At 65.7% G+C, this 57,477-nt stretch carries 51 protein-coding genes and 1 pseudogene (1 of these 52 only partly in view); 34 read left to right on the forward strand and 18 right to left on the reverse strand.

Features of this window, described 5'->3' with window-relative positions; genetic code table 11:
* Nucleotides 1-203 (forward strand): annotated as a pseudogene (locus IEY70_RS21000) (hypothetical protein); the annotation flags it as partial.
* A 214-nt stretch (nt 204-417) separates the two neighbouring features.
* On the opposite strand, the gene IEY70_RS09950 reads toward IEY70_RS21000, so the two are convergent.
* Nucleotides 418-1,239, reverse strand: coding sequence for an alpha/beta fold hydrolase (locus IEY70_RS09950; protein WP_189064864.1), 822 nt, complete (start codon nt 1,237-1,239; stop codon nt 418-420).
* 218 nt (nt 1,240-1,457) lie between these two features.
* Between IEY70_RS09950 and IEY70_RS09955 the strand changes: the two genes are divergently transcribed.
* Nucleotides 1,458-4,253, forward strand: coding sequence for an ATP-binding protein (locus IEY70_RS09955; RefSeq protein ID WP_189064865.1), 2,796 nt, complete (start codon nt 1,458-1,460; stop codon nt 4,251-4,253).
* A gap of 10 nt (nt 4,254-4,263) precedes the next feature.
* Here IEY70_RS09955 and IEY70_RS09960 read toward each other — a convergent pair whose 3' ends face one another.
* A complete protein-coding gene (locus IEY70_RS09960; protein WP_189064866.1) occupies nt 4,264-5,880 on the reverse strand; it encodes a polysaccharide biosynthesis tyrosine autokinase in 1,617 nt (538 codons plus the stop codon).
* 275 nt (nt 5,881-6,155) lie between these two features.
* On the reverse strand, nt 6,156-7,100 hold the full coding sequence (locus tag IEY70_RS09965; RefSeq protein WP_189064867.1) for an NAD-dependent epimerase/dehydratase family protein: 945 nt from the start codon (nt 7,098-7,100) through the stop codon (nt 6,156-6,158).
* Between the two features lie 605 nt (nt 7,101-7,705).
* Between IEY70_RS09965 and IEY70_RS09970 the strand changes: the two genes are divergently transcribed.
* The 6 genes from IEY70_RS09970 (at nt 7,706) to IEY70_RS09995 (ending at nt 15,103) form a co-directional block, all read left to right on the forward strand.
* Complete coding sequence (locus IEY70_RS09970; protein WP_189064868.1) at nt 7,706-8,965, forward strand: sugar transferase; 1,260 nt, start codon at nt 7,706-7,708, stop codon at nt 8,963-8,965.
* Between the two features lie 382 nt (nt 8,966-9,347).
* Nucleotides 9,348-10,616, forward strand: a complete 1,269-nt coding sequence (locus IEY70_RS09975) for a lipopolysaccharide biosynthesis protein (protein ID WP_189064869.1) — start codon at nt 9,348-9,350, stop codon at nt 10,614-10,616.
* Nucleotides 10,617-11,099: 483 nt separating this feature from the next.
* On the forward strand, nt 11,100-12,155 hold the full coding sequence (locus IEY70_RS09980; protein ID WP_189064870.1) for a hypothetical protein: 1,056 nt from the start codon (nt 11,100-11,102) through the stop codon (nt 12,153-12,155).
* Complete coding sequence (locus IEY70_RS09985; protein WP_189064871.1) at nt 12,152-13,237, forward strand: glycosyltransferase family 4 protein; 1,086 nt, start codon at nt 12,152-12,154, stop codon at nt 13,235-13,237. Before IEY70_RS09980 ends, IEY70_RS09985 begins: the two co-directional genes overlap by 4 nt.
* 23 nt (nt 13,238-13,260) lie before the next feature.
* Nucleotides 13,261-14,340: a glycosyltransferase gene (locus tag IEY70_RS09990; RefSeq protein ID WP_189064872.1), complete on the forward strand. Its 1,080-nt coding sequence runs from the start codon at nt 13,261-13,263 to the stop codon at nt 14,338-14,340.
* On the forward strand, nt 14,312-15,103 hold the full coding sequence (locus IEY70_RS09995) for a glycosyltransferase (protein WP_189064873.1): 792 nt from the start codon (nt 14,312-14,314) through the stop codon (nt 15,101-15,103). Before IEY70_RS09990 ends, IEY70_RS09995 begins: the two co-directional genes overlap by 29 nt.
* A 54-nt stretch (nt 15,104-15,157) precedes the next feature.
* Here IEY70_RS09995 and IEY70_RS21415 read toward each other — a convergent pair whose 3' ends face one another.
* The 4 genes from IEY70_RS21415 to IEY70_RS10015 form a co-directional block, all read right to left on the reverse strand.
* Nucleotides 15,158-15,379, reverse strand: coding sequence for an IS66 family transposase (locus IEY70_RS21415; RefSeq protein ID WP_373290776.1), 222 nt, complete (start codon nt 15,377-15,379; stop codon nt 15,158-15,160).
* A 279-nt stretch (nt 15,380-15,658) separates the two neighbouring features.
* Nucleotides 15,659-16,963: an O-antigen ligase family protein gene (locus IEY70_RS10005; RefSeq protein WP_189064874.1), complete on the reverse strand. Its 1,305-nt coding sequence runs from the start codon at nt 16,961-16,963 to the stop codon at nt 15,659-15,661.
* On the reverse strand, nt 16,960-17,418 hold the full coding sequence (locus IEY70_RS10010; protein WP_229777814.1) for a BTAD domain-containing putative transcriptional regulator: 459 nt from the start codon (nt 17,416-17,418) through the stop codon (nt 16,960-16,962). Before IEY70_RS10010 ends, IEY70_RS10005 begins: the two co-directional genes overlap by 4 nt.
* A gap of 213 nt (nt 17,419-17,631) precedes the next feature.
* The gene (locus IEY70_RS10015; protein ID WP_189064875.1) at nt 17,632-18,099 is read right to left on the reverse strand and encodes a hypothetical protein; all 468 of its coding nucleotides are present in this window, start codon (nt 18,097-18,099) and stop codon (nt 17,632-17,634) included.
* Nucleotides 18,100-18,707: 608 nt separating this feature from the next.
* Between IEY70_RS10015 and IEY70_RS10020 the strand changes: the two genes are divergently transcribed.
* Nucleotides 18,708-19,760, forward strand: a complete 1,053-nt coding sequence (locus IEY70_RS10020) for a GGDEF domain-containing protein (protein WP_189064876.1) — start codon at nt 18,708-18,710, stop codon at nt 19,758-19,760.
* Between the two features lie 136 nt (nt 19,761-19,896).
* Complete coding sequence (locus tag IEY70_RS10025) at nt 19,897-20,202, forward strand: hypothetical protein (protein WP_189064877.1); 306 nt, start codon at nt 19,897-19,899, stop codon at nt 20,200-20,202.
* Between the two features lie 7 nt (nt 20,203-20,209).
* Here the strand turns inward: IEY70_RS10025 and IEY70_RS10030 are convergent, their stop codons facing one another.
* The 4 genes from IEY70_RS10030 to IEY70_RS10045 all read right to left on the reverse strand — a co-directional run bounded on the left by IEY70_RS10030 (nt 20,210) and on the right by IEY70_RS10045 (nt 23,856).
* On the reverse strand, nt 20,210-21,397 hold the full coding sequence (locus tag IEY70_RS10030) for an FAD-dependent monooxygenase (protein WP_189064878.1): 1,188 nt from the start codon (nt 21,395-21,397) through the stop codon (nt 20,210-20,212).
* Nucleotides 21,390-22,124 (reverse strand): class I SAM-dependent methyltransferase, encoded by a 735-nt coding sequence (locus IEY70_RS10035; RefSeq protein WP_189064879.1) that lies wholly within the window; start codon nt 22,122-22,124, stop codon nt 21,390-21,392. The genes IEY70_RS10030 and IEY70_RS10035 overlap by 8 nt, the downstream gene beginning before the upstream one ends.
* On the reverse strand, nt 22,124-23,248 hold the full coding sequence (locus tag IEY70_RS10040) for a type III polyketide synthase (protein ID WP_189064880.1): 1,125 nt from the start codon (nt 23,246-23,248) through the stop codon (nt 22,124-22,126). The genes IEY70_RS10035 and IEY70_RS10040 overlap by 1 nt, the downstream gene beginning before the upstream one ends.
* 149 nt (nt 23,249-23,397) lie before the next feature.
* Nucleotides 23,398-23,856 (reverse strand): MgtC/SapB family protein, encoded by a 459-nt coding sequence (locus IEY70_RS10045; protein ID WP_189064881.1) that lies wholly within the window; start codon nt 23,854-23,856, stop codon nt 23,398-23,400.
* A 450-nt stretch (nt 23,857-24,306) separates the two neighbouring features.
* On the opposite strand from IEY70_RS10045, the gene IEY70_RS10050 reads away from it, so the two are divergent.
* The 3 genes from IEY70_RS10050 to IEY70_RS10060 all read left to right on the forward strand — a co-directional run bounded on the left by IEY70_RS10050 (nt 24,307) and on the right by IEY70_RS10060 (nt 28,859).
* On the forward strand, nt 24,307-27,015 hold the full coding sequence (locus IEY70_RS10050; RefSeq protein ID WP_189064882.1) for a DUF11 domain-containing protein: 2,709 nt from the start codon (nt 24,307-24,309) through the stop codon (nt 27,013-27,015).
* 96 nt (nt 27,016-27,111) lie between these two features.
* On the forward strand, nt 27,112-27,807 hold the full coding sequence (locus tag IEY70_RS10055) for a response regulator transcription factor (protein ID WP_189064883.1): 696 nt from the start codon (nt 27,112-27,114) through the stop codon (nt 27,805-27,807).
* Between the two features lie 80 nt (nt 27,808-27,887).
* Nucleotides 27,888-28,859: an ABC transporter substrate-binding protein gene (locus IEY70_RS10060; RefSeq protein WP_229777815.1), complete on the forward strand. Its 972-nt coding sequence runs from the start codon at nt 27,888-27,890 to the stop codon at nt 28,857-28,859.
* 20 nt (nt 28,860-28,879) lie between these two features.
* Here the strand turns inward: IEY70_RS10060 and IEY70_RS10065 are convergent, their stop codons facing one another.
* The gene (locus tag IEY70_RS10065) at nt 28,880-29,527 is read right to left on the reverse strand and encodes a response regulator (RefSeq protein WP_189064884.1); all 648 of its coding nucleotides are present in this window, start codon (nt 29,525-29,527) and stop codon (nt 28,880-28,882) included.
* The gene (locus tag IEY70_RS10070) at nt 29,520-31,067 is read right to left on the reverse strand and encodes a sensor histidine kinase (RefSeq protein WP_189064885.1); all 1,548 of its coding nucleotides are present in this window, start codon (nt 31,065-31,067) and stop codon (nt 29,520-29,522) included. The genes IEY70_RS10065 and IEY70_RS10070 overlap by 8 nt, the downstream gene beginning before the upstream one ends.
* Before the next feature lie 223 nt (nt 31,068-31,290).
* On the opposite strand from IEY70_RS10070, the gene kdpF reads away from it, so the two are divergent.
* The 12 genes from kdpF (at nt 31,291) to IEY70_RS10130 (ending at nt 42,416) form a co-directional block, all read left to right on the forward strand.
* Complete coding sequence (gene kdpF, locus IEY70_RS10075) at nt 31,291-31,410, forward strand: K(+)-transporting ATPase subunit F (RefSeq protein ID WP_229777816.1); 120 nt, start codon at nt 31,291-31,293, stop codon at nt 31,408-31,410.
* 96 nt (nt 31,411-31,506) lie between these two features.
* On the forward strand, nt 31,507-33,282 hold the full coding sequence (gene kdpA / locus IEY70_RS10080) for a potassium-transporting ATPase subunit KdpA (RefSeq protein ID WP_189064886.1): 1,776 nt from the start codon (nt 31,507-31,509) through the stop codon (nt 33,280-33,282).
* Entirely contained in the window at nt 33,279-35,399 is a 2,121-nt protein-coding gene (gene kdpB, locus IEY70_RS10085) for a potassium-transporting ATPase subunit KdpB (protein ID WP_189064887.1), read from the forward strand. The genes kdpA and kdpB overlap by 4 nt, the downstream gene beginning before the upstream one ends.
* A gap of 70 nt (nt 35,400-35,469) precedes the next feature.
* Nucleotides 35,470-36,114, forward strand: a complete 645-nt coding sequence (gene kdpC / locus IEY70_RS10090) for a potassium-transporting ATPase subunit KdpC (protein ID WP_189064888.1) — start codon at nt 35,470-35,472, stop codon at nt 36,112-36,114.
* A gap of 2 nt (nt 36,115-36,116) precedes the next feature.
* Complete coding sequence (locus IEY70_RS10095; protein ID WP_308425519.1) at nt 36,117-37,253, forward strand: universal stress protein; 1,137 nt, start codon at nt 36,117-36,119, stop codon at nt 37,251-37,253.
* Nucleotides 37,254-37,721: 468 nt separating this feature from the next.
* A complete protein-coding gene (locus tag IEY70_RS10100; protein WP_189064889.1) occupies nt 37,722-38,093 on the forward strand; it encodes a rhodanese-like domain-containing protein in 372 nt (123 codons plus the stop codon).
* A 102-nt stretch (nt 38,094-38,195) separates the two neighbouring features.
* Entirely contained in the window at nt 38,196-38,687 is a 492-nt protein-coding gene (locus IEY70_RS10105) for a hypothetical protein (protein ID WP_189064890.1), read from the forward strand.
* A 403-nt stretch (nt 38,688-39,090) separates the two neighbouring features.
* Nucleotides 39,091-39,855 (forward strand): MbnP family protein, encoded by a 765-nt coding sequence (locus IEY70_RS10110; protein ID WP_189064891.1) that lies wholly within the window; start codon nt 39,091-39,093, stop codon nt 39,853-39,855.
* Between the two features lie 222 nt (nt 39,856-40,077).
* Nucleotides 40,078-40,533, forward strand: a complete 456-nt coding sequence (locus IEY70_RS10115; protein WP_189064892.1) for a DUF1775 domain-containing protein — start codon at nt 40,078-40,080, stop codon at nt 40,531-40,533.
* Between the two features lie 47 nt (nt 40,534-40,580).
* Complete coding sequence (locus IEY70_RS10120) at nt 40,581-40,979, forward strand: copper resistance CopC family protein (protein WP_189064893.1); 399 nt, start codon at nt 40,581-40,583, stop codon at nt 40,977-40,979.
* Between the two features lie 64 nt (nt 40,980-41,043).
* The gene (locus IEY70_RS10125) at nt 41,044-42,015 is read left to right on the forward strand and encodes a cytochrome-c peroxidase (RefSeq protein WP_189064894.1); all 972 of its coding nucleotides are present in this window, start codon (nt 41,044-41,046) and stop codon (nt 42,013-42,015) included.
* Entirely contained in the window at nt 42,012-42,416 is a 405-nt protein-coding gene (locus IEY70_RS10130; RefSeq protein ID WP_189064895.1) for a hypothetical protein, read from the forward strand. Before IEY70_RS10125 ends, IEY70_RS10130 begins: the two co-directional genes overlap by 4 nt.
* Before the next feature lie 241 nt (nt 42,417-42,657).
* Here the strand turns inward: IEY70_RS10130 and IEY70_RS10135 are convergent, their stop codons facing one another.
* From IEY70_RS10135 to IEY70_RS10145, 3 genes are all read right to left on the reverse strand, one after another.
* On the reverse strand, nt 42,658-44,031 hold the full coding sequence (locus IEY70_RS10135) for a 3-oxoacid CoA-transferase (RefSeq protein WP_373290777.1): 1,374 nt from the start codon (nt 44,029-44,031) through the stop codon (nt 42,658-42,660).
* Nucleotides 44,028-45,314 carry a thiolase family protein gene (locus IEY70_RS10140; RefSeq protein ID WP_308425520.1) on the reverse strand — a complete coding sequence of 429 codons (1,287 nt, stop codon included), beginning with the start codon at nt 45,312-45,314 and terminating at the stop codon, nt 44,028-44,030. The genes IEY70_RS10135 and IEY70_RS10140 overlap by 4 nt, the downstream gene beginning before the upstream one ends.
* Nucleotides 45,315-45,582: 268 nt before the next feature.
* Nucleotides 45,583-46,551 carry a vWA domain-containing protein gene (locus tag IEY70_RS10145; RefSeq protein ID WP_189064896.1) on the reverse strand — a complete coding sequence of 323 codons (969 nt, stop codon included), beginning with the start codon at nt 46,549-46,551 and terminating at the stop codon, nt 45,583-45,585.
* Between the two features lie 560 nt (nt 46,552-47,111).
* On the opposite strand from IEY70_RS10145, the gene IEY70_RS10150 reads away from it, so the two are divergent.
* From IEY70_RS10150 to IEY70_RS10165, 4 genes are all read left to right on the forward strand, one after another.
* Nucleotides 47,112-48,512: an MBOAT family O-acyltransferase gene (locus tag IEY70_RS10150; RefSeq protein WP_189064897.1), complete on the forward strand. Its 1,401-nt coding sequence runs from the start codon at nt 47,112-47,114 to the stop codon at nt 48,510-48,512.
* 17 nt (nt 48,513-48,529) lie between these two features.
* Nucleotides 48,530-49,708: an alginate O-acetyltransferase AlgX-related protein gene (locus tag IEY70_RS10155; protein WP_189064898.1), complete on the forward strand. Its 1,179-nt coding sequence runs from the start codon at nt 48,530-48,532 to the stop codon at nt 49,706-49,708.
* Nucleotides 49,709-49,786: 78 nt separating this feature from the next.
* Nucleotides 49,787-50,398, forward strand: coding sequence for an alginate O-acetyltransferase AlgF (locus IEY70_RS10160; RefSeq protein ID WP_189064899.1), 612 nt, complete (start codon nt 49,787-49,789; stop codon nt 50,396-50,398).
* Nucleotides 50,399-50,508: 110 nt separating this feature from the next.
* The gene (locus IEY70_RS10165; protein ID WP_189064900.1) at nt 50,509-52,179 is read left to right on the forward strand and encodes an alginate O-acetyltransferase AlgX-related protein; all 1,671 of its coding nucleotides are present in this window, start codon (nt 50,509-50,511) and stop codon (nt 52,177-52,179) included.
* On the opposite strand, the gene IEY70_RS10170 is transcribed toward IEY70_RS10165, so the two are convergent.
* Nucleotides 52,162-52,602 (reverse strand): response regulator, encoded by a 441-nt coding sequence (locus IEY70_RS10170; protein ID WP_189064901.1) that lies wholly within the window; start codon nt 52,600-52,602, stop codon nt 52,162-52,164. The two genes, IEY70_RS10165 and IEY70_RS10170, sit on opposite strands and share 18 nt — an antisense overlap.
* 143 nt (nt 52,603-52,745) lie before the next feature.
* Here IEY70_RS10170 and IEY70_RS10175 point away from each other — a divergent pair, with 143 nt between their 5' ends.
* Nucleotides 52,746-53,450, forward strand: a complete 705-nt coding sequence (locus tag IEY70_RS10175; protein ID WP_189064902.1) for a substrate-binding domain-containing protein — start codon at nt 52,746-52,748, stop codon at nt 53,448-53,450.
* Between the two features lie 150 nt (nt 53,451-53,600).
* Here the strand turns inward: IEY70_RS10175 and IEY70_RS10180 are convergent, their stop codons facing one another.
* Nucleotides 53,601-53,924, reverse strand: a complete 324-nt coding sequence (locus tag IEY70_RS10180) for a hypothetical protein (RefSeq protein ID WP_189064903.1) — start codon at nt 53,922-53,924, stop codon at nt 53,601-53,603.
* Between the two features lie 403 nt (nt 53,925-54,327).
* On the opposite strand from IEY70_RS10180, the gene IEY70_RS10185 reads away from it, so the two are divergent.
* The 4 genes in view from IEY70_RS10185 to IEY70_RS10200 are tightly spaced (each overlapping or abutting the next) and all read left to right on the forward strand, a layout consistent with a single transcriptional unit that may run on beyond the window.
* Nucleotides 54,328-55,347, forward strand: a complete 1,020-nt coding sequence (locus tag IEY70_RS10185) for a LacI family DNA-binding transcriptional regulator (RefSeq protein WP_189064904.1) — start codon at nt 54,328-54,330, stop codon at nt 55,345-55,347.
* Nucleotides 55,344-56,261: a ribokinase gene (locus tag IEY70_RS10190; RefSeq protein ID WP_189064905.1), complete on the forward strand. Its 918-nt coding sequence runs from the start codon at nt 55,344-55,346 to the stop codon at nt 56,259-56,261. Before IEY70_RS10185 ends, IEY70_RS10190 begins: the two co-directional genes overlap by 4 nt.
* The gene (gene rbsD, locus IEY70_RS10195) at nt 56,258-56,665 is read left to right on the forward strand and encodes a D-ribose pyranase (protein WP_189064906.1); all 408 of its coding nucleotides are present in this window, start codon (nt 56,258-56,260) and stop codon (nt 56,663-56,665) included. Before IEY70_RS10190 ends, rbsD begins: the two co-directional genes overlap by 4 nt.
* Nucleotides 56,665-57,477 carry the 5' portion of a sugar ABC transporter ATP-binding protein gene (locus IEY70_RS10200; RefSeq protein WP_189064907.1) on the forward strand. 651 nt of this gene lie beyond the right edge of the window, so only the first 813 of its 1,464 coding nucleotides appear in the window; it begins with the start codon at nt 56,665-56,667; the stop codon falls past the right edge of the window. The genes rbsD and IEY70_RS10200 overlap by 1 nt, the downstream gene beginning before the upstream one ends.

Genomic DNA, 57,477 nt, shown 5'->3' on the forward strand with positions numbered 1-57,477 from the left:
ACTCACAGGAACCTGCACCGGGGATCAGGTCACGGCCTATCTGGACACGCTGGCCGCCGAATGCTCCTTTTCTGAACCTGATTGAGGAGGTGTGGCGCAGATTGAAGGGCATCCTGATGCCCCGCCGCTGCTACAACTCGGTCGCTGAACTTCGGGATGCTCTGCTGACGGGTCTCAAGATTCTCGGAACTCGATTTATCTGAATCTTAAATGCGCTGTACTTAGTGTGGCTTCGATGACCGGCCTTCCTCCTGTGACGGTCACTCCCAGCCTGGGCGCTCCCGTTGCCCGCGCGGCGGCCTCCGGTTTCGGTATCGGGGGTGCGCCCAGGCGCCGCCCACACACGGGGCGGCGCCTGCGGGCAACGCGCGCCGCACTTCACTTCGGCGCGTGTTGCCGGACCTGCCGGGGTGCGCTTCAGCCGCGGATGAAGCTGAGCAGGTCGGCGTTCAGCTGGTCCTTGTGGGTGGTGGCGAGGCCGTGCGGGGCGCCCTCGTAGGTTTTGAGAACCGAGCCGCGCACGAGTTCGGCGGCGCGCATGGCGGTCGCCTGGATGGGCACGATCTGGTCGTCGTCTCCGTGGATGATCAGGGTGGGGACGTCGAAGGCGTGCAGGTCGGCTGTCTGATCGGTTTCGGAGAAGGCGGTGACGCAGTCGTACAGGGACGCGAGGCTGGCCTGCATGCCGCCCAGCCAGAAGGTGTCCTGCTGGCCCTGGCTGACGGCCGAGCCGGGACGGTTCGCGCCGTAGAAGGCTGGGGCGAAGTCCTTGAAGTACTGCGAGCGGTCGCGCTGCACGCCCTGGCGGATGCCGTCGATCACGTCGCGGGGCACGCCGTGGGGGTTGTGTTCCGTCTGGATCAGCAGGGGCACGACCGCTCCGACGAGGACGACTTTCTTCACGCGGGCCGTGCCGTGCCGCGCGACGTAGCGGGCGACCTCTCCCCCGCCGGTGCTGTGCCCGACGAGCGTCACGTCCCGCAGGTCGAGGTGCTCGATGACGGCGGCGAGGTCGTCGGCGAAGGTGTCCATGGTCTGCCCGCCCCAGGGCTGGCTGCTGCGGCCGTGCCCGCGGCGGTCGTGGGCGACCACGCGGTAACCGTGCCCGGCGAGGAACATCATCTGGTCCTCCCAGGCGTCGGCGTTCAGGGGCCAGCCGTGGCTGAACACGACGGGCGGACCCTGTCCCCAGTCTTTGAAGTACAGGTCGGTGCCGTCGGGGGTGGTGACGTATGCCATGTGTGTCTCCTGCGTGCCGGGTGGGCAGCGTGAACGTGACGCGCGGCGCTGCGTCCGGGCCGTCCGGGGGGCGCGCGTCTGAAGGCATGGTGCGCGGGGGGGCGTGACCGTCGCGTCACCGCCGCGTGACCATGACCGGCGCCTGCTGCCTTGCGTGGTCTTGCCTGCGGCGCCTCATTCGCGCAGGACGGGGCGGGCAGGGCGTTCTAGAGTGGGGCATGCTCAGAACCCTGGGTCGGCTGTCCCTGCCGGGCACGGCGCTCACGCGTCCCAAACCGCTGCTGCTGCTGGCGTACCTGGCGCTGGAGGGTCCGGCGACGCGGGAGGATCTGGTCGAGGTGTTCTTCGGCGGTGAGCGGGGCGGGCCAGCCAGTCTGCGCAGCACGCTGGGCCGGGTGCGGCGGGCGCTGCCGGGCGCGCTGGTCACGGAGGCGGGGCGGGTGGAAACGGGCGTTCCGTGTGACGCGGCGCTGTTCCTGGGCAGCCTGGACGGGGGGGACGTGGCGGGCGGCGCGGCGGCGTACGCGGGGGCGTTCGTGCAGGGCGCGCAGGTCAGGGGCTGGACGCCGGAACTGGAGGGCTGGGTGTACGGGGTGCGGGAGCGGCTGGGGGAGCGGCAGCGACGGGCGCTGCTGAGCCTAGCGCTGGACGCGGCCCGCCGCGCGGAGTTCGGGATGGCGGCCGGGCTCGCGGTGCGCGCGGCGGCCCTGCGGGAAGCGCCGGACCTGACGCCCGGTCAGGCGCGTTTGCTGCGGCGCTTGCTGAGTGCCGGGGACGCTGCGCTGCCGGTGGAGTTGCGCGGGCTGGACGGTCCGGACCCGGCGGGCGCGCGGCGTGAGCTGCTGGAACTGGCGTGGCAACCGGACGGCGAACACCACGGGTCGGGGGGCAGCGGGCCTGGAACGCTCAGGGGCGCGGTCCTACCCGGCCCCGGACTGCCCGCCGTTGCACCGCCCGTCCCTGCACTGCCCGCCTCTGCATTGCCCGCCTCTGCGCCGGGGGGCGTGGGGTTCGTGGGTCGCGTGGCAGAACTCGGTGTGCTGCTGCGCACGCTGGACATGCCGGACGCGCAACTCGTCGTGATCGTCGGGCCCGGCGGGATCGGCAAGACCCGCCTGGCGCGGGAGGTCACCCGGACCTTCACGCGGCCCGGCGGCGCGGCGTTCCTGACGGTCGAGCCGGACTGGACGCCGGCACAACTGCCTGGCGTGCTGGCCCGCGCGCTGGGGCGGCCCGAACCGCAGGAGCCGGACCCGGTGCAGGCGCTCGCGGGGCTGCTGGGGGGCCGGGAGGCGCTGCTGGTGCTCGACAGTGCCGAACTGCTCACGGGCGGCCTGGCGTGGCTGGGGACGCTGCTGCGCCGGTGCCCGGACGTGAAGGTGCTCGTCACGTCCCGCGAGCGGGTGCCGCTGGATGAGGCATGGACGCTGCACCTGCGCGGCCTGACCCTCCCGCCCGACCGGGCGGGCCGTGAGCAGGTGCGGGCGTCCGAGGCGGCGCAGTTGTTCGTGGCGCGCGCCACCCGGCAGCGGCTGGACCTGCCCGTGGAGGGGGAGTGGCGGGTGATCGCGCGGATCTGCGCGCTGGTGGGCGGGTCGCCGCTGGGGCTGGAACTCGCGGCGGCCTGGGCGCGGCTGTGGCCGCTGGAGCGGATCGAGCAGACGCTCACGGAGTCGCTGGACGCCCTGACGGACGCGCCGGACGGGAGCGGCGCGGGCCGGCCGGCGCGGCATCACAGTGTCCGGGCGGTGTTCGAGCAGAGCTGGTCGCGGCTGGGCGCGGCCGACCGGGCGTCCCTGGCGCGGCTGTCCGTGTTCAGCGGGAGCGGCAGTCCGGACGCCGCGCAGGTCGTCACGGGGCAGGACTGGGCGGGCCTGGCGCGGCTGGTGGACGCCTCGCTGCTGGAACTCACGCCCGGCGGCCGGTACCGGCTGCACCCGCTGATTCAGCAGTTCGCGGCCGAGCAGTTGAGCCGTGACCCGCAGGCCAGCGCGGACGCGGCCGCGCGCCGGCGGGCCCTGACCCTGGCGTTCACGGAGCGGGCGGGTGAGGCGCTGCGCGGCCTGGAAGACGAGGCCGGGTGGGTGGAACGGACCTTTCAGGAGTTCGGGAACCTGCGGCAGTCCGTGACCGAGTGGCTGGCGCTGGGGGAGCCGGAACCGGCCGCGCGGAGCCTGAATGCCCTGCGGCCCTTCTGGAGTCGGGGGCCGGCGCTGCGGGAACTGCTCGGCTGGTACCGGCAGGTGCTGCGCGTGCCGGACGCGCTGCCCGTGCCCGTGCGGGGCCTGACGTTCCTGTGCGCCGGGCAGATCGCCATGAACCTCGCGCTGCACGGCGAGGCGCACGGGTTCCTGCAGGCGGCGCTGGAAACCGACGCGCAGCGCCGGCCGCCCTCCCCGCTGATTCACCTGATGCTGGGCACGAACCTGACCCGGCAGGGGCAACTGGACGCCGCGCGCCCGCATTACCTCGCGGCGCATGACGCGTTCCGCGCGGCCGGCACCTGGAACGGCGTGGCCAGCAGCCTGAACAGCCTCGCGTACGTGCAGCGCCGTCAGGGTGACCTGGGTGGGGCCGCCATGACGCTCGCGGACGCGCTGGACGCCAAGCGCCGCGCCGGGGGGGATGAGGAGAGCGTGCTGCTGAACCTCGCGGCGGTGCATCATGACCTGCGGGAGTTCGCGCGGGCGCGCGCGCTGTACGTGCAGGCGCTTCAGGGCACCGTCCGGCGGCAGTTCCTGAATCAGATCGCGCCTGCGCTGGCCGGGCTGGGCCGCCTGGCGCTGGATGAGGGGCGGCCCGTCCTGGCCGCGCAGTTGCTGGCGGCCGCCGACGCGCAGGATGACCGCACGGACAGCGTCCGCAGTGACGAGGACCGCCGTGAGCGTGACGGCCTGATCCGCCGGGCCCGCGCGGCGCTGGGCGGGCCGGAGGACGCGGCGTTCACGGCCGCGTGGGCGCAGGGGCAGGCGTGGACGCCGGAGGACGCGTTGCGGGCCGTCACGGGGGCGTGACCGGCCCGGGTCAGGGTTTGAGGACGGTGTTGTAGTTGTAGTAGTACCCGGCGCTGGTTCTGGGGACCTTGTTGATGACGACGCCCGCGAGGTTCGCGCCGGTGCTGCCGATGGTGGTCAGGACGCGCTGCAGTTCGGGGACGCTGGTCTCGCCGCTCTCGACGACGAGGATCATGCCGTCCATCTTCTGCCCGATCACGTATGCGTCCGCGAGTGCCAGGACGGGGGGCGTGTCGAGCAGGACCAGGTCGTAGTTCGCGGCCCAGATGCGCAGCTGGTCGGGCAGGCCGGGGCGGCTCAGGAGTGCGGCGGCGCGGCGGCCCGTCTCTCCGGCGGGAAGGTAGTGGATGTCCCCGCCGACGTCCAGGGCGCTGGCCTGCGTGGGGTGCTCGATGGCCTGCGTGACGTCGCAGCGCAGGGGGACGGTGTTGCCGGGCAGCGCGACCCAGGGGCGGCCGGAGACACTCCAGTACTCCTGCTGGGAGGGGCGGTGGAGGTCCATGTCGATCACGAGGACTTTCTTCCCGGCGGCGCTGTAGGACGTGGCGAGCGTGGCGACCAGGGTGCTCTTGCCCTCGGCGGGGCGGGGGCTGGTGACGGCGATCACGGCGCCCTTCTGCGGGACGGCGGAGGCGAGGTTCACGCGGATGAAGCCGCTGGGTTCGTAGAACTCGCCGGTGCGGGCGAGTCCGACGACCTGTCCGCGTTTGATGCGGGCCACGCGCGGCAGTTCCCCGAGGGTGCTGACGCCGAGTTGCAGGACGTCCCCGGCATTGCGGACGCGGCGGCGCAGGGCGTCGGTCAGCAGCGCGGCGCCCGCCCCGGCGAACAGGGTGAGCAGGAACACCAGCGCGGCGTTGCGTCTGGGTTTCGGGGAGACGGGGTTGCGGGGCGCGTTCGCCTGGGCGAGCAGCGTGAGGTTCCCGCTGGCGCCTTCCTCGAAGACGGTGGCCTGGGAGAGGTTCAGCAGGAGTTGCCCGCGCGCCGCGACGAGACTCTGCGCTTCGAGGCTCCCTTCGGGCAGCGCGGCGAGGCGGCTGTTGAGGTTGTCGAGTTGCGCCTGCAGGTTCTGCCGGGCGCGGGTGACGCCGGCGCGGGCGCGTTCGGTGTCCCACTGCAGCAGGGCGCTGGCGGCGGCGTCCGCGAGGAGCTTGGCGGCCATGGGCGTCTCGGCGCTGGCCTTGACGTCGTACACGCCGCGCTGCTGCTGGTCGAGGCGGGCCTTGACGGTCAGGCGGGCGTAGGCGTCCGTGGCGAGTTCGTCGTTCAGGTCGTCGCTGATGGCGGACTTCACGTCGCTGCTCAGGTCCGTCGCGGCGATGGTGCTGATGATCCGGTCGACGCTGGCGCGGGAGTGCACGACCTCGTCCACCGCGCCCTGCGGGAGCTGGCTGGCCGTGACGCTGGAGCCGCGCAGGACGTCGTTGGCGTTGTCGGGCATGGCGGACATCAGGCTGGTCGTCGCCTCGAACACGGGCGCCTGGCGGCTGCTCAGGACGTACGTCGCCCCGCCGAGCAGGACGGGCGCCGCGATCAGGGGCAGCCAGGCGCGCCGCAGGACGGCCAGTACCTGGAGGAGATCGATATTATCGGAACTATAGCTGGTAGTTTCAGGTTTCAGTGTCATGTTGAATCAAGCCTCAGAGGTGGAACGAAGATACAGCCAGTCGGACGTCGTGGACGGGATTGACCGCGGGGAACGTACCGGCATGCGGGAACGTCACGGGCAGGACCTGACGGCTCCCTGCGACCAGAGACGTCGCAGGTAACGCCAGGAAGCGCGGGACGTGGCAGGTCAGAGTTCAGCTCATCACTCCAGGGTGGACGCCACGTTCGCCGTGAACTGCTCGGATGCGCCGGGTGCCAGATGCCTCATCAGTGTACGACCCGGCGCTCTCAAGCTCAGCTGCCCGCAGTGGTCGCCCATTCCGCCGTCTGCGCGAGGCCACTCTCCAGTGTTGTGAGGCGTCCGATCGCCGCTTCGTATGAGGTTGGGTCGATCACGGACCGCTCAAGGTCCCCTGCGCGGGGAGGGGCAAATCGCAGCTGGGGCGTGACGCGCAGCGCCTCAGCCAGCTGCTCGGCCAGCACCCGCGTCGTGACTGGTACGCCCGTACCGATGTTCAGCACGGCCGGCGTCTTCCCCTGCGCGGCCATCAGATTCGCCCGGGCGACATCCGTCACGAACACATAATCCCTGATGCACCCGTCATCCCCGGTCTCCTGACGTGCATTGATCGTAATTTCCTGACCCTGAACGAGGCGGGTAGCGAAAATAGCCACGACGCCCGCCTCACCATGTGGATTCTGTCTGGGTCCGTACACGTTGGCGTACCGCAGGATCGAGTAGGCCAGTCCGTACTGCTGCTGGTACGTCTGCAGGTACGTCTCGAACGCCAGTTTACTGGTCGCATACGGACTGTACGGTCGGGGAACCGAGGTTTCCGTGGCCTGCTCACCGTCAGGTACTTCGCCATAGATCGCACCGCCTGTCGAAGCGAACACGACCCGTTCCACACCACAGTCACGCGCGGCATTCAGAACGTTCAGGCCGCCAATGATGTTGACACTGGCGTCCAGCATGGGATCACGAACGCTGACACTGACACTGGCCTGCGCCGCCTGGTGACTGATGACCGTCGGTCTGAACTCAGTCATGGCCTTCAGCACACCGGCCGCGTCGCGCACGTCCACCTTGTACAGGCGGGCTGCTGGTGGGACGTTACTTTCAGAGCCGGATGACAGGTCGTCCAGCACGGCTACGTCCCACCCTGCCTGCAAAGCAGTCTCGACCACGTGACTCCCGATGAATCCCGCGCCTCCCGTAACCATTAATCGTCCGCTCATTCACTGCAGCCTATCCCAAGGAACCTACCCCCGGATCACCATGTTGGTGTCGCAGGCATCACCCGGCGGCCAGCCATTCCGTCGTGTATGGAGACGCAGGGTGCGACAGGATGTACAGGGACGTGCTGTACGCATTCACTTCAATAGGTGAACCGCGTCCGAATTGCCCGGTACCCCCGGCAGGGGCGGGATCCCCTGTCATCGCCCCTGTCTGCCGTCATACCAGGGAACCAGGTCGAACGGCGCTACGCACCACACTTCAGAGTGCCCATCCTTCTCCCTGGCAGTTCTTAACGGTGCCGTAACGCCTGTTCATGCACTGTACGGCACATGCACGTACCTGCCCCGCCGCCACCCAGTGTGCTCCGACCACAACTGCGGCCGTTATACGGTGTCCCCCTTCCCCTTGGCGACGAGCGGCTTCATGAATGCGCACATTGGGGATCGACCTCAGGGCATGAGTGGTATCTTCATAGATATTTTGCCGCGCCTCATCCAAGCGCCACATAAAGCACTTCCGCAGTACCTGCCAGACGATCAGGTCAATGGAGCCCCCCGACACGCCCCCCTCCACTCTCCTTCCCTTCAAGGCACCCGGAGTGACCATGATGCTCAGCAAATTTCACCACAACGATCGCGTCCACCACGTCCGGTCACTCCAGACCATGCTTGTCGGCATCGACGCCACCCTGCTGGTCGGCCTCGTCACCATCATCGGCATGACGTTTCATTCCGAGCACCTGCGGCAATTCATAGCACTCTGGCTACTGAGCGGCGCCGCCGGCTGGTTGATCAGCCGGGAACGCCGACACGCCCTCGTACTCGACTCCTACATGCGCGCCATCATCGCGCCCGTCACTGCCACCCTCATCGCCGCACTACTGCAACTGATCTTCTTCAACCAACTCAACATCCTCAGCAACTTCCTGATCCTCGCCACCTGGTCAATCACCATGATCATCAACCGCCTGACAATGCGCCGACGCATCCCCGTCATACAGGTCGGAACGATGGGCGCAATCCGAGCCACCTACCCCCACGACCAACGCATCGAATACGTACCCCTCACCCGCCCGGAAGACATCACCCTCAGAGAAGTGGACGCCCTGCTGATCGACCCCGCACACCTTCCCAGCGAACGCTGGCTGGACGTCGTCTCGCACGCCCACACCGCAGGCATGCCCGTCTGGACCCCCACCACACTGAACGAAGAAATCCGCGGGCGGGTCTCCCTCGAATACCTGCAGACCGCCCACATGAACCGCTCCTACTTCAAAGACAGCTACGCCCCACTGAAACGCGTGCTGGACCTCACCGCCATCCTCCTGTTCGCTCCCTTCCTGCTCACCACCCTCGGCATCGTCGCCCTGATCGTCCTGCTCGACGCAGGACGGCCCGTCCTGTTCTGGCAGACCCGCATCGGCCAGAACGGCCGTCCATTCCGAATCGCCAAGTTCCGCACCATGAAAACAGACAGCGAAGCACACGGCGCCGCGTTCGCCCGCACCGGAGACACACGCATCACACGAATCGGAAAAGTACTCCGCAAATTCCGCCTCGATGAACTCCCGCAGTTCTACAACGTCCTGCGAGGAGACATGTCCATCATCGGCCCCCGCCCCGAACAGGAAGCGTTCGTTCAGGAATTCCAGCACTCCATCCACCTGTACCCCGTACGTCACTGGGTCAAACCTGGCATCACCGGCTGGGCACAGGTACGCCACGGCTACGCAGCCGGCGAAGACGAAACCATTGAGAAACTGAGATTCGACATGTACTACGTCAAGAATTTCAGCTTTGCACTCGACGCCCGCGTCGTTGCACACACCCTATGGACTATAATGACGGGCTTTGGCGCTCGCTGAATTGAATGTTAAAGATTTTATGATTTTTCAAAATTTATTGCCTATCATGTTCGAAAATCGCAATAGCGAACTATTTTCGCGTGACTATAATTATCATGTCAACCTAGTTTTAAAAACCTGCAAAATGCTTAATTTGGCTCGAAAGAGCAATATAGAAACGGATATGAATATGAATTTAGCAGACTTAAGCATAGCTAGATTACTAAAGAAGTACATAAAACGCACATCACGCGTGATTATTCAGCACACTTAGTCATTCGGACAAGAGACGGTCACTAATTTATAAGACCGCCCCAAAACCTTAAGAGGAGTAGTTTAATGATATTCAGATGCATGAAACATGATAGCAATATTTATGCCATCCTGCTTAAAATTAATTATTATGAAAATTAAACCTCTGAGCCAGAATTTATCTAAAAGACTGAACAGTAGTAGGATTTTGAGTTTTGCTAGCCACGTACTAACCGGTTCTGCTGCGGGACAATTGATTTTACTTCTTTCTATGCCCCTCTTGTCCAGGATATATAGCCCTGATGATTATGGGATATTTGCCACCTACTCTTCAGCGCTTACCGTTCTGATTGCCGTGACCGTTCTAAGATTAGATTCATTGATACCAACTATAAGAAGTGATAATGAAAGTATAAATGTTACAAGATTGGGCTTATTTCTTTGCCTATCTGCCTTTATTTTACTATCAGTAATAGTAAATAGACTAGATACGGGCTATGCGCTCATAGATAAGGTAATTAATTCGCCAATTTCATTCCTATTACCGATCGCGGTTCTCCTGTCAGGAATATATCAGATACTTTCTGGATGGGCCGTCAGAAAAGAGGCTTCACTATTAATAGGTAGGACAAAATTAAGCCAGAGCATTGGTTCGGTAGTTGCACAAACATCTTTCGGTTTTTTCGGAAATGGCCCAATAGGATTAGGTTTAGGTCAAATCCTGTATCAGTCAATCGGTATCAAATCTCTTTTTATGCTTTTCTCAAAAGAATCTAAAGACAAAATCAAGCTCTCAGATATGATTGCCACCTTAAAACAGCACAAGGATTTTATTATTTTAGGATTTCTGTCCAGTGTAGCTAATATATTAGTTATTCATTTGCTAATTTTTTTCCTATCGAATTCCTATGGCGCTAAAGTAGTGGGATGGACTTTGCTAGCACAAAGGATATTAGGGATTCCGGTAGACTTAATATGCACAGCAATGGGTCAAGCATTATTATCAAGAAGTAGTTCTAGATCCAGTGATGAGTTAAAGGATACTTTTTTGGAACTTATGAAATACCTGATCCCTATGTCAGTAGCTATTTCCATATTTTCTCTTATTCTACCGCTTTTTATACCTGCGATTTTTGGAAATCAATGGGAGGAAGTTGGAGATATATTAAAATATCTAGGAATAATGTATTCAGCTAAGATAATCTCGTCTCCAATTTCGGTAGTTTTAATAGTTTTAGGGAGATATAGACAGATATTATACATAGATATACTTAGACTATTTTTAGTTTACGTCACAATGGTAAACTTTAATACTAGCTATAAGTCGGCTATACTTTCTTATAGCGCCGCCATGACTTTTTTTTACATCGTATACATTTTTTATACATATTACTTTGTTGCCGTCTCTCGAAAGCGTTAACATTGCTATTAGTAAAGATATCAATCTGAGTCGTGGGATTGAATCAGATCCGTGCTAGGCATATTTCAGCGCATCGTCCTAAATTCAAAGCAACTCCAATTTCTAATGATATCAATAAGACTAATAAAGAAAACGCCGTAGTATTCAGTTAAAAGGAGCTAAAAATGTATATAAGTGATACGACTATTTTTGAGCAAAATTATGATTGAATTCTTTATCGCTCTATATTTTATCTATTTTTTCTTTATTAGTAAGTACATTTTCGGCAACCCACTATCTTTTAGATCAAACCCACTTTTGTTAATGCATATAGTGCTTCTATCACTTAATTGTATTGGCATCGTATCAGCAAATTTTAATTCTGAAAAACCCTATTATTACTCCTTTTCAACTGATTTGGGTATTAATCTTGCAAATTATTGGCTGTTGGTTGCTACAAGTATATTTACAACCTTTTTTTGTCTCATGTTTAGAATATATAAAATGTATACAAAAAGAGTTTTCGTTAGCGATCAGGCAAAAGGTGATTTTTCCTATATAAAAATAGCTTATGATATACTAATTATTATTTCAACTGCTCTAATAATTTATTTAATCATGTATTCACCATCAGTTCCAATTATTAATATACTTAACTCCGAAAGTGATTCACTAGCAAGGCAGCGCGTGGAGTCAAAAATGCTATTCCAGGGAAATTCATATATAAAAAACGTCTTTATATCCAATATAGTGCCGTTTACCGGGCTTTTGGGGTTATCTTTATACAATCTCAAATTAATCACAAATAAGCTAAAGGTTGCATATTCAGTTTGTCTTAGCATTTTAGTGCTCTTGTTTGGATTAGATAAAGCCCCCTTAATATATTTCATGATTGGAGTCTATATTACGACCGGCTCATACCTTAGCACAAAAGCTAAACTTATAATACCTATAGCATCCATAATATGGATATTTGTGAGCTATACACTAATTATGAATGTAAATCCTGCCAAAATGTTAGATTTATCAGATGTTACCTCGCCTTTATATAGGTTAGTTTACGGTTCATATGAAATGTATATCCTATCCTTCTCTTTATTTCCGAACACCTTTGATTTCGAAGGATTGACATTCTTTAATAGTATAGTTGGCTCGGAACCGTTTGTACCTCCAGCGAGGTTGATGATGGAACATATTAACCCATACGGGGTATCATCAGGAGTTGCCGGGCTCGCCAATTCTTACTTTCCAAGCGAGGCTTGGGCTTTCGGAGGTGGGCTCACTGTCTTTATGATTTCTCTAATTGGCGGCGCGACCTGGGGAATAGTATTTGCATATATCACATCAAAAACCCAATCACATGCAAAGCCATTATATATATCTGCCTACGCTTTCATGAGCATCCAGTTGGCTATTATAACTCAATCTAGCGCCTCAAGATTAGTTTATAACCCTGAGATCACATTATCAGCACTGTTAGTTATCACAGTAATTGCGTTTTCAAAAATGCTAAATACCAATAGAGTGTTTCTTAAGCCAATAAGGAGATCTATAAAATGAAAGTAGCATATTTCTGTGATGATAGAATTATTTCAGGCACAGCAGCGGAGGAGCATATTAGAGCTATTGCCATTGCTTTTCATAAGCATGGTCACGAAGTTGTATTGTTTACTCCTCAAGGAGGAGTCAGTCAAATTGATGGTATCTCAAAAATTATTGAATTTGATGGAAAAAATGCATTAATGAGAGCAATTAAAGCAATGAGTAGTCTTAAGAAAAATGGACCTTTTGACTTCATATATTTGCGATATCGTGGTTCACAGTGGATGTATCTATTTTCCAATACATTTAGAAAATATCAAAAATTTGTAGAAATTAATGGAATAATGGAAGCAGAGTTTAATATTCCACCTATTAGGAGAAAGCTTATTCAGGCCATTCAGAAATCTCTCGAAAAGCCCTTTCTTGAAGGCTCTGCATGCATATTTGTTACCGAGCACATGCTTGAATACTACTCTAAAAAATATAATATTAAACACACTAGATACATAAGAAATGGCACTTTCGCAGATGAGTTCTCTAGAAAAGACGCATGGAGTAAAAAGGTAAAATATAAAGGAGTATTTGTCGGAAGCATAGTTTGGTGGCAAGGTCTAAATGAATTAATCACCGCTTCAAGCAATATTACTAATTTCGAGCTACATGTTTATGGCGATGGACCAGATCTTGAGAGCATTAAATCTCTCTCAGAAGAAATTAACACAAAAAACATCAAATTTATGGGAAAAGTCTCACCTGCCCACGTGAGAAATATACTTAAAGAGTATGATATAGGCTTTGCCACTAAATCTATAACTAACGAGGAGCTGTCGCCTCTAAAACTGTACCAGTATTGGGCTGCCGGTCTACCTGTTATCGCAACTAATCTAAGCGGTATGGAATTAGTGGAAAAAATACAGGGCGGACTTCTGTATCAATCAGGAAATACAGATGATTTGAGATCAAAAATAATCAGTGCCTTCGAAAATATTGATAGTCTTGAACAAATGGGCCAAAATGGAAGAAAATATGTCGAAAGCGAAGGAAGCTGGGTAAGGGCCGGCAAAGAAACGGTCGATTTTGTGAACTCAATTATCCCATGAAAATATTACATATAATTACCGGAATGACCTACGGAGGAGCTCAAAAATTCCTAATTTCTCTATCTCAAGAACACATCAGAAGTAAGGCTGAGGTTGCTGTAATTGGCCTATACCCTGGACCACTAGGGCAATCACTGAATGATTACGGGATTACATATTTCGAATATAATTTCAAAAGAAAAATTGATCCACGCATCCTATTTGAAATAATGAGAGTGATAAGACAGTGGAGCCCAGATGTGGTTCATACTCATTTGGGAACTGCGGATTTTTACGGTCGAATCGCTGCTAAACTATCTAAAGTTAAACGCGTGGTCAGCACTATCCATAATGAAGAGGACTGGAAAAGCAAAGCTATCTATCGTCACCTCGACAATTTTTCTTTGCTTTTCGCGGATTATATTGTTGCTTGCTCAAAATCTGTTTACGAATCTCTAAATACTCAATCTGAATCTAATAATAAGATAAAGCTTATCGAAAATGGCGTTGATACCTCGATTGAGGTAAGAAAAAGCAGAGAAGACATTTACAGAGAAATCAATATTACCACTGATAGCCGACTCATTGTTTGCATCGGAAGACTTGAGGAACAGAAAAATCATCAACTTCTTTTAAAGGCAATATCTATTCTCAAAAGACCCGAACTAAAGGTTTGTTTCATAGGTGCTGGAAGCCGAGAAGTATTCCTTAAGGAACTAGAGATCCAACTTGGTATTAGTGATAATATCATATGGATTCCTCAAACAAGTGACCCGTATTCATATATATCCGCGTCCGATATCATGGTACTCCCTTCTTTGTGGGAAGGATTGCCCATTGTTCTACTTGAATCTATGTCTCTCGAAAAATTGATTATTGCATCAGATATTGAATCACATCGTCATGTAATCAACAGCGGTCGCAACGGCTTTCTCTTCAGGTCAGGTGATGCCGATGACTTGGCGCGCTGTATTAAAGCCGCACTGGATATAGATAAAAACCTTTTAAAAGACATAGAGGTCAGTGCAAATCAAACAGTAAAGTCCCGTTATGATATCAAAGAGGCAGCTCGTAAATATATGGAGGTATATACCAATGGAAAGTTATCCTCTGCCGAGTGTTGACATAGCGATTCCAGTTCATGATGGAATTAAGGCTCAGGATTTAAGAGAATGCCTTGAATCGGTTAAGAATCAGTCATATAAACCAATAAATATTTCAGTCTATGTTGATGGAAACATCAGATCAGAACTGGATGATGTTCTTGTTGAATTTCAAGATTCATTGAGCGTTAATTATATGGAAAAGATTGGATTGTCAGCAATTCTAAATTATTCGATACTATTATCTAGATCCCCTTATTACGCCAGAATGGATGCTGATGATATAATGTACACCGATAGAATAAAGATTCAGGTAGAATACTTGCAAAGAAATCCTGATATAAAAATTTTAGGGACTTCATTTACTGAATTCACCACCGCTGAATCAAAACATCGAAATATGCCACATGATCACAAAATTATATCAGAAATGCTTCACTACCGTAATCCATTTGCCCATCCGACGATAATGTTCAGAAGGGAAGTTTTCAAAACTATTGGCCTATACTCTAGGAATTTTCCATATGCAGAAGATCTAGAGTTATGGACGCGCGCCGATATCAATAGCATAAAGATGACCAATCTACCTCAGCAACTTCTCTATTACAGAATGGGGGAAATGCACGCGAGGCGCAATAATTTTATTGCCTTTAAGTCTGAAGCTAAAGTTAGATTGAGAAATAGCACGCGATCTCCAAGGATTTTTCTGCTTAAAATAATCGCTATAACCTTCAGGCTTCTCCCGCCGAAAATTGCAAAATTTGCATACAAAATCAGGAAATGAAGTTCTAAGCTTGTGATCTGTGATTAGCGGTCGACCGAAAGGTCAAACGCCCAGTCAGCGCATCAGGCCGGCCAGGACCGCGACGGGGTCCTGACCGCGCAACCGCGCGGTCTCCACGGTGGACTTGATCCGCGTATACGTCTGCGCGGCCACTGCATTCTTACTGCACTGCGAGACTTTCCTCGCCATCACCGCCGTCCGCAGACTCCGTTCCGCGGCGTTGTTCGTCGGTGGAATGTCCGGGTCCTTCAGGAACCGCCACAACCAATCGAGCACGCTCTCTTCAGGATGCCCAGTCGGAGTCGCTCGCTCGCTTTCGACTGCAGTGGTGCCCGGTTCAGCAGGGCGTCCAGGCGCAGGGTAAGACACTCACCCTGCTGCGCGTACTCCTCTCGCGTACAGATCCCAAGTCACGTCACCAGGACGCCGTCCTGGTGAGGGCACCTTCACGCACAAAGCTCCACCCACGCCAGAGCAGATCACGGCCACCGTGGAGGTCGACACGCCCAACACCTGTCCTCGATGTGGGTTCACGGGCCTGCTGATCTTCACCCGTCAGGACAAGGCCTGGGTCACGGGATTCTCCTTCACCTTACGCCGCTCATCACGAGCAGAAGTCCTTCCCGCCGCCATCCCCAGGAACGCCAAAGCTACAGCTGAGGTACCCGGAATGGCTGTCAGGTGGGCATCGTAAATTCCCACGAACACAAGCACCGGCACCAACCCCCACGCCAGCAATGTCATCAACCCGGTCCCCAGGAGGGTCGAGGCGAAGAGAGCACCAAAGAGTACTAATCCAACTGTCCCAATTTCCGAGGCCAGTTGCAACGCGTCATTGTGGGTATAGTTCACGCTTTTGCGATCCATGGTGGTACCACCTGCGCGCTCCTCTCGTCGGTATGTCGGGGCTTCGCTGTAGAACTGCCCGATGCCTGCACCCTCGACCCGGTGATCGGCCCACAGTTCCTGTCCGTACCGCCAGACGGCCTGTCGTTCACGGACAAATGCTTCCCAGTCGCGACTGATACCCAGTTTCTGCTGGTTGGCTTTGAAGGTGGCCTGCCCTGCTGGTGTGGTGAAGTACGTGGCGCCGCCGATCCCCGCGGCCAGGACCAGGGCAGTCAGGGTAGCGCCAGTCACACGGTGCTTAACCCATACCCATACCAGGAAGGGTGTGGCAGTGGCCAGCAGAACCGCGGGGATGCTGCTGCTGTCTGTTTTCAGGTTCAGCCAGTGCAGGGCAGCCAGCAGGGCAATCAGCAGCGGGCTATGCAGGTGTGGGCGGGTAAACAGCAACAGGCCGGTGCTCAGGCCTGCCAGGATGATCAGGTAGCCGCTGAAGTGACTGGGGTTGAAATAGGGGCCGGTCACCAGTTCCGGGCCGGTGCCCGGGTAGTACTCGAAGCCGGGGACGACGGTGCCCCTGGTCTGCAGGAACGCCAGGATCAGGGTGGCAGCGCCAGTGATGAGCATGCTGCTCAGGATCACCCATTGCCGGGCACGAGTGATTGCCAGGACATGCAGGCTGACGGCAGTGCCGATCACGGCGGTCCACACGCCAGCCCAGCGGTACGCTTCCCACTGGTAGGGAGCCCAGGTGGTGCTGAGCCAGATCCAAGTCAGGAACAGCAGGGCCGACGCGAGCCACCAGGGGTTATGAATGGTTACGCGCCCCCGGATGCCCAGGGCAGTGACAGTCAGGGCAGTGGTGAGGCAACCGAGGAGGATCAGGCCGCTCATGCCCCAGCTGAACGTGGACCCCTGCGCGAGCGGTCCCCACGCCAGGGTCAGGCAGGCGGTACCCAGGGCAACCCATTCGAATCCGGTGGCGGTACGGTCGCGTACGGTGGTGGATGTCACGGCTGGACTCCCAGGGTTTTCAGGCCCGCTTCACACTCAGGCACGATATCGATGGCCCAGCAGCGACGGTAAGCAGTGATGGCCGGAGTCTCCTGTCCGGAAGCTGCAAGGTAGCGGGCGCGTTCCAGCCAGTAACCCGCGTTGTTCGGGTCGAGTGTCAGGGCAGGTTCGAGGAGTGTCAGGGCGCGGGCGTACTGTTCCTTGAACGCGTACATCTGGGCGTGCTCGAAAGCTGGCAGGGTGCTGCTGGGACTGATCAGGCGGGCGCGTTCGTAGGCCGCGTCAGCTTGCTGCTGGAAGGTGGGGACGTCCCGGAAGTGCCACAGTGCGCGGGCGGCGCGGGCATAGGCCAGGGTCACGTTCAGGTCTCCTGGCGCCACCTGAGTCGCCTGTTTATAGGTAAGAAGAGCCTGATCGAACTGAAAGTTCTCCTGTTGCGTCTTTGCAGTCGTCATCAGGCGTTGTACCTGCAGGTCACGGGCAGCAATAGACGCTGGAAACATGAGTGCCGTCAGGAATACGGGAATCAGAGGCCACGGTAATGAAAGTGAGATCACGTGACTCCCAGCATACTGCGCTGTCAACGCCAGGTTGTACATGGGAATGCAAGAGAATCCCCCTGAACTGATGACGCAGTTCAGGGGGGACGTTGTGCAGTGAAGTCCGGTTCAGTTACCGCCGCCTCGGGGCGTCACGGGTGCAGTGGCGAGCGTGGCCGCGCGGTTCGCGATGGTCGCGGCAGCCGGATTGTTGATCAGGGTAGCCAACTGGGAGAGGTTGTTGACTGCCACGAGACTCGGATTCTCGGCGATGAGGCGTTTGACCCCTTCGTTCGTGAGGGTCTTACCGGTCGCGGATTCCAGGACGGCACGCACCACGAATTCCATGGGAGCCGCATTGAACTTACGATCGAACAGCTGCTTGAACGCTTCCTCGGAAATGCGCAGTTTCGAGGCCTGCTCCTTGAACTGGGCCGGGGTCAGCTTCTCCAGAGTGGCGAGCGACAGGAACACTCCACGGGCACCAGCGATGGAAAGCAGGGCAGCGTACCCACTGACGGAATTGGCAGCAGACTGCGCCTGGACTGACGGGGCGAACAGCGCGAGGGCAGAAACGGACAGAAGAAGCTTTTTCATGGTGACTCCTTGGAACTCGAGACGAGTGACTGCAGAAACGGGAGGCAGGTCAATCTGTCAACACCTTACTGCACCGGATGTTACCCAGGATTCTATCATCTGCCCTCAGGTGCATCAGAACAGCTGCGAGCACATCGAATCAATGAACACGCAAACCTACTGGATAGGCGCCCAAACGTCGAGAGAATGACGGTGACGAGGTCTGTACAGCCAGCGTTGAAGGCAACCCCCGAATTCAGATATGCATGGGACCACCCGCGGACGAAGAGACTGTCTAACGCTTGGAGTTCATCGTGACAGGTCATGCGTTACGTCACCGTTAAGAACCGTGAACTGCAGGTGTCGACCAAGAGGCGAACAGCAGATCTGGCCTGACCCCAAAGCTTGGACACTTTCGAGTAGAGACTCGATTCAAGGACGAGCGTACACTGTTGCCTTCCCTTTTTCACCCGGTGGTCGGGATGACGGCCGCATGTGCGGTGTCCTGCCCGCACATGGGGACGGCAGGCCGGCCACCGGCCTCCCTGGTACGCGTACACGGCCCCCAAATGAGCGCAGCGCCCCTGAAGGTCAGGCCCCTGTGAGAGTGCAGAGCGCAGAATAAGCGCATGGCGCCGCGCCCATCCTCACCGTCCGGCACGGACCGCAATCCGGTGAAATTCCGGGTGCTGGTGATGTTCTTCGGGGCGGGAGTGGGGCTGGCGGTGCTGGCCCTGCTGTTACCTGACGGGCCGGGGGCGTGGCCTGCGCTGGGGCGGGCACTGCTGGTGGGGAACGGCGTGTGCAGCCTGAGCGCACTTGTCCTGCTGATCACTGCGCGGCGTCGGCCCCCGCTGAGCCGCTTCGATCTGCCGCTGCTGCTGCTCGCGCAGGCCGCCACGCTGGGCGGCGTGCTGGGCGAGACGTTCCTGTTCGGCACTCAGTATTCCATCATGACCCAGCTGTGGGTGACGGTCTTCGCGGCCGGATTCCTGCCCCGGCGGCTGGTGTGGGCGCAGCAGGGCCTGGGACTGGCCAGCATCACGCTGATGGTCTGGATGCGGGCCGAGTACGGTGCGACGTCCCCGCACTCGCGGGGGGTGGATGTGCTGGTCACGGCGTTGCCCGTGGTGCTGACCGGGATAGCCGTGGCGTATTTCCGGGGCGAGGCCGAGCGTGAAGCCCGGGCACTGGAAGCGGCCGGGCGCACTGACCCGCTGACCGGGCTGGGCAACCGGCGCGCCCTGTTCGAATCCTTCGGCACCCAGCAGTCCGGCGCGCAGGAACTGACCGGGCTGGTCATGCTGGACATCGATCTCTTCAAGGGCGTGAACGACCGTTACGGGCACGCCGAGGGTGACCGCGTGATCCGGGTACTGGCCGACGTCCTGCGGGAGCACGCGGCGCCCCATGACCTGCTCACGCGGCACGGCGGTGAGGAGTTCGTGTGGGTGACGGGGATCAGTGACGCGCAGGCGCTGCTGGCACGGGTCGATGCGCTGCGGGTGTCGTTCGCGCAGCGGATCGATGGGCTGGGCGTGACTGTCAGTGCCGGTGTGGCCGTGACCACCCTACCCCCAGGTGATCCCGCAGCGGCACTGCCGGAGCTGCTGCGCCGGGCGGACGCGGCGCTGTACCAGGCCAAAGCTGCCGGGCGCAATCAGGCGCGGCTGGCGACCTGAAGCGGACATGGCCTAATGAAGGGAACGGCAGTCCGTGTCCGACGAACGGGCGCGGATCAGGTCCGACCGGCAATCCAGACGGGGGTCACATCGGCGCGGAAGCAGAAAAGTCGGGTGGACTGCGGGTGATCACGCGGTGGCCCGCCGCCCAGCAGGCCTACATTCACGCCTGCCTCCCACCCACCGTGACCAGCCCGGCCAGGGCTGCCCCACCGCCGCCCTGGCGCAGGACATCGCCCGCACCGGCACGACAGGCACACGCCAGGTCCTCGCCGACGGCGTGAACGACCTCGCCCGCTGGCTCGACACCGACGATCAGAGCGGCCTCATGACCGCCTGCACCATGCTCGGCGCCCTGCTCATCGCCCGCGCCACCCAGGGCACGCCCCTCTCCGATCAGGTCCTCGAACAGGTCCGAGGCGCCCTGACCGACGCCCGCTGAAACACCGCTACAGGCCGCGCATGGTGAACGCGCGGGCCAGCAGGGTGCGGGCGGGGCTGCCCAGCAGGGCGCGCATCAGGGTTTCACGCCAGGGTCCCTCCGGGCCGCTCAGGGGACGGCCGAGCCACATGTTCGCCTCGGCCTGCCGGGCGGCGCGGGCGGCAGAGGCGCGGCGGGCGGGACCGTAGGCGTGCAGTGGGCCGCTGTTCCCGGCGAGTGCGGCGCTCAGGCGGGGCGCGAGGTCGCGGGCGTCGAGCCAGCCGAGGTTCATGCCCTGCCCGCCGATGGGACTGACCTCGTGCGCGGCGTCACCGGCCAGCAGGATGCGCCCGGCCCGGAAGGTCGGCGCGAGGTGACGGCGCACCTGAAAGGCGCTGAGCATGGAGCACCCGTCCGGCGGGACGTGCAGGCCCGTGCGGGCGCGCAGCAGTGCGCTCAGGTCGGCGGGCGCGGCGCCGGGTGTCAGGTGCGGGGTCTGCGTGACCCAGCGGCGCCGCCCGCCGGGCAGCGGGAACGATTCGGTCACGCCGCCCGCCGAGAGGGTGATGACGGCGTCCGCGCCGTACGCGGTGGTGTCGGGAAAGTCACCCATCAGGTACGTGTTCGGGTACGTGCGGCCCGGGAAGGGAATCCCGGCGTCCGTGCGGCCCAGGCTGCGGCGCCCGTCGGCGGCGACCACGAACGCGGCGCGCAGCGTGCCGGTCCGGCCCTCCTCCTCGACGGTCAGTTCGGCGTGCGGTCCGGCGTCCCGGACGGCCTGCACGGTCACGCCGCGCCGCAGGACGCCCGGCGCCTGGGCGTGCAGGGCGGATTCCAGCAGCGTCTCGGTCTGCTGTTGCGGCAGGGACAGCACGTACGGGTGCGAGTCGCTCGTGCCCGCGAAGCCCAGTTCACCCAGCACGCCGGACGGGCCGCGCACCACGCCCCGGCGGATACGCACGCCCGCTCCCGCCAGCCGCTGCCCGAGGCGTACGCCGTCCCGGTCGGCTCCCAGTTCATCGAAGGCTTCCAGGGCGGGCGGGTGCAACCCCACGGCGCGCGAGTGGGTGCTGACGGACACGCGCCGCTCCAGCACGCGCACGTCCACGCCCGCGCGGGCCAGCAGCAACCCCAGGTACAGCCCGACCGGACCGCCGCCCAGCACCGCGACCTCGCAGGACGCCGGGGCCGTCCGGGGGCCGGGCCGCTCAGGCACGCCCGGCCTCCCAGGTGAGCAGGTTCCGGAACGGGAACTGCCGCCGCGCCTGCCAGCCGGGCGGCGCGACCCGCGCGAGTTCCGCGTGCGTGAACGACCGCCGCACCGACCGCAACCCGTCCACGTGAATGAACGACCCCCGGAACGTCCACGCGGTCGCCACCCGGAACGCCGCGTACGCCAGCGGGTGCCGCTCTATGTCACCGTGCACCGCCACGCGGGCGCACAGGGCCTGGGTGTCGGCCAGCAGCGCCGTGAGCTCCGGGCCGCTCAGGTGATGCAGCAGGTGATTGGAGATCACGAAATCGAACTGCCGTCCGGCCGCGCGCAGGTCCCCGCTCATCGCCTGCCGGTACGTCACGCCCGGCACGGGCGGCTGCGCGCGCGCGAAGGCGATGGCGCGGGCGTCCGCGTCGATGGCCGTCACGCGCAGCGTCAACCCGTCACGCGCTGCCCAGCGGGCCAGGTGGCGGGCCACGTCCCCGCCGCCGCACCCGACGTCCAGCAGCGTGCCGCCCCCCGCCCGCCGGAGGTGCGGGCGCAGGTCACGGCGGTACACCTGCTGCCAGCCGCTCACCACCCGGTTCACCAGATCGAACGACCGGTACGTGTTCGCCAGCGCCGCCGGGTCGCAGTGCGGGTCGTCCATCAACTCCGGAATCACCGCGCGGGAACGCCAGCCGCCCAGCGGGCCAGCCGCATCAGCACTCCGTATCAGTCGGGGCATCAGTCGAGGCCGCGGCAGACCGTGAACAGCCCGGACTCCACCGTCAGGCCCGGCCCGAACGCCAGCGCTCCCACCCGCTCACCGTCCACTCCGGCGTCCAGCACGTCCTGCAGGATGAACAGCACCGTCGCGCTGCTCATGTTCCCCGCGCGGCGCAGCACGTCCCGCGACGGCGCCAGTTGCGCGTCACTCAGGCCCAGCGCGCCCTGCACCTTGTCCAAGATCGCGCGGCCACCCGGATGAATCGCCCAGCGGTCCACCTGCGCGCCCCCGGCCCCGGCCAGCGCGAGGTCACGGGCCAGCAGGTCATCCAGGATCGGCGCGATGTTCGCCTCGATGATCTCCGGCACGTACGTGCTGAGCACCATGTCGTACCCCTGGTCGCCCACCGTCCAGGCCATGTCCTTCTCGCCCACACCCTCGGGCGTGAGCATGGTCAGCGAGGCGTCCATCCGCAGGGCGGGCGTCCCGGCCGCCGGCGTGCGGGCCGACACGATCACGGCCGCCGCGCCGTCCGCGAACACCGAGTTGGCGATCAATGTGTCCGGGTCGTTCGAGGAGTGCATGTGAATGGTGCACAGCTCGGCGCACACGACCAGCACGGCCGCGTCCGGGTTCGCCTCGCAGAACGCGCGCGCCATGCGCAGCGCCGGGAACGCCGCGTAGCAGCCCATGAAGCCCACATGGAAGCGCTGCGTCTGCGGACTCAGGCCCAGCCCACGCACCAGCACGTACTCCGGCCCGGGCGCGAAGAACCCCGTGCAGGACACCGTGATCACGTGCGTGATGTCCGCCGGAGCGAGATCCGTCGCGTCCAGCGCCGCGCGGGCCGCCGCGAGCAGCAGCGGCGTCACCTGCTCCACGTAATACGCGTTCCGCTCGCCGGTACTCGGCGTCAACATCCGCCCACTGACCGGATCGTAGAACAACCCCGCCCGGTCCGACGCGAAATCCGGCACCACCGAGTGCCGCGTGTCGATCCCGGAATTGTTGAAGATACTGGTCGTGAGCCGCTGCCCCAGCCGGTCGAGTTCCGGCTGCGCGCGGATCACGTCACGGATCACGTCCTGCGGGTAGGCGGTGTCAGGAAGAACGCCGCGCAGGGCGTGAAGAAAGACAGGCATGCGGCAGTCTAGTCGCCCGCACCTGACCCCCCCTACCGGGAACGTTAAGACCGCTCCCAGGCGATCCGGGCACGCAGCGCCGCGCTGCCTACAACGTCGGCAGCGCGTCATTGACAGCGCGTCCGGATCGTCCGGGAGGCCAGTCCGTATCAGGTGTCGGGGTCGTGCATGTCAGGTTTGAGGCGGCTGACGACATTGAGGACGAACAGGAAGATCAGGGTGGAACCGGCGGCCAGGACGTAATGGGTGAGGCCGCAGGCGACGCCGATGCCGGCGGAGGCGAGCAGGCTGGCGGCGGTGGTGAGGCCGCGCCGCTGCTCCTTGCCGGAGGAGAAGATGGTGCCGGCGCCGAGGAATGCGACGCCGCTGACGACGGCGCCGAGGACGCCGACGAGGTCGAAGCGGATGGAGGCGCTGTCGCCGCTGAACTGCAGGATCAGGCCCTCGGCGAGGACGACGAACAGGGCGGAGCTGCCGCCGACGAGCATCTGGGTGCGGATGCCGGCGCTCTTGCGGGAGAGTTCGCGTTCCCAGCCGATCAGGCCGCACAGGAGGCAGGCGCTCAGGATGCGCAGCAGCAGAAGCAGGTCGGTGAGGGGGTCGGCCATGCGCCGAGTATGCAAGGAGCGGTGCTGGGCGCCGCTGGATATGACGGAAAGGTTGTTCCCTCATACGGGCTTTCTCATGTCGGGAATGCTGTTCTCACGAAGTCAGCCGATCTGTGAACAGAGCCTGAGCAGTCGAAGCAATCTGGCACCCTCGTCGCTTTATTTTTTCATCAGGTAGATGACTGGCGTTCATATATGAATGCGCCCTTAAGGTCATCTCATGTCGATTATGAAGACTCAACCGCATTCGACATCTCTACTGGATCAGAACTGAAGGTGGAATGGCCGTCAGTTGAAGAGCTGATGCGCAGGACTCTCACGATCGGGCCTGAACTGGATGAATTAATGAATTTAATCAACATGCCTTCAGTCAACCACTGAAGAGATGACGGTCGCCGACTCATCAGAATGGATGAGCGCCGTGCCCTGTTGATGTTTCCGGAGGAACACATGAAACAAAACATGAAACTCGGTATCGTCGCGCTCACCAGCGTCCTCCTCCTCGCCTCCTGCGGCGGCGGCACGACCAACGTCACACCGCCTGCCACGCCCACTGTCGGCAGCGTCGGCGTTCAGAACCCCAACGGATACACGATTGTCATCACCGGCTCCAACGGAGCTGTCGTTCCCTCCACCAGCTACAACAACCTGACGCCCGGCACGTACACGGTGACCTACAGCAAGGCCGGTTTCGTTTCCCAGACGCAAACCTTCACGGTCACGGCCGGTCAGAGCGTGTCGCTGGTCGCCCCGACGCTCGTGGCTGTCGCGCAGACCCCCACTTCCGGCGCGTTCTACATCGACGCGGGCGGTAAGGTCGTCACCATCACCAAGGAAGACCTCGACAACGCCGGCACCCGCTTCGTGTTCTACGCCTGGATGGAAAACGAAACCGCCGGGATCAACCCTGCCCTGCTCGGCAGCGGCAACACCCTGGTCGGCCCCACGGCCGGTGAGCAGGACGAAGTCGCGCCCCTGAACACCCAGAACGTCGCCGCCGGGTACGTGGGCTACAAGGCCGCCGACGGCAAGGTGTACCCCATCGTGGGCGCCAACGTCCGCTGGGACATCCTCGATCAGACCGGGAGCGTGCGCTTCGCCGCAGCAGACGACGGTGGTCAGCCTTCCGGCGCGCCCATCACCGGTCAGGACATCAACGACAACGCCCTGAGCGCCAACACCTACACCAACAGCGCCACCGGCACGAACGCCCGCTACCCCAGCAGCGTTCAGTACCCGCTGTACAACGTGACCGGCGTCAACACGCCCGACACGAACGGGTACACTTGGACGGCCCTGAACCACGATCCCGCCGTGACCACCCAGGCCACTGCGCGCGTCCGTGCCATCGCGTACGTGAACGGCACCGAGATCACCAAGCAGTTCCTGAACAAGACCTTCGCGCCCAGCGCCAAGCTGGAAATCACGAAGACGCCCGACGACAACCAGGCCGGGATCAACCAGGCCCGTAACTTCAGCATCACGGTCCGCAACACGGGCGCCGGTCCCGCCACCAACATCCGCCTGAACGACGTCCTGAAGTCCGGCAGCGCCGCCGCTTACAGCATCACGGCGCCCGCTGGCACCACGGCCAACGCCACCGACGGCTTCGACGCCACCTTCGACCTGGCTCCCGGCGCCAGCCGCACGTTCACCTTCCCGGCGCAGGCCAGCGCCGTCGGCGTGTACTGTGACGTGGCCAGCATCGTCAGCTACAACAACGGCGCCTTCGGAACCGTCACGCCCAACCTGAGCGATCAGGCCTGCCTGACCGTCACGGCGCCCACCCTGAACATCGTCAAGACGCTCGGCACGCTCAGTGGCGGCACCTTCACGCCCATCGCCAGTGGCGTGGTCGTCGCCCCGAACGAGCAGGTGTACGCCCGCATCACGGTCAGCAACAACGGCAACGCCGCCGCGACCAACGTGGTCGTGACCGACGCCCTCGCGCAGAACACCGCCGCTGCCAACTACGCCATTCAGAGCGCCGTGACGGCCGCGCCGCAGAACGTCGCCGTGACCAAGAACGGAGACGACGGCTTCACCAGCGGCGCCTTCACCCTGGCCGCCGGAGCCACCCAGAGCTTCACCTTCGCCGCGAGCGGCACGGTCGACGGCGACTACTGTGACGTGGGCACCTACACCGCCACCAGCAACAACGGCGTGGTCGTGAACGGCACCTCCGGCATTCCCTGCTTCAAGGTCGCCTCGCCCGTGCTGGCCATCACCAAGACCAACACCCAGATCAGTGGTCAGCCTGCCATCAACCAGCTCACGCCCGGCAGCAGCTACCAGAGCACCATCACCGTCAGGAACACCGGCTCGGCTACCGCCACGGCCGTTGCCGTCAAGGACCTGCTGGGCAACCTGAACAACGTCTACATGAACTTCGGTAGCGGCAGCTACGTCATCAGCGGCACCACCCAGCAGGGCAGCGTCACGTATGACGCCGCGACCCGCACCGTCAGCACCGTCCCCGCCACGGTCAACCTGACGCCCGGCCAGACCCTGACGCTCACGCTGACCAGCACCGTGCCCGCCGGCGCTCCCCGCGGCGAGTACTGCGATACCGGCAGCTACGCCAGCACCAACGGCGGCAACGGCACGGCGCGCGCCTGCGTGACGGTCACGTCCTTCATCTCCGAGCAGACCCAGCTGACGGACATCACCGACCCCATCCGCGCCGGTGACCCTGCGGGCACCATCGTGGCCAGCGCCGCCAGCGTGGAAGTCGCCTCGAACGAGGGCGCGATCAACAACGTGATCACGTACAACTTCGGTGCGACCAGCCCCATCCAGCAGACGCCCGGTATCTTCACGTACAGCAACACCCAGGTCTACTACGATCCCACGCCGACCCGCGATCCGCAGACCGGCGCGATCACCAGCGACTACACCAACGCCAGCAGCACGCGCCTCACGGCCGGCGCGCAGTACACCGTGAACGCCGAGAGCGGTGTCGGGCAGCAGGTCATCACCATGACCCCCACCTTCCGCGTGGCTCCCAGCGGCGTCATCTGGATCCGCACGCAGGTTGCTGCGCCGGCCGGCACGGCCGCCCGTCAGTACCAGCAGACCATGCTCTGGAACAACACCGCCGAGAGCAGCGGTCAGGCCCAGACGAACTTCAAGGCCGAGTCCACCACCGTCGTTCCCTGATCCCCCCTTCCAGATGCGCTGATCTCCGGTGGGGATCAGCGCATCTTTCACGGGGCATCCACTCCAACTGTCTGCGCGCCTGCCTGGAGGACCTGCATGCCTACACGAATCCTGATTGTTACCGCTGAGCCTACCCTGCAGGCGGCGCTCCAGCGCCTGACTGCCCACGGGTATCAGGTCAAAGTGACGCACAGTGTCCCGGAAGCCCGGCTGGCCCTGGGCACGCCCGCGGCCCTGGTAATCATGGGGGCCGACACGCCGGACGCCGTGACATTCACCCGTTTCCTCAGTGCGCGGCCCGTTCCGGTGCCCAGTGTGATCCTCGGCTGCGGCGGGGAGCTGAACACCACCCTGACGTTCATGCAGGCGGGGGCCGTGGCGTACATCCAGCGGCCGTGCGCGTGGCGGGAACTGCTGGCCCGCATCCGTAGTCTGCTGCGTGTGCATCCTGGGTGCACGCCTGTGCAGGTGGGCGGGCTGACCCTTCTGCCGGCAGCCGGCGCCTGTCAGATGGGTGGCCGGGAGGTCAGTCTGACCGCCACCGAGTTCCGCCTGCTGGTGCATCTCGCTGGGCGAGCGGGTGAACGCTGCCAGCGTCAGGACGTGTTGAAGGCGCTGTGGGACACGGCGCCTGCTCCCAGGCTGGCGACCCTGAACACGCACCTGTCGCGGCTGCGAGCCAAGCTGCGCGAGTTGACGGGGGGGGTGGACCTGATTCACATGCCGCAGGGGAGTGGCGTGGTGTTCGAGGTGCCTCCGAATCTCCACATTCCGGAATTGATGATCGACTGAGCGCCGGGCAGTCAGGTCCGGAACTCGCCCATTTCCGCCATAGACTTGACTAATCTGATCTATTTAGTCAGGATTACGGCGTGAAGAAACTCCCCCTGCCCCTCCTGCTCACCCTGGGCGCCTACCTCACCGTGCAGGGCCACGTCCTCGCGCAGAACGCCGCCACCCTCAGCATCAAGCATGACGAGGGCACCGTCACCCTGAAGAAGAACCCCCAGCGCATCGTCGCCATGGACGAGGAATCCCTCGGCTGGCTCGCCGCGCTCGGCCTGCAGGGCCGCGTCGTCGGGATCGGCAGCACGTACCTCACGCCCGCCGACCTCAGCGGCACCCGCATCAAACCCGAGGTCCTCGGGCGCGGCTTCTACGGCCGCGTGAACCTGAAAAACCCCACCTTCGTCGGCGACTGGCAGACCCCCAACCTGGAAACCATCACCGCCCTGAAACCGGACCTGATCGTCCGCCTCACCTGGGACGGCAACCAGAACTACGACCGCCTCAGCCGCGTCGCGCCGGTCATCGCGTACAAGGAAGGCGGCGACGGCTTCTGGCAGAAGGGCCTGCGGGACCTGGGCCGCCTGTTCGGCCGGGAAGCGCAGGCCGAGACCGCCATCCGCACCGCCGCGCAGACCGCCCGCAGCAACGCGCAGAAACTGAACGCCGCCGGTATCCTCAGGCGCTACCCGAAAGCCGTGGTCATCGCGCCGTTCACGGGCGGCAGCAACTGGCTGTACACCGACGTGCGCCTCGTCCCGGAAGTGCAGGCGCTGGGCTTCAGGAACGGCCTGAGCGTCCCCAGAACCGCCGGTGTGGGCACCGCCATCAGCGACGAGGCGCTGCTGGGCCTGGGCAAAGACACCCTGGTCATCCTCTTCCCCCCCGGCGGGCGCTACAACGGCGCGGACGCCTTCCTGAAAACCGCTGTCGGTCAGCGCCTGAAGGACCAGTCGGTGGTGTACGTCCCGGACGACTTCAACCCCTACACCGGTCCGCTGATGAGCGTGTACCACAGCAACAAGCTCACCAGCCTGATCCTCGACCGCCTGCGCTGACCCAGGCGGCCGCCCGGCGCTCAGAGCCAGCCCTGACGCAGCGCCTTCACGGCCGCCTGCGTCCGGTCCGCCGCCTGGAGTTTGACCAGGATCTCCTGCACGTACAGTTTCACGGTGCTGACGCTCACGCCCAGCTCGGCGGCAATGTCGCGGTTGGGCAGCCCATCGGCGATCAGGCGCAGCACCTCCAGTTCACGCGGCGTCAGCAGCGGGGCCGTGCCGGGCGTGCGGACACTGCCCAGCACGTGATGCGCCACCTGCGGGTCCAGGTACGCGCTCCCGGCGGCGGCGGCCCGCACGGCCAGCAGCAGCAGTTCCGGCCGCGCACTCTTCAGGCAGTACGCGGCGGCGCCCGACGCCAGCGCCGCGAACACCTCCTGGCGCAGGTCGTGCGCGGTCAGCATCACGATCCGCACGTCCGGCCAGCGGCGGCGGATCTCGGCGGCCGTGCGGATGCCGTCCATGCCGGGCAGGCCGATGTCGATCACGGCGACATCCACGCTCACGGCCTCCAGGCGTTCGAGGCCCTCCTCGCCGCTGCGGGCCTCGGCGACCACGCGCAGGTCGGGTTCGAGGTTCAGGGTGACGCGCAGCCCGTCACGGGTGAACGCGTGATCCTCGATCAGCAGGACGCGGATGACAGCGGGCGCCGGCGTTCCCTCAGGCATGCGCCGCTCCGTCCGGGAGGGTCAGGATGAACAGGCTGCGCTGCTGCGCGCGGACGTACCGCACGCTCCCGCCGTGCCCCTCGGCGATGCGGCGCGTGAGGTACAGGCCCAGGCCCGTCCCGCCCCCCGCCCCGCCACTGCGGAAGCGCTGGAACAGCTGCCCCTCCCGCGAGAGCGGCACGCCCGGCCCGTCGTCCTGCACGGTCAGCGTCACCTCGCCGTCCACGTGGGTCAGGGTGACGCGCAGCGTCCCGTCAGGCGGACTGAACTTCACGGCGTTCTCCAGCAGGTTCTGCACGGCGCGGCGCAGGTCGTGCCGCCGCCCCTGCACGCGCGCGGCGCTCAGCTGGCGTTCCACGTTCAGGCGGCTGGCCTCCACGCGGGGCCGCAGGTCCTCCAGCACGCCCTGCACCAGGGTCCGCAGGTTCACGTCGCTGGTCTGATCGTCCGTCTCGCCGCTCTCGTACTTGGTGACCAGCAGCAGTTTCTCCGCGAGGGCCAGCAGCGCGGCGTTCGCTTCCAGGCCGTTGCCGAGGGTCTCGCGGTACGCGTCGGGCAGGGGGCCGTACGCGCCGCGCAGCGCGCCCTGCATGTTCATGGCGTTCGCCAGCAGCGGCGTGCGCAGGTCATGCGAGAACGCGTACACGAGGTCACGCAGCAGTTCCCCGCGTTCCCGCAGCTGCTCACGCCCGGCGCGCAGGTCGTCGAGCAGCCGCGTGCGGTCCAGCAGGGGTTGCAGGGCCGCCACCGCCTCCCCGGTCAGGGCCAGCGGCGTCTGCGGGCCGCGCAGGATCAGCAGCAGGTCACTGTCATCCGCGCGTTGCAGCCGCGCCAGGACCACGCGGCCCCCGTCGGCCGCCCAGACGTTCCCGGCACCGACCGGGCGGGCCAGGAATTCCAGCGGCAGGCGCTCGTCCAGCCAGGACGGCAGGCTGGTGTCGTCCGGCCCTACGTCCGGCGCGGTGGCCAGCGCGTGCGGGGCGCGCAGGACCGCCCGCACGGCGGCGCCCACCTCGACGCTGCGCGCCCCGGTCAGGCGTTGCAGGGCCGCCGCGGCCCGCGTCACGAACTCCGGCTGGCCCAGCGGGCCGCCCATGTCCTCCGCAAGGCGGCGCAGCAGCCGCTCACGGGTCAGCAGGCGCTCGTCCTCCGCGATCCGCACGGCCCGCTCGGACGCCTCGCGGGACCGCAGGGTCAGGCCGCCCACCAGCAGGATCGCCAGCAGGCTGACCGTCCGGTTCGAGAGGTCGGAGCGGTTGAAGCCGTCCACCTGCGCGTTCGCCACGGCGGCCAGCAGGGACGCCAGGACGCTCAGCAGGGTCAGGACCACCACCGGGCGGCGCGAGGTGCCCAGCGCCGACAGGGCCACCGGGACGGTCAGCAGCGTCCCCACCACCAGCGACGCCGGGGTCAGCAGGTCGGTGAGCAATACGCACGCCAGGGTCCCCAGGCACACCGTCCAGAGCGTGCCGTCCCCGAGCGGCAGCCGGGGCGGCGGGAACAGGATCCGCAGCGCCTGTCTCACGCCACCTGTGCTCATACGGACTCCGACCGAGTGGGCTGCGAAGGCCATTCAATCCGGGCGGCTGCGAGTGGGAGCAGGGCGGGTTCCGGACGTGGAGCCGGCAACCCGGTGGTGTTCCGGGTTGTCGGCGAAACAAACGGAATCCGTATCAGTGCGCCCGGTCTCATCACACCCGAGGCTATCCGAAACGCGCGGCGCGTGACTGGCCACATGGCCAGTGCCCCTGGCCGGGCGGAGAATGGTGGGCGCGGCGGGCGCGGCGCAGCATCGGGGGCGTATGAATACGTTGCTGCTCGTGCTGGTGCTGGCCCTGATCCTCTACCTGCTGTACGCCCTGATCCGCGCGGAGCGGTTCTGATGCCCGCGCTGCTGCCCATCCTGCTGGGCCTGCTGATCCTGCTGGCCCTGTTCGCGCTGGTCGCCCTGGCCCTCAGCGTCCCGCAGAGGCTCTGACATGGACATCCTCCTGACGTTCCTGCTGACCTTCCTGCTGGCCGCGCCGCTGGGCCTGCTGATCGCGCGGCTGTATGCCTCGCCCGCGTCGCGCTTCACGGCGGGCCTGCTGCGCCTGTGCGGCGTGAACGCGGCGTCCGGCATGAACTGGCGGCAGTACGGCGCGGCCCTGCTGGGCACGAACGCCGTGCTGGGCGTAGTGGCCTACCTGACCCTGGTCACGCAGGGCGCGCTGCCCCTAAACCCGGACCGCATCGGTGACATGCGCTGGGACACGGCGCTGCACACCGCCGCGAGTTTCATCACGAACACCAACCAGCAGCATTACAGCGGCCAGAGCGGCCTGAGTTACCTCTCACAGCTGATCGCCATCGTGACCCTGCAGTTCGTGACGCCCGCCGCCGGGATGGCCGCGCTGTTCGCGGTGCTGCGCGGCCTGCGCGGGCAGGCGAACGTCGGGAACTACTACCTGGACGTGACGCGCGCCCTGGGCACCCTGCTGCCCGCCTCGCTGCTGCTGGCCGCACTGCTGACCTCGCAGGGCGTGCCCAGCACCTTCAGCGGCGCGAAGACCGCCACGCTGCTGCAACCGCAGCAGGTGGAAGGTCAGGCCGAGCCGGTCACCACGCAGACCATCCCGGTCGGGCCGGTCGCGGCGATGGTCGCCATCAAGCAGCTCGGCACGAACGGCGGCGGCTGGTACGGCCCGAACTCCAGCGTCCCGCTGGAGAACCCCACGCCCCTGAGCAACCTCGCGAGCATGGTCAGCCTGATCCTGTTCCCGGTGAGTCTGGTGATCGCCAGCGGCGTGTTCCTGAACCGCCGCCGCTTCGGCGCGGCGCTGCTGGGCGTCATGAGCGTCACGTCGGCCGCGCTGATCACCGGCGCGGTCCTCGCGGAGCGGCAACCGAACGCGGCGCTGCTGGGCCTCGCCGCGCCCGGCGGGAACATGGAAGGCAAGGAAGTGCGCCTCGGCACGGACGCCACGGCCCTGTGGGCCAGCCTGACCACCCAGACGAGTAACGGCTCGGTGAGCGGCATGCACGACAGCCTCAACCCCCTGGGCGGCCTGGTCCCGCAACTCGGGATGTTCCTGAACGACGTGTACGGCGGGATCGGCGTCGGCATGATCAACATGCTGGTGTTCGTGATCCTGACCGTGTTCATCGCCGGGCTGATGGTGGGCCGCACGCCGGAACTGTTCGGCCGCAAGATCGAGGTCCGCGAGATCAAACTGGCGTCCCTGCTGATCCTGCTGCAACCCGCGCTGGTGCTGGGCTTCACGGCCGTCACGCTGGCCGCGCCCGCCCTGAGCGGCACCTCCAACCCCGGCTTCCACGGCCTGTCGCAGGTGCTGTACGAGTACAACAGCGCCTACGCCAACAACGGCAGCGGCTTCGAGGGCCTGGGCGACAACACACCCTGGTGGAACGTCACCTGCGCCGCCGTGCTGATCCTGGCGCGCTTCCTGCCGATCCTGGCGCCGCTGGCCATCGCGGGCCTGCTCGCCACGAAGAAGGCCGCGCCGGAAACGAGCGGCACGCTGCGCGTCGACACGCCCGTGTTCGCCGGGATGCTGCTGGGCGTGATGGTCCTGCTGCAACTCCTGAACTTCGCGCCCGCGCTGGTGCTGGGCCCGGTCGCCGAGCAGCTGAGCCTCACCCAGCCCGCAGGCGCCGGAACGCCCGCCGCCGCCGCGCCTGCCACCGTACCTGCCCCCGGACCTGACCCCGTGCCCGCCACGCCCCCCTCTCCCCTGACCGGAGCCGCCCGATGATCACCCAGCCCCGCCCGTCCGAACCCGCCACACCCGCCCCCACACCCTCGGACCCGGCGCCGCGCCGCTCCCTGTTCACGCCGGACCTGCTGCGCGACGCCTGGAAGGCCAGCCTGACCAAACTCGACCCGCGCCGCATGGCGAAAAGCCCCGTGATGTTCATCGTGCTGGTCGGCGCCGTCCTGACCGCCGCCCTGACCGCAGGTGACCTGATCGCGGGCCGCGACTGGGCGTACGGCGCGGCCATCAGCGCCCTGCTGCTGCTGACCGTGCTGTTCGCGAACTTCGCCGAGGGACTGGCCGAGGCGCGCGGCCGGGCCCAGGCGCAGGGCCTGCGCGCCGCCCGCCAGGACACACCCGCGCGGCTGCTGCGCGGCGGCGCGGAGACGACCGTGCCGTCCAGCGACCTGCGGCGCGGCGACCTGATCGTCCTAGAGGCCGGTGACCTGATCCCCGGCGACGGCGAGATCGTCGAGGGCATGGCCAGCGTGGACGAGAGCGCCATCACCGGCGAGAGCGCCCCCGTGATCCGCGAGGCCGGCACCGACCACAGCGGCGTGACCGGCGGCACCCGCGTCCTGAGCGACCGGATCGTGGTGCGCGTCACGTCGCAGCCCGGCGAGAGCTTCCTGGACCGCATGATCGCGCTGGTCGAGGGCGCCAGCCGCCAGAAAACCCCGAACGAACTGGCGCTCGGCATCCTGCTGGTCGCCCTGACCCTGATCTTCCTGATCGTCGTCGCCACGCTCCCGGCCCTGGCGGGCTTCGTGGGCGTGCGGGTGGACACCGTCACGCTGGTCGCGCTGCTGGTGTGCCTGATTCCCACCACCATCGGCGGCCTGCTGCCCGCCATCGGCATCGCCGGGATGGACCGCGCCCTGCAGGCGAACGTGATCGCCCGCAGCGGCCGCGCCGTCGAGGTCGCGGGCGACGTGGACCTCCTGCTGCTCGACAAGACCGGCACCATCACCATCGGCAACCGCATGGCCACCCGCTTCGCGCCCCTGACCGGCGTGACCGAGACCGAACTGGCCCGCGCGGCCGCGCTGTCCTCGCTGGCCGACCCGACCCCGGAAGGCAGGAGCATCGTGACCCTGGCCCGCACCCTGACCGACCTGCCCGCCCGGCCGGACGACGCGGAGTTCATAGAGTTCAGCGCGCAGACCCGCATGAGCGGCGTAGACTACACCGAAGGCGGCGCGCAGCGCGTGCAGATCCGCAAGGGCGCCGCCGACCGCATGGCCCGCTTCGCCGCCGGGTTCAGTGCCGGCGCGGCCGCAGACTCAGCCACGAACCCTGGCGAACTGGACGACCTGGTCGCCGGGATCGCCCGCGCCGGCGGCACGCCCCTGACCGTCGCCGAGGTGCGCGGCGGCTCGGCCCGCGTGCTGGGCGTGGTGGCCCTGTCCGACATCGTGAAACCCGGCATGCGCGAACGCTTCGAGCAGCTGCGCCGCATGGGCCTGCGCACCGTGATGATCACCGGCGACAACCCCCTGACCGCCGAGGCCATCGCCCGCGAGGCCGGCGTGGACGGCTTCCTGGCCGAGGCGACCCCCGAGGACAAACTCCAGATGATCCGCGACGAGCAGGCCGCCGGGCGACTCGTGGCCATGATGGGCGACGGCACCAACGACGCCCCGGCCCTCGCGCAGGCGGACGTGGGCCTCGCCATGCAGAGCGGAACGCAGGCCGCCAAGGAAGCCGCGAACATGATCGACCTGGACTCCGACCCCACCAAACTGATCGAGGTGGTCGAGATCGGCAAGGGCCTGCTGATGACACGCGGCGCACTCACCACCTTCTCCATCGCCAACGACGTCGCCAAGTACTTCGCGATCCTGCCCGCCCTGTTCGCCGCGCAACTCCCCGCGCTGGGCACCCTGAACGTCATGGACCTCAGCAGCCCGCGCAGCGCCATCCTCAGCGCCGTGATCTTCAACGCGCTGGTCATCCCGGCGCTGATCCCGGTCGCGCTGCGCGGCGTGCGGTACTCGCCCGGCAGCGCCGACGCCCTGCTGACCCGCAACCTCCTGATCTACGGACTGGGCGGCGTGATCGTCCCGTTCGCCGGTATCAAAGTGATCGACCTGCTGCTCGGCGGACTGGGCCTGTGAACCCCGGCCCCGTCAGCCGGACTCCGTCCGTTCCCGCGCCCGCCCGCCCCCTCGCCCAAGGAGTGCCGTCATGACCACCCTCCCAGACTCCCGCCCTGAACCCCTCGACCCCTCCCCCACCGGCACCCAGCCGGGCCTGCTGGGCTGGCTGCGGTTCACCGCGCTGTGGATCGCCGTGTGCGGACTGGCGTACCCGGCCGTGACGACCCTGCTGGGCGGCGCGCTGTTCCCGGCGCAGGCCAGCGGCTCGCTCATCACGCGCGGCACGCAGGTCGTCGGGTCGGCGCTGGTCGGGCAGACCTTCACCGGCGACGGGTACTTCATCGGGCGGCCCAGCGCCGCCGGAAGCGGGTACGACCCGGTGAACGCCTCGGGCAGTAACCTCGCGCCCAGCAACCCCGCCCTGCGGGAACGCGCGCAGGCCCTGTCCCGGCAGATCGCGGCCCGTGAAGGCGTCAGCGCCGACCGCATCCCGCCGGACCTGCTGACCGCCAGCGGCAGCGGCCTGGACCCGCACATCAGCCCGGCCGGCGCGCAGGTGCAGGTGCCCCGCGTCGCGCGGGCGCGCGGCCTGAGCCAGGACGCCGTCCTGACCCTGATCGCAGGCGCGACCGAACGCAGCGCCCTGGGCCTGGGCCAGCCCGGCGTGAACGTCCTGAAACTGAACCTCGCACTGGACGCCGCCGCGCCCCTGCCCGCCACACCCGCCCGCTGAGCGTGCCCGGCCAGCCACCACCCGGGCAGCAGGCTGATCCCCAGCAGGCCGGTCCCCGGCAGGCCGCACCACAGCGGCTGGCCCTCCCCGGCCGCCCCGACCGGGAGCGCGGCGTGCACCGCGTGTTCATCGGCATGGCCGCCGGGGTCGGCAAGACCTGCCGCGCCCTGAACGAACTGCGCGACCGCCTGGAACGCGGCGAGGACGCCCTGATCGGCATTCTCGAAACGCACGGCCGCGCGGGCACCGCCCTGGCCGCGCAGGGCCTGCCGGTCTTCGCGCGCCGCGCCGTGCCCGGCACGACCGACCTGAGCGAACTGGACCTGGAAGGCCTGCTGGACCGCCGCCCGCAGGTGGTCCTGATCGACGAACTGGCCCACACCAACGCGCCCGGCAGCACGCACGCGAAACGCTGGCAGGACGTGAACGCACTCCTGGACGCCGGGATCACGGTCCTGTCCACCGTGAACGTGCAGCACCTGGAATCCCTGAACGACACCGTGGCCCGCCTGACCGGCGTGCGCGTCCGCGAACGCATCCCGGACACCGTGCTGCGCGAGGCGACCGAACTGATCCTGGTGGACCTGACCCCCCACGACCTGCGCGCCCGGCTGCGCGCCGGGCAGGTGTACAGCCCGGACCGCGCCGAACTGGCCCTCACGAACTTCTTCACGACCCCCAACCTGACGGCCCTGCGGGAAATCGCGCTGCGGCAGGTCGCCAGCGTCGTCGAACACGCCCCGCAGGCCGCGTCCGGCGCGCGGGAGGTGGTGATCGTCGCCGTGACCGCCACCGAGGGCGCCGCGCGCCTGATACGCCGGGGCGGGCAACTCGCCGCGCGCCTGCACGCCCCGCTGCACGTCGTCACGGTGCGGGGCGTGCGGATCAGCGCCCCGGAGTCACGCCTGCTGGACACCTACCGCGCCCTGACCGGCGCGCTCGGCGGGCAGTTCGACGTGATCGGCCCGGCCGACGTGGCCGCCGCCCTGATCGCGCACGCGAATCAGGTGCAGGCCACGCAGATCGTGATGGGCGAAAGCCGCCGCTCCCGCTGGAGCGGGTGGTGGCGCGGCGACATCATCCACCGCGTCCTGAGCGGCACCCGCGACGTGGACGTCCACATCATCAGCCGGGACTGAACGGGGATGCCCAGCATCCAGTCGGAGTCCGTTTGTTTCGCTGACAATCCGGAACTTCACCGGCCCTGCCCGCTCCACGTCCGCAGGGGCGTTTCTCTCCCACTCGCATCCGCTCGGACCAAGCGGCTTTGTAAGCCGTTCAATCGGAGTCCGTATGACTTCACGGCAGTCCCGCATCCCGCGTGAAGCGTGCAGTTTTGGCTTCAGCATTCGAGACATCATACGGATTCCGTTTATTTCGTTAACAGATCGGAACACCACCGATCTGTTAACTCCATGTCCGGAACCCGCTTCGACTCCTACTCGCTCCGCTCGGATTGAATGACTTTATAAGCCATTCAATCGGAGTCCGTATCAGGAGTGATGGAACGAAGGGCTGGTGCTGAACTGGCGGGTTGATCCGGCCGCATCCGTTGCCGTCAGATACCCTGCGGGGGTATTATGCGTGCCGTGTACCCAGGAGGCGCCATGAAACTGCTGCCCGCACTGCTCATTCCCGTTCTGCTCGGCGCCTGCGCTCCGGGGGCCGCGACCTACACCACCATTCCCGTTCAGGACCTGCGCGCCGCGCAGCAGAAAGGCGAGTACGTCCTGGACGTGCGCACCGACGCCGAGTACGCCGGCGGGCACGTGCCCGGCGCCACGTTGCTGCCACTGGCCGACCTGGGATCACGGATCAACGAGGTACCCAGAGACCGCCCGGTGTACGTCATCTGCCGCAGCGGCAACCGCAGTGCCCAGGCCAGCGCGCAACTCGTGAAAGCCGGGTACACGCAGGTCTACAACGTGGACGGCGGCATGAATGCCTGGACCGCCGCCGGATACCCCACCAGCCGTTAACGTGCCAGCCATCAGCGCCGTCCGTTTCCGGCTGGATTCGGCTTCCTGCACCACGCTCCGCCCAGGACATTCTCACCTGACCTGCACGCTATTGTCCCGGTGATGTCACGCGTTTCCAGCACCCAGCAGGCCACGGTCACCACCGTGACACGCTGGGTGCTGACGCTCCTGACGCTCCTCGCGGCCGGGATGCACCTGACCCGCAGTCCTGAGGCGGGCGGCCTGGGCCTGACCCTGGGTTCCAGCGCCATGCCCGGCACGCAGGTGCATGCCAGCGCCGAACACGTCCACGCGGCCCCGCCGCAACCCACGCACGCGCACATGCCGGCCGGGTCGCCGCACGCACCCGCCGCCCAGGCCGGGCACGGGCACGCACACGACCTGACGGACGCCGCGCCGAATGCCCCGCCGCAGCACACCCACAGTGACCGCCACTGCCCGTTCTGCCTGACGTCCGGTTTCGCGCTGGCCGCCGCCGCAGACCTGCGCGTCGACCACCCGGTCGAACGCGCCCCTCACGTGACCGCCCGCACCGCCGGGCCGGTCACGTTCGCGCTGCGCCACGCGGACGCCCGCGCACCACCCGCCGCCTGAACAGCACGGCCGCTCCCCACGCTCTGCCTTCCGGAAGGTCCGCACTTCAGGACGCCCGCCTCGCCTGATCGGCGGCGCGGCCCTGCTGTCCGCGCTGCCATCAGCGCAGGCCTGCCGTGACCACACCCGGCACCCGTGTGCAGCGCCAGCCCTTCCAACCGGGCAGACATGAATCAAAGCGGGTTCCGTGCGTGAACCTGCGTACGTGAACCTGACGGCCCGGCACGCTGCCCACCCGCGAACGAAACAGACGGAATCCATGCAGGCCCCGCGTTTCCCTGCGGGCGCGCCACAGACCCGCCGCAGCCTCAACCCGGCCTGACGCGGCGACCCTTCCGGCCGTACACGTCCGCTCTGTTCCTCTCTCCTGCCTGCCCACCGCAGGCCCCCCAAGGAGTTCCCCATGCGCACCCTGATCCGACTGACGGCCCTGACCGCCGCCCTGACCGGCACCTCGCTCGCCGCGCCCTTCGCCCTGAACCTGAACGTCATGAACGGCGACCAGCCCTTCACCGGACAGGTCACCACCCAGGCCGGGCAGGTGATCGACACCACCCTCTGGCAGGTGTACATCAGCAATGTCGCCCTCGTGAAAGACGACGGCACCGAACTGCCCGTGCCCGGCCTGACCCTCCTGAAACTCGGCGGCAGCGCCGGGTGGCAGAACGTCCCGGTCCTGAAGGGCGACGTGCCCGCCGGAACGTACCGGGGCGTGCGCTTCGACGTGGGCGTCCCCCGCGCCCTGAACCACCTGGACGCCAGCACCCAGCAGGCCCCGCTGGGCCTGGACGTCGGCATGTTCTGGGCGTGGAATCCCGGGTACATCTTCAGCCGCTTCGAAGGCAGGGCGCAGGTGGGCGGCCAGACCCGCGACGTGGCGCTGCACGTGGGCGCCGATACCCGCCGCCTGACCGTGAGCCTGGGCGACGTGATGAAACCCGGCACGATTCAGGTGAAGGACGGCGGCGCGCCCGTGACCGTCAACCTGAACGCCGCGCGGATGGTCGCTGCCGGAGTGGGCACCGAGAAGTTCGACCTGAGCGCCGCGAAGTACACGCAGGTGCACGGCGGCCCGGTCGCCGATCAGCTGTACCTGAATCTGGGAACGGCGTTCAGCCTGGCGGGCGCCGCACCCGCCGCCGGCATGAGCATGCCCGGCCACAAGTAATACGGATTCCGTTTATTTCGTTGACAGATCGGGACACCACCGATCTGCCTACTCCACGCCCGGAATCCGTTTTCCTCCTACTCGCATCCGCTCGGATTGAACGGTCTTTGCAGCCCATTCAATCGGAGTCCGTATAACTCCAGCCTGCCTACCTCTTCCCCATTGACCCAACGCACTTCCGGGTGGAGCGCCGCGCTCCACCCACCCTCAAGGAGACGCCCCATGAAGACCCTGATCCGTTCCACCCTCACCCTGACCGCCGCCGTCCTGATCTCCGTGGCGGGCGCGCACGCGACTGTGCGGACCGAGGCGGGCCTCACGGAATCCGCCGCCAGCAAGAGCGAGACGTACCGCCTGAACGTCCCGACCGAGAAGGAGATCAGCACCACGCAGATCCGCCTCGTCGTGCCGGCCGGCGTGGCGATCAGCCGCTTCCAGGTCACGCCCGGCTTCACCCGGACCGTCACGCGGAACGCGGACGGACTGGTGACCGAGGTGGTCTGGAAGGGCCGGGTGGCGCCGATGGAGTACGCGCGGTTCTTCTTCCAGGCGAAGAACCCGGCGGCGGCCGGTGAACTGGTCTGGAAGATCTACCAGACGTACAGCGACGGCAGCGTGGTCGCGTGGGACGACGCGGACCCCGCCAGGGGCCCGGCCAGCAAAACCACCGTCAAGTAACCCGCACTCCGGGGCAGGCAGAGGTCTGCCCCGACCCGAGGTTTCCCATGAAGAAGATCCTGATGCTCCTGACTGCCCTGACGCTCTCCACGGCGACCGCGCACACGGCCGTTTCCTCCATCACGCCGGCACTGAACGCCGTGGTCGCCGCACCCAGGGCGGTGCAACTGAAGTTCAGCGAGCCCATCGAACTGCGCTTCAGTACGTTCCGGGTGATGGCGGTACCGGCTGGGCAGACCATCCAGGCAGCGGCTCAACTCGCCCTTGCGGAGAAGGCCGATTCGGACAGACTGGCCAGCCTGCCGCTGAGTGCCACCACCACGGCCGCGCAACTGAACATCCCTCTGAAAGCCAGGCTGCGGTCCGGCCAGTACGTGATCGCGTGGAAGATCCTCTCGGAAGACGGGCATCCCGTCACCGGGCAGAGCACCTTCCGCGTGAAGTGAGCTGAGCTGTGCAGGGACGTGACTGGCCTGCCACCTGCGGCCCCGCGCCCTGCCGAGGTGAACCATGAAATGGCCCATCACTGCGCTTGGTCTGCTGACCACGGCCGCCGCCGCCAGTGCGGCCCTGGCCCCGCTGCCGCCCGGCCCACCTTCCAATCCCACCACGCCCGGCAAGGTCGCCCTGGGAAGGCAGCTGTTCTTCGATCCCATCCTCAGCCGTGACCGCACGGTGTCCTGCGCGTCCTGTCACGACCCGGCGCGGGCCTTCACCGCGCCGCAGGCCGTCAGTCCCGGCGCAGGGGGGCGCCTGGGAAAACGCAATGCCAGCACCCTGATCAACGTCGGGGACCGCAAGGCCCTGACCTGGGCGGGCGCCTCCCCCAACCTGGAGGTGCAGGCCATGATTCCCCTTCAGGATCACGCGGAACTGGACATGACGCCCGAACTGCTGCGCGGGCGGCTCCAGGCGGACCCGGCGTACGACGCGCAGTTCCGCGCCGCGTTCGGGGAGGCGCCCAGCGTGCAGAACCTCGTGCGGGCCCTCGCGGCGTTCCAGCGGACCCTGACCAGCCGCGACAGTCCCTTCGACCGCTACCGCGCGGGGGACGCCTCGGCCCTGAACGAGGCGCAGGTGCGGGGCATGGACCTGTTCTTCGACCGGGCCGAGTGCTTCCACTGCCACACCGGGCGGGACTTCACGGACGGGCTGGCGCACAACAACGCCATGCGGGTCTTCAACCCGGATATCGGTCTGGCCGAACGTACCGAACAGGAGGGCGACGTGGGCCGCTTCGTGACGCCCACCCTGCGGAACGTGGCCCTGACCGGCCCGTACCTGCACGACGGGAGTCGCGCGACCCTGCGGGACCTGCTGGAGACGTACAACGACGGCGGGGAACCCAACCCGAACGCCGACCCGCTGATCCGCCCGCTGGGCCTGACCGACGCGGAACTGGACGACCTGGAGGCATTCCTGCACGCCCTGACGGATGAGAGCGTCGCGCGCAACCCGGCGTTCCGCCCGGAGCAGCCGTGAGGGGCGCCCGTCGGTACATCCTGGCGCTGCTGAGCCTGACGCTGCCCGTTCAGGCGGCGGCGCACGAGACGCAGTCGGCCGGTCAGGTGCAGGTGACCTTCTCCACCGACGCGGACGATACGCTCAGCACGCAGGGACCGACGCTGCTGCAGTTCGTGCTGACCGGGCCGGGAGGGGACCTGCCGGGCTGCCGCTGCCGCCTGCTGCTGTACCAGGGCACGCCGTCGGCGCGGGTGGCGCCGCTGCTGGACGTCCGGCTGGAGGCCCTGCAGCAGGGCGTGACCCGCCTGGAACTGCCGAAGGTGGCGCCGGGCGGGTACACGGTGGTGCTGGACGGCCGCCCGGTGAACTTCGGTGACTTCGACGCGTTCCGGTTGCGCTACACGCTCCCGGCACCCTGATACGAACTCGGATTGAACGGGCTGCAAAGCCCGCTGGGTCCGAACAGACTCGTAGAGCTGCGCCGCAGAGCGAGTGGGAGCCGGGCGCCCCTCCGGGCGTGGAGCCGGCAGGGGCGGTGAAGTTCCGGGTTGTCGGCGAAACAAACGGCAGTCCGTAGGAGGTCGGAGGTGCCCCACGACCGGACTGAACGGCGCTGCACTCTATTCAGTCCGGTCGTGGGGCGGCCAGGTTTCGCGGCGTTCAGCCCAGCGCTTCGGCGAACGCTGCGCCCGTGCCCGCCCGCACTTCGTCCAGGGTGGCGCCGGGCATCAGTTCGGTCAGGGTCAGCGTCCCGTCCCGGAACTCGAACACGGCCCTGTCGGTGATGATCATGCTGACCGCGCCGCGCGACGTGAGCGGCAGCGTGCACTCGGGGACCACTTTCGGCGTGCCGTCCGGGTCGGTATGGGTCATCAGGATGATCAGGCGCCGGGCGCCGCTGGCGAGGTCCATCGCGCCGCCCACGCCCAGCAGCGGCTTGCCGGGCACCGCCCAGTTCGCGAGGTTCGCGTGCGCGTCCACCTGCAACCCACCCATGACCGCGACGTCCACGTGCCCGCCCCGGATCATGCCGAAGGAATCGGCGCTGTCGAAGTAGCTCGCGCCGGGCAGGGCCGTGACGGGGATCTTCCCGGCGTTCACCGGGTAGTCCAGCGCGCCGCCCTGCTCGGGCGCGGGACCCACGCCCAGCATGCCGTTCTCGGTGTGCAGGTTCACGCCGTGCTCCGGGGTGATCAGGTCCGCGACCAGCGTGGGAATGCCGATGCCGAGGTTCACCACGTCCCCGCGCCGCAGTTCCGCCAGCGCGCGGCGGGCCATGTGCATCCGCGCCTCGTCCACCTTCTTGCTGCTGCCCTTCACGTCGGCGCTGCTGCCCAGCGCGTCGGCGGTCAGGGTCGCCTGCACGAGGTAATCCACGTACAGCCCCGGCGTGTGCACCTGCTCGGGCGGGATGGTGCCCACCGGGACGATCTCCTCGACCTCCGCCACCACGAGGTCGGCGGCAGTCGCCATGGCGCGGTTGAAGTTCTGCTCGGTCAGGCGGTACTGGAGGTTCCCCGCCTCATCGGCCCGCCACGCCCGCACGAACGCCACGTCGCCGCGCAGGGCCGGCACGAAGACCATCTCCCGGCCATTCAGCATGCGCACGTCCGCGTCCCCGGCGATGACGGTCCCGGCGGCGGTGGGCGTGTAGAAGCCCCCGATGCCTGCCCCGCCCGCCCGCAGGGCCTCGGCCAGTGATCCCTGCGGGATGAGCTGCACCTCCAGGCGGCCCTCCTGAGCTGCGGCCACCGCCTCGCGGTTGCTCGTGAAGAACGACCCGATGGCCTTCCTCAGCTGCCCGCCCCGCAGCAGGCGCCCGCCACTCAGGCCCGCCTCGCCCACGTTGTTCGCCACGTACGTCAGGTCCCGCACGTCCGTCTCGGCCAGCGCGTGCACGAGGTGCACCGGGTTGCCGGTCATGCCGAAGCCGCCCACCAGCAGCGTCTGGCCGGACTTCACCAGCGCAGCGGCCTCGGCGGCGGTGATGACCGGGACGTGCTTCAGGCCGCCAGGGGCTGCGGTGGCCGTCATGCCTCAACCCTTTCGATAATCGCGGCCTCGCCCTGTCCGACGCCCACGCACAGCGTCGCCAGTCCGTAACGGCCCTCGCGGCGGGCCAGTTCGTGCGTCAGCGCCACGATCAGCCGCGCGCCGCTCATGCCCAGCGGGTGCCCCAGCGCGATGGCGCCGCCGTTCACGTTCACCCGGTCCTCGGGCAATTCCAGTTCGCGGATGCAGGCCAGGGCCTGCGCGGCGAAGGCCTCGTTCAGTTCGATCAGGTCCAGGTCCTGCACGCTCAGGCCGGTGCGGGAGAGCAGCTTGCGGGTGGCGGGGATGGGCCCCAGACCCATCACGCGGGCCTCCACACCCGCCGCCGCCGCGCCCACCCAGCGGGCCAGCGGCGTGACGCCCAGCTCGCGGGCCTTCGCGGCGCTCATCAGGACCAGCGCGGCCGCGCCGTCGTTCAGGCCACTGGCGTTCCCGGCGGTCACGCTGCCGCCCTTGCGGAAGGCGGGTTTCAGGCCTGCCAGGGTCGCCTCGTCGGTCGCGAGGGTGAACCCGCCCTCGGTGCGGGTCACGCGGGGGTGCTCGTCGGTGTCGAACACCGTGACGCCCTTACGGCCCCTGACCTGCACGGGCACGATCTCGCCCTTGAAGCGTCCGGCGTTCAGGGCGTCCATCGTCTTGCGCTGACTGTTCAGTGCGAAGGCGTCCTGATCCTCGCGGGTGATCTCACCACCGGCATACGCGCCCTCGCGGCTGCGCTGCGCGATGTTCTCGGCGGTCTCCCCCATCGCCTCCAGCGGGAACAGCGCCTCCATGGCGGGGTTCGGGAAGCGCCAGCCCAGCGTCGTGTCATACGCGGTGACGTTGCCGTTCGCGAAGGCCTGCGCGCCCTTGGGCATCACGAGCGGCGCGCGGGTCATGCTCTCCACGCCGCCCGCCACGTACACGTCCCCGTCGCCGTTGCGGATCGCGCGGGCCGCCGTGTTGACAGCGGACAGGCCGCTGGCGCACAGGCGGTTCACGGTCAGGCCCGCCACGCTGTCCGGCAGGCCCGCCAGGAGGGCGGCCATGCGGGCCACGTTGCGGTTGTCCTCGCCCGCCTGGTTCGCGCAGCCGAGGATCACCTCCTCGATCTGATCGGCGGGGACACCGCTGCGCGCGACCGCCTCGCGGATGGCGTGCGCGGCCAGATCATCCGGGCGGACGGTGGACAGCGCGCCACGGATCGCGCCGATAGGCGTGCGGACGGCCGCGACGATCACCACGTCACGGTCATGCAGGGAATGAACAGAAGGAAGCTGGGTCACGGTCGGGAACCTCCGGGAAAGCAGGCGGGAGGACCTCCGTGGTTCAGAGGGAGGCCCGGAATGAACGCAGTTGACGCCTGCATTCAAGCGCGCCGCCCCCCCGGTTGGGAAGGGCCGCTGGCCTGTCAAACGGAACGCCGCCCCTGACACCTGATAAGCAATCCGTCCGTTCTGCAGACAATTCGCAAAGGCGTGCGGGGGATTGCCGCGCCCGGAGCCGGCCGGTGCGTTCCTGATGGGCCGCGTTCCAGAGGTTCCCTGGCAGCCTTCAGCGGACGGTGACGGTGAAGGGTGTGACGACAGTGCTGTCCTTCTTGCCGTTGTCCTTGAGGGTGATGGCCAGTTCGCCGGTCACGACCGTTCCGGCGGGCGGGGTTTCGGTGAAGTTCAGTTCCAGGCAGCCTTCGGCCTCGGCGCTGTTGAAGAGTTTGTCGAACATGCCCGTCAGTTCGCTGGGGTCGTTGGTCTGCTGGAACAGCCCGCCGGTCTGCGAGGCGATGTCCTCGGCGACCGTGAAGTCCACCTTGCCGGTCACGTCCAGTCCCACGATGTACACGGGCGTGCGGTTCTGGTTGGCGTACTCGATGGCCTGAGCGGTGGTGGTCACGCTGGCGTTGTCTTCCCCGTCGGTCAGGATCAGGATGCGGGTGTTGGTCTTGCCGGTGGCTTTCAGCAGGTCGCTGGCGTCCATGATCGCGTCGTACAGGGGCGTGTTGCCTCCCACGAAGGTCGCGTGGTTCACGGCGGAGGTCATCTGGCCCTGGTTGCCTGTGAAGTCCTGCCACAGGTACGAGGCGCGCAGGCCCGCGCTGGGCTGGGTGGTGGAGTCGAAGGACAGCACGGCGCCCATGTCCTGCTTGCGCATGCGTTTGGCGAAGGCGTGTCCGGCCTGGCGGCGGCGTTCGTCCGGGTCGTTCCAGGACATGCTGCCGGTGGCGTCGAGGGTCAGGGTGGCGGTCAGGTCGCCGTTGGTTTTCACGTTCCCGCAGACCTTAACGTTGGCTTTGCCCTGGCTGAGGTTGCGGACCTCGGCTTTCGCGATCTGGGCGCTGCCGGTGACGGTCTCGCCGTCCTTGGGTGTGAAACTGAACTGGTAGGTGCCCTGCGCGAGCACGCGGGTACCGTTGATGGTGCCGGACGTGGCGGCGACCGGTTCGGAGGGACTCGGTGGGCCCGAGGGGCCACCGCAGGCGCTCAGGAGCAGGGCAGGCAGGATCATCAGGGTCGTTCGGCGCATGTGGACCTCCAGGGAAAAGGGGTGATATGGATTCCGTTTATTTCGTTAACAGGTCGGAACACCACCGATCTGTCAACTCCACGTCCGGAGGGGCGCTTCGGCTCCTACTCGCATCCGCCCGGATTGAATGGCTTACAAAGCCGTTCAAGCGGAGTCCGTATGAGATGCCCGGAGCGTACGGGCGGCGGTATCACGCACCGCTCACGCGCGCCTGCGTGAAGGCCAGCGGTACAGGCGTGACAGGCCGTGATTGCCCTGCTGGGCGCACCTGCGGGCGAACTTCCGGTAGGGGCCGGTGTGTCGGTCGGCTGTGCCGGGGGCGTGGGAGGGGTTCGGGGCGTGGATGGAAACAGGGCGGTTCGGGGCTGCAAGTACCCTGAAATCGCCCACCTGGACGTGGAAACACGGCGAAAACCAGCATGCTGATGTGTGTCTGATGTGAAAATACCCATCTTAATCTTCATCTTACTTTCAGGCTGTAAGGGCCGCGTTCGACGGCCGCGCCTACGCTCCGTGGGTTCCCAGTTCCCCGCCCCGAAGGCAGAGACAGGTGGTGTCCCTTGGTATTCAGTTCGTACGTGTTCCTGCTGGTCTTCCTTCCCCTCTTCCTGATCACCTACGCACTGACACCGGCCCGCGCCCGGTCCTGGACGATCCTGCTGGGCAGCCTGCTGTTCTACGCCTGGGCGCTGCCGTCAGCGCTGGGACTGCTGGTCACCGTGATCGTCTTCACGTACCTGACCGGCGGGCGGGTGCTGGCCAGCGCCGGACGCGCCCGCCTGACATGGCTGACGCTGGGCGTGACCGGCAACCTCGCCCTGCTGGGGTACTTCAAGTACGCGAACATGGCCGTCAGCAGCGCCAACTCCGTCCGCAACGTCCTGGGCTTCGACGAGTTCACCTGGACGCAGATCGTCCTGCCGGTCGGCCTGTCGTTCTACATCTTCCACGCGATCAGTTACCTCGTGGACCTGCACCGCGGCACGGCGAAAGCGCCGCGCAACATCATCGATTTCGCGGCGTTCGTGAGTCTGTTCCCGCACCTGGTGGCCGGACCGATCCTGCGCTTTCACCTGCTGGCCGATCAGTTCCGCGAGCGGACGCACACGCCAGAGAAATTCGCGCGCGGCGCGCAGCGCTTCATGATGGGCCTGAGCATGAAGGTCCTGCTGGCCGACCCGCTCGCGCCGCTCGTGAACGCCGCGTACACGGCCGCGCATCCCAGCGCCGCCGACGCGTGGCTGGGCAGCGTGGCCTACACCCTGCAACTGTTCTTCGATTTCGCCGGGTACAGCCACATGGCGATCGGACTGGCGCTGATGCTGGGCTTCCGCTTCCCCGAGAACTTCCTGGACCCGTACACCGCAACGTCCATCACGGCGTTCTGGCAACGCTGGCACGTGAGCCTCGGCACGTTCCTGCGGGAGTACGTGTACATCCCGCTCGGCGGGAACCGGCGCGGCCTGGGCCGCACGAACCTGAACCTGTTCCTGACCATGACGGTCGGCGGCCTGTGGCACGGCGCGAACTGGACGTTCGTGCTGTGGGGCATGTGGAACGGCGCGTTCCTGGTCCTCGAACGGGTCCTGAAGAAGAAATTCGGGCGTCCGCCGCCGCCCGCGTGGTACGCCGTGCCTAAAGTCATGCTGATCGTGATCCTGGGCCGCGTGCTGTTCCGCAGTGAGAACGTCGCGCACGCCGGTGAGGTGTACCGCGCGATGGCCGGACTGAACGGCGCGGCCCTGACGCCCGACGTGGCCATCACGGTCACACCTGAGCGGCTGGCCGTGATGCTTGCGGGCGTGGCGGTCGTGTACGGCGCGCCGCTGTGGAACCGCCGCGCCGAGCAGCGGCCGGCGCTGCGCAGCGCCCCGCAGTACGCGCTGATCCCGGTGTTCCTGCTGGCCGTGGCGACGCTGGCCGCGCAGCAGTACGCGCCGTTCCTGTACTTCCAGTTCTGAAACTTCGAGGTGATGACGTGACGACCACTCCCCCCACCCTCAACACGGCCGACAGCGCCCGCCCGGCCCCCCGCGGACGCGCCCTGATCGCCGGGCAGCTGCGCGACGCGGCCCGGCTGCCGCGCCCGCTGCTGCTGACCGGCGCCACGTTCCTGCTGCTGATCTCCGCCGGGCTGATCGCCGCCGCGCGCGCCGCCCTGACGCCCGACCCGCACCACCCGGTGCCGCTGAGCGGCGAGGCGCTGCGCAGCGGCGAGACCTTCCACGCGCTCGAAGCGCACCTGGACGCCAACCTGCCCGGACGGGACGCGCTGATCGCCACGGCGAACACCGCGAGGTACCTGACGGTGCGGGGCGGCACGGACGAGGTCCGCCAGGGACGGGACGGCTGGCTGTTCCTGACCTCGGAACTCGCGGCGCACCCGCAGGCGCAGCGGCACCTCACGGCCCGTGCGGACCTGACCGCGCGGCTGTCACGGGACCTCGCGGCGCGCGGCGTGACCCTGCTGGTCGCCGTGAGCCCCAACAAAACCCGCGTGGAGGCCGCGCACCTGCCCGGCGGCGCGCTGCCCGGCTGGGTGGACGCCCGGCAGTACGAGACGTACCAGGCGATGCTGCGCGCGCGGGGCGTGGCGACCGCCGACCTGATGACCCCCATGCTGCGCGCCGTCACGCGGACCCCGCAGTACTACCGCACCGACACCCACTGGAATCAGGACGGCGCCCGCACCGCCGCGCAGGCCACCGCGCAGGCCGTCCGGACCCTCGCGGCCGACCTGCCCGCCGCGACCTTCACCACCACCCGCGCGCCCGAAACGGCCCGCCCCGGCGACCTCCTGAAGCTGATGGGCCTCCAGCACGTCCCGGACGCCCTGCGCCCCCACGCGGACCGCGAGGCGACCGAAACCACCCTCGGCGGCGGCGGCGGCCTGCTCGGCGAGGCCCCGCAGGTCATGCTGGCCGGCAGCAGTTACGGCCTGCGCGGCAATTACGCCGGGGCGCTGCAGGAAGCGCTGGGCAGCGCCGTCCTGAACGTCAGCACCGAAGGCGCGCACTTCAGCGGCAGCATCCGCCCCGCCCTGCAAGACCCTGCCTTCCTGGACAGCCCGCCCCGCGTGCTGATCTGGGAGATCCCGCAGCGCTTCCTGCCACTTCCACTGGACTCCGAAGACCAGCACCCGTTCAAGGTGCCCTGACCCCCCGCCCCTTCCACACGCGTCCATCCGACCCTCCTCTGAACCCGCTCTCTCCTGTCCCCCACCCGGAGGCCTCCCATGAACCGTACCCTGACCACCCTGACCGCACTGACCCTGATCGCCACGCCCGCCGCCGCGCAGGAAGCCCTGTACGCCCCCGCACCGCCCGCCGGTTCCGCATTCATCCGCGTGGCCAGCGTGGACGCCAGCGCCCCCATCACCCTGGATGGCCGCGCGTTCAGCGGCAAGCAGGCCGCCCGGACCGTCAGCGCCTACACGGTCGTCAAGCAGGGCGAACACACCCTGAAACTGGGCGCCAGCACCCTGAAACTGAACGTGCAGGGCGGCACGTACGTCACGCTGGTCGCGCAGGGCGGCCGGCTGCGCGCCCTGCCGTCCGAGCAGCCCGGCGGGGTCACGAAGGCCCGCGTGACGCTGTACAACCTCAGCGACGCGCCCGCCAGCCTCACCACCGCCGACGGCGGCACCCGCCTGCTCGACGGTGTCGCGCCCGGCACGCAGAAATCCCTGAGCGTGAACGCCGTCACCGCCGCGCTGGCCGTGACCGACGGCACCCGCGTCCTGCAGACCTTTCCCGCCGAGGCCCTGAAAGCCGGCGCGAGCTACAGCGCCTTCGTGTTCGGCAGCGGCGCCCGCAGCGCCGTATGGGTCGCGCCCACCATCAAGTAACCCCCTCAGATCACACCGCAGCGGCCCTTGACGGTACACGAATCCGGCCGCCTGCACCGTCCCACACACCGTCCGACCCCACACACCGTCCGACCAAGGAGCACCCACCCATGCCTGTACTGACCCACCGCGCCGTCCTGTCCGCCCTGACCCTGCTGAGCGCCGCACTGATCGCCGCGCCCGCCCGCGCCGCTGCCACACCGGCCACCGCCGTGCCCGCCTCATGCGGCGTCACGCTGGACCAGAAAGCCTGGATGTTCCAGGGCGAGCAGGGGTTCTACTACTACGGTGACGAACTGTCCGGCCGCTGGATGAACCGCCCCTGGAACGAAGCGCGCGCCGCGTTCGTTCCCGCCACCGCCAGACTCGCCGCCGCCCTGAAAGCGCAGGGCGTGACGCTGGTCATGGCGCCCGTCCCGCCCCGCAGTTTCGTGCAGCCGCACCTGAACCTGCAAAACCCCACCCAGAAAGCGTTCGACCTGAGCGGCGCGCAGGGCTTCTACCGCGCGCTGGTCAGTGACCTGCGCGCCGCCGGGCTGCCCACCGCCGACCTGCTGACGCCCGCCCTCGCGCAGGGGGACGCCGGGGTGTTCCGGCAGGACATCCACTGGACACCCGAGGGCGCGCAGGCCGCCGCGAAAGCCACCGCCGACACGGTCCGCGCGGCCGGTCAGACAGCCGGCACCGCACCGTTCGTCAGCATCCGCGCCGGGACCGTCACCCGTCAGGTGCAGGACCAGCCGGTCCTGGGGCAGATTCAGGCGCTGTGCGGCCTGAGCGTCCCGCCCGAAACGTACGGCGACTACCAGGCCGCGCCCGCCGCGCCGCTCGTGGCCGCCGCCGGGAACTTCGGTGCCAGCGAGGGCAGCGTCCGCTGGGCGTTCGGGCCGGTCGCGACCGTGTCGTTCGTGACGGCCACGGCCGGGAAGGTCGAGGTGAACGCCACCTTCGAAACGCCCCTCGACGGACAGGGCGTGGAAGTCGTGTCCGGCGGGAAGGTCATCGACACCGTCAGCGGCCTGAAACGCGGCGAGACCGTCACGCGCACCTGGACGGTCGACGCGGCCGCCGGGCAGAACAGCCTGGACCTGCGCTTCGCGGACTACAACGGCGGCAAGACCAGTTTCGCGCCCGGTGACAGCCGCCCCATGGCCGTGATCTTCAAGACCCTGACCGTGCAGGGCAGCGGCGGCAGCGGCGACCTGATCAAGATCCAGTCAGGCGGCGATCTGCTCGGCGCGGCCGCCGACACTGTCCTGGTCGGCGCCAGCAGCAGCCTCCCCTCCCTGAACTACGCCGGGTTCCTGCAGGCCGAACTCTCGCGCCGCATCGACAATGTGTCGTTCGGTGGGGCCGGCGTGTTCTCCAGCCTCAAGGATTACCTGCTGGACGAGGCGTATGCGCTGAGCAAACCCGGCACGCTGATCTGGCAGATTCCGCTGCTGGGCGGCGACGACACCGCCGAGAGCGACCTGCGTTTCGTCACGGCCGCCGCGCGCGGCGCTGGCACCAGCGTGGCCGCTGCCAGCGGCACCGGCAGCGCCCGCGTCACCGTGCCCGGCCTGAGCACCGCCGCCGCCCGCGTACGCGTCAGCGACCCCGCCACCCGCACCGTCACCTTCAAGGTCACCAGCGATCAGGGCACCCGCGAATTCAGGGTCACCAACTCCGAACGCATGACCCACCGTCAGGACTTCCTGCTCGACCTCGGCGGGCTCGGCAGCGTCACCGCCGTCGAGGTGGCCGCCGCCGGAACCCTGGAACTACAGGTCGTCAACTGAGGTCCGCTGGGTTTGTTTGAACTGCGACTCCAGCCAGAACCTCACGAAACTGTCGATCTGCCGCGCGAATTGATCGAAATGGGGATTCTTCACGATGTAGGAACTGGTGATCAGATCGTACGCGGTGTTGATGTCCTTCTCGTCGGACGAGGTGCTGAGCATCACCACCGGAAGGTGCCGCAGGGTGAGGTCCGCGCGGATGGCTTTCAGGACGTCGAATCCACTCATGCCGGGCATGTTGACGTCCAGCACGATGACGTTCGGTAGGGGGTGGAGGGTGTCCCTGAGGTAGGCGAGGGCCTCGCCACCGTCGGAGTGCGAGACGACCGTCACCTGATCGTGATAGCCGGAGAACGCCTCCTGCGCCAGGAACAGATCGGACGGGTTGTCGTCGATCAGAAGTACAGTGATGGACTGTGCCATGGACACTCATCGTACCTTCATCCGTGCGCGGCCAACAGGTGATTGCTACCAATTGACGCGCACGGCAAAGAACATGAAGGTCAATTAAATACTCTGGCAGGTGTGTTGGCGCGGCCCTGTCCCGCCGGGCGCGCCACCTTCTGATGGACACGCCCTACCACCCGGTCGTGAACAGCAGCCACTGGTCCCGCGCCTACGAGACCAAGGCCATCGAAACCCTGATTCACCGCGGGACCGACGCGCTGCTGCTGCTCGGCAGCACCCTCAGCGACGAGACGCTCACCGGCGTGGCCGCCCGCGTGCCGCTGATCCTCTTCGGGCGCACGGTTCCGGGCCTCGAAGGGCAGTGCCTGACACTCGACCAGCGTCACGGCGCGTACCTCGCCACCCGCCACCTGATCGAACTCGGGCACCGCGCCACCGTGCACCTGAGCGGCCCGCGCGAACAGCAGGACGCCGACGAACGCCTGCTCGGGTACCGCCAGGCCCTTCAGGACAACGACATCCCCCTGCGGCCCGAACTGGAAGTGCCGGGCGATTTCGTGGAGCAACCCGCGTACCGCGCCGTGACGCACCTGCTGAACACCAACGTGCCGTTCACGGCCGTGTTCGCCGCGAACGACCAGATGGCCGCCGGCGCGCGACTGGCCCTGCACCGCAAGGGCCTGCGCGTCCCGGACGACATCTCGCTGGTAGGCTTCGACGACCTGCCCGCCAGCGCCTTCACCCTTCCGCCCCTCACCACCGTGCACCAGCCCACTACCAGATCGGCGTGGCGCTGGCCACCCACCTCCTGGGCGTCCTGCAAGGCCAGAATGCGCCGATGCCCAGCTTCACCCTGTCGCTGACCATCCGCGAATCCACCCGGCAACTGCGGTGACCGGCAGCGCGACACAGAGTCCGGCGCGCCGCGCCCCCTGACACGGACCCGGATTGAATGGGCGCTGCAGGCCATTCCACCGGAGTCCGCGTGAGCTGCTCATAACGTTATGAGCAGTTCAGGGAACGCGCAGGTCCGACAGGTCGCGGCGACCAGCGGCGTTCAGGCCTTCGCGGCTCAGGACGGCGGCCGCCAGCACCACGAACGCGATCTCCAGCAGCAGCGGCACGGTCCCGGCCGGTTCGGCCCAGTTGCCGATATCGTCCCGCACGCTGGGCAGGCCGACACTGCGGGTCAGGACGTACCCCCGCGCCGCCCCGACCGAGATCACGGCGCCCAGCAGGTAACCGGCGCGCCAGCGGTTAGAGAGCCGCCACGCTCCGGCCGCCGCGCAGTCGGCCACCAGCAGCAGGGCAGGCCAGGAATGGGCACGGTTGGGCATCGGGGGTTCTCCTTGCGGGTCAGGGGCGGCGTCAGGGCAGGTGATACTGCCGGACACGTTCACGGTACGCAGCGCAGGTAAAGAACCGGTGTACCGGCTGAACGCCCTTCCCCCAGCGCTCCCGGCCCGGACCGTGGGGAAACCAACCGGGTCCGTTCAGAACGGTATGCGCGCGGCCCTGCTGCTGGCCCGCGGCGGATTCGGTGGCCGGATGGGGGGGCTTGACGGAGCGGAAACGGTCCCTCTACACTCTGGTTAAACGTTTAAATCACCTCCGAGCCTGCTCTGGCTCTGCTGCTGCCCGTCTGTCAGGTGCTGCCCTGCGGTTTCTGCCTGCAGATCGTCCTTCGTTCGACATTCCAGGTTAAACGTTTAACCTCGGGTGCGCCTCCCAGGATTTCCCATGACCTCACGCACCACCGTCACCCTCACCCAGGTCGCCCGGCACGCCGGCGTCTCCACCGCCACCGTGTCCTTCGTCATCAACGGCACCAAACCCGTCAGTCCCGCCGTCGAACGCCGCGTCCGGGACGCCATCGCCGCCCTCGGCTACCATCCCTCGCACGCCGCCCAGTCCCTGCGCACCGGCCGCAGCGCCACCCTCGGCCTGCTGATCCCGGACCTCACCAACCCCTTCTTCCCCAAACTCGCGCAGGACATCGAACGCGAGGCACGTGTACGCGGCTACGCCGTCCTGCTCGCCGACTCGCACGACGACCCCCGGCTGCAACACGACGCCCTCACCAACCTGACCCGCCGCGGCGTGGACGCCCTGCTGATCGTTCCCGCCGTCGGCACCGGACAGACCCTGACCTCCCCCATTCCACTGGTCCTGATCGACCGTGACGCCGGCGGCCAGCCCACCGTGCAGAGCGACAAGGCCCAGGGCGGCCAGCTCGCCGCCGCGCACCTCATCGCCCTCGGGCACCGCCGGATCGTGATCCTGGCCGGACCAGACCGTCAGGGTCAGCCGGGCGAACGCGTGCAGGGCATGCTCGGCGCCGCCCGGCACGCCGGGATCAGCATTCCCGCCAGCGCCGTTCACCACAGCGGCTACGGCGTCGACGACGGCCGCGCCGGAACGCACGCCCTGCTCGACGCGCACCCGGACGCCACCGCGCTGCTCGCCGCCAACGACACCCTCGCCCTCGGCGCCCTCAGCGCCGCGCACAGCCGCGGCCTGAACGTCCCCACGGACCTGTCGCTGGTCGGCTTCGACGACATCTCCTGGGCGGCGCTCAGCTCACCGCCCCTGACCACCGTCCGGCAGGACACCCAGGCGCTGGCCCGCCGCGCCATCGACCGCGCACTCACGCCGCCCAGCGACACGCCCGCCCCCGCCGAACCGCCCGTTCCGACCGAACTGATCGTACGCGGCTCTACCGGCCCCGCCCCCACTGCGTCCACCCGGAGGTTCACGTGATTCTCGTTGCCGGCAGTGCCAACCTCGACTTCATCACCCGCGTGCCTCACCTGCCCCGCCCCGGCGAGACGGTCCTCGGCCCGGCCTTCACGACCGCGCCCGGCGGGAAGGGCGCCAACCAGGCAGTCGCCTGCGCCCGCAGCGGCCACGCGACCCGTTTCTTCGGCGCGCTGGGCGACGACCCCTACGCCGCCCCGCTGCGGGCCTCGTTCGCGCACAGCGGCGTGCAGGACACCAGCCTGACCCTGGACGCCCCCACCGGCGCGGCGTTCATCACAGTCGCGGACAGCGGCGAGAACGTGATCGCCGTCGCCTCCGGCGCCAACGCCCGGCTGACCCCGGATCGGGAACCGGACTTCACGGACGTCACCCACCTGATCCTGCAACTCGAAATTCCGCTGCCCGCCGTGCAGGCCTACGCCCGGGCGGCCCGGCAGCGTGAACTGCAGGTGATCCTGAACGCGGCGCCCGCCCCGCAGGCCCCCCTTCCCGCCGGACTGCTCGCGGACGTGAACGTGCTGGTGGTCAACGAGGGTGAACTGAGCACCCTGGTCGGCCCGGGCGACCTGCCGCAGCAGTTGCGCGCCGCCCAGACCCTCGGGCCGCAGACGGTGATCGTCACGCTGGGCGGCCAGGGCGCCGCCGCCGTTCAGGGCGACCACTGGCTTGAGGTGCCCGCCCATCCCGTCACGGTGCGCGACACGACCGGCGCGGGCGACACCTTCGTGGGCGTCCTGACCGGCGCGCTCGGCGCGGGCCTGAGCCTCCCGCAGGCCATGCAGGAGGCCAGCGTCGCCGCCTCCCTGGCCTGCACCCGCGAGGGCGCGCAGCCCAGCATGCCCAGTCGCGCCGAGATCGACCACGCCCTGAAAAGCGATCCGGACAGTGACCCGGGCGCCGGGAGGCCCGCGTGAACCGCAGCGGCCTGCTGCACCCGGAACTCAGCGCGCTGGTCGCCCGCGCCGGGCACACCCAGACCATCGTGCTGGCCGACACCGGCCTGCCCATCCCCGCCGGAACGCCCCGCATCGAACTGGGTGTGAGCGCCGGACTGCCCTCCCTGCTGGACGTGCTGAGCGCCGTGCTGGGCGAACTGGTCGTCGAGCGCGTCACGGTCGCCAGCGAGACGCGGCAGCACTCCCCGCAGTGGCACGCCCGGCTGCTGGACACCCTGCAGCAGGCACCCGACAGGATCACGCACGACGAGATCACGCACGACGCCCTCAAGGCCTCGCTGTCCGGCGCGCTCGCCGTGATCCGCACCGGGGAGGTCACGCCGTACGCGAACGTGATCCTGCACTGCGGGGTGAACTTCTGATGACCGCTGCGCCAGCCCCGCGCCTGAGCATGCGCGGCATCACCCGCAGCTTCGGTCCCGTGACGGTCCTGCACGGCATCGACCTCGACATCCGCCCCGGCGAGGTTCACGCGCTGCTGGGCGAGAACGGCGCCGGCAAGAGCACCCTGATGAAGATCCTGGCGGGCGTGCAACCCCCCAGCAGCGGCGAGGTGCTGCTGAACGGTCAGCCCGTCCGGTTCCGCAGCGTGGCCGAGGCGTCCCGCAGCGGCGTGCGGATGCTGTTCCAGGAACTGAGCCTCGCGCCGGACCTGACCGTCGAGGAGAACCTGTTCCTGGGACAGATGCCTGCCGCCGTCACCGACCGCGCCCTGCAACAGCGCGCCCGCGCGCAACTCGCCGCCCTGAACCTCGACCTGCCGCTGGGCCGCCCGCTGCGCACCCTGACGGTCGGGGAGCGGCAGATGGTCGCCATCGCCCGCGCCCTGACCGGCGACACCCAGGTCCTGATCCTGGACGAACCCACCGCGCCCCTGACCAGCCCGGAAGTCGAGCAGCTGTTCACGTTCATCGCGCAGGTCCGGGCGCGCGGCGTGGCCGTCGTGTACATCTCGCATCACCTCGCGGAAGTCTTCCGCATGGCCGACCGGGTGACGGTCCTGCGCGACGGGCGGCAGGTCGCCACGGCAGACGTGAAGGACACCACGCCCGCGCAGGTGATCGAGTGGATGGTCGGCCGTCACGTCGAGGTGCAGTCCCGCGTGGGTGCCCCGCAGGACGCCGAGGCCTTCCACGTGCAGGTGCAGCCCCGCGCAGGCGCCCCCTTCGAACTG

Source organism: Deinococcus seoulensis (genome assembly GCF_014648115.1).
Classification (GTDB): Bacteria; Deinococcota; Deinococci; order Deinococcales; family Deinococcaceae; genus Deinococcus; species Deinococcus seoulensis.

Coding starts and splice junctions, on each gene's coding strand:
- IEY70_RS10125 (WP_189064894.1), top strand. CDS start 41,044: ATGAAATGGCCCATCACTGCGCTTGGTCTGCTGACCACGGCCGCCGCC.
- IEY70_RS10015 (WP_189064875.1), bottom strand. CDS start 18,099: ATGAAAAAGCTTCTTCTGTCCGTTTCTGCCCTCGCGCTGTTCGCCCCG.
- IEY70_RS09950 (WP_189064864.1), bottom strand. CDS start 1,239: ATGGCATACGTCACCACCCCCGACGGCACCGACCTGTACTTCAAAGAC.
- IEY70_RS10170 (WP_189064901.1), bottom strand. CDS start 52,602: ATGGCACAGTCCATCACTGTACTTCTGATCGACGACAACCCGTCCGAT.
- IEY70_RS10035 (WP_189064879.1), bottom strand. CDS start 22,124: ATGCCCCGACTGATACGGAGTGCTGATGCGGCTGGCCCGCTGGGCGGC.
- IEY70_RS09985 (WP_189064871.1), top strand. CDS start 12,152: ATGAAAGTAGCATATTTCTGTGATGATAGAATTATTTCAGGCACAGCA.
- kdpA (WP_189064886.1), top strand. CDS start 31,507: ATGGACATCCTCCTGACGTTCCTGCTGACCTTCCTGCTGGCCGCGCCG.
- IEY70_RS10040 (WP_189064880.1), bottom strand. CDS start 23,248: ATGCCTGTCTTTCTTCACGCCCTGCGCGGCGTTCTTCCTGACACCGCC.
- kdpB (WP_189064887.1), top strand. CDS start 33,279: ATGATCACCCAGCCCCGCCCGTCCGAACCCGCCACACCCGCCCCCACA.
- IEY70_RS10145 (WP_189064896.1), bottom strand. CDS start 46,551: ATGCGCCGAACGACCCTGATGATCCTGCCTGCCCTGCTCCTGAGCGCC.
- IEY70_RS10070 (WP_189064885.1), bottom strand. CDS start 31,067: ATGAGCACAGGTGGCGTGAGACAGGCGCTGCGGATCCTGTTCCCGCCG.
- IEY70_RS10115 (WP_189064892.1), top strand. CDS start 40,078: ATGAAGACCCTGATCCGTTCCACCCTCACCCTGACCGCCGCCGTCCTG.
- kdpF (WP_229777816.1), top strand. CDS start 31,291: ATGGTGGGCGCGGCGGGCGCGGCGCAGCATCGGGGGCGTATGAATACG.
- IEY70_RS10100 (WP_189064889.1), top strand. CDS start 37,722: ATGAAACTGCTGCCCGCACTGCTCATTCCCGTTCTGCTCGGCGCCTGC.
- IEY70_RS10175 (WP_189064902.1), top strand. CDS start 52,746: ATGGACACGCCCTACCACCCGGTCGTGAACAGCAGCCACTGGTCCCGC.
- IEY70_RS10160 (WP_189064899.1), top strand. CDS start 49,787: ATGAACCGTACCCTGACCACCCTGACCGCACTGACCCTGATCGCCACG.
- IEY70_RS10180 (WP_189064903.1), bottom strand. CDS start 53,924: ATGCCCAACCGTGCCCATTCCTGGCCTGCCCTGCTGCTGGTGGCCGAC.
- IEY70_RS10045 (WP_189064881.1), bottom strand. CDS start 23,856: ATGGCCGACCCCCTCACCGACCTGCTTCTGCTGCTGCGCATCCTGAGC.
- IEY70_RS09970 (WP_189064868.1), top strand. CDS start 7,706: ATGATGCTCAGCAAATTTCACCACAACGATCGCGTCCACCACGTCCGG.
- IEY70_RS10105 (WP_189064890.1), top strand. CDS start 38,196: ATGTCACGCGTTTCCAGCACCCAGCAGGCCACGGTCACCACCGTGACA.
- IEY70_RS09975 (WP_189064869.1), top strand. CDS start 9,348: ATGAAAATTAAACCTCTGAGCCAGAATTTATCTAAAAGACTGAACAGT.
- IEY70_RS10165 (WP_189064900.1), top strand. CDS start 50,509: ATGCCTGTACTGACCCACCGCGCCGTCCTGTCCGCCCTGACCCTGCTG.
- IEY70_RS09980 (WP_189064870.1), top strand. CDS start 11,100: ATGTATACAAAAAGAGTTTTCGTTAGCGATCAGGCAAAAGGTGATTTT.
- IEY70_RS10050 (WP_189064882.1), top strand. CDS start 24,307: ATGAAACAAAACATGAAACTCGGTATCGTCGCGCTCACCAGCGTCCTC.
- IEY70_RS10135 (WP_373290777.1), bottom strand. CDS start 44,031: ATGACGGCCACCGCAGCCCCTGGCGGCCTGAAGCACGTCCCGGTCATC.
- IEY70_RS10055 (WP_189064883.1), top strand. CDS start 27,112: ATGCCTACACGAATCCTGATTGTTACCGCTGAGCCTACCCTGCAGGCG.
- IEY70_RS09965 (WP_189064867.1), bottom strand. CDS start 7,100: ATGAGCGGACGATTAATGGTTACGGGAGGCGCGGGATTCATCGGGAGT.
- IEY70_RS10010 (WP_229777814.1), bottom strand. CDS start 17,418: ATGACGACTGCAAAGACGCAACAGGAGAACTTTCAGTTCGATCAGGCT.
- IEY70_RS10110 (WP_189064891.1), top strand. CDS start 39,091: ATGCGCACCCTGATCCGACTGACGGCCCTGACCGCCGCCCTGACCGGC.
- IEY70_RS09990 (WP_189064872.1), top strand. CDS start 13,261: ATGACCTACGGAGGAGCTCAAAAATTCCTAATTTCTCTATCTCAAGAA.
- kdpC (WP_189064888.1), top strand. CDS start 35,470: ATGACCACCCTCCCAGACTCCCGCCCTGAACCCCTCGACCCCTCCCCC.
- IEY70_RS09995 (WP_189064873.1), top strand. CDS start 14,312: ATGGAAAGTTATCCTCTGCCGAGTGTTGACATAGCGATTCCAGTTCAT.
- IEY70_RS09955 (WP_189064865.1), top strand. CDS start 1,458: ATGCTCAGAACCCTGGGTCGGCTGTCCCTGCCGGGCACGGCGCTCACG.
- IEY70_RS09960 (WP_189064866.1), bottom strand. CDS start 5,880: ATGACACTGAAACCTGAAACTACCAGCTATAGTTCCGATAATATCGAT.
- IEY70_RS10065 (WP_189064884.1), bottom strand. CDS start 29,527: ATGCCTGAGGGAACGCCGGCGCCCGCTGTCATCCGCGTCCTGCTGATC.
- IEY70_RS10120 (WP_189064893.1), top strand. CDS start 40,581: ATGAAGAAGATCCTGATGCTCCTGACTGCCCTGACGCTCTCCACGGCG.
- IEY70_RS10020 (WP_189064876.1), top strand. CDS start 18,708: ATGGCGCCGCGCCCATCCTCACCGTCCGGCACGGACCGCAATCCGGTG.
- IEY70_RS10185 (WP_189064904.1), top strand. CDS start 54,328: ATGACCTCACGCACCACCGTCACCCTCACCCAGGTCGCCCGGCACGCC.